Source organism: Mycobacterium sp. IDUB_1 (assembly GCF_055419625.1).
Genome location: NZ_JBVAYA010000005.1, coordinates 226,794 through 283,096, shown reverse-complemented (window position 1 = coordinate 283,096; position 56,303 = coordinate 226,794). Strand labels below are relative to the sequence as shown.

Annotated in this window: 55 protein-coding genes (2 of these 55 cut by a window edge); 35 read left to right on the top strand and 20 right to left on the bottom strand. The window is 68.9% G+C overall.

Annotation, left to right across the window (positions count from 1 at the left end; translation table 11 throughout):
• The 10 genes from ACZYYX_RS25470 to proB all read left to right on the top strand — a co-directional run.
• Positions 1–207, top strand: partial view of a DUF937 domain-containing protein gene (locus ACZYYX_RS25470; RefSeq protein ID WP_463817532.1) — the final stretch only. 381 nt of this gene lie to the left of the window's left edge; 207 of the gene's 588 nt are visible here — the last part of the coding sequence; its start codon lies off the left edge, out of view; its stop codon occupies positions 205–207.
• 27 nt (positions 208–234) lie between these two features.
• Entirely contained in the window at positions 235–2,904 is a 2,670-nt protein-coding gene (locus ACZYYX_RS25465) for a valine--tRNA ligase (RefSeq protein WP_463817531.1), read from the top strand.
• The gene (gene folC / locus ACZYYX_RS25460; protein ID WP_463817529.1) at positions 2,901–4,319 is read left to right on the top strand and encodes a bifunctional tetrahydrofolate synthase/dihydrofolate synthase; all 1,419 of its coding nucleotides are present in this window, start codon (positions 2,901–2,903) and stop codon (positions 4,317–4,319) included. Before ACZYYX_RS25465 ends, folC begins: the two co-directional genes overlap by 4 nt.
• The gene (locus tag ACZYYX_RS25455; protein WP_463817528.1) at positions 4,316–4,699 is read left to right on the top strand and encodes a DUF4233 domain-containing protein; all 384 of its coding nucleotides are present in this window, start codon (positions 4,316–4,318) and stop codon (positions 4,697–4,699) included. The genes folC and ACZYYX_RS25455 overlap by 4 nt, the downstream gene beginning before the upstream one ends.
• A 27-nt stretch (positions 4,700–4,726) precedes the next feature.
• Positions 4,727–5,137 (top strand): nucleoside-diphosphate kinase, encoded by a 411-nt coding sequence (gene ndk / locus ACZYYX_RS25450; RefSeq protein WP_463817527.1) that lies wholly within the window; start codon positions 4,727–4,729, stop codon positions 5,135–5,137.
• A 310-nt stretch (positions 5,138–5,447) separates the two neighbouring features.
• Positions 5,448–8,408, top strand: a complete 2,961-nt coding sequence (gene rne, locus ACZYYX_RS25445; RefSeq protein WP_463817526.1) for a ribonuclease E — start codon at positions 5,448–5,450, stop codon at positions 8,406–8,408.
• Positions 8,409–8,568: 160 nt separating this feature from the next.
• Positions 8,569–8,892, top strand: a complete 324-nt coding sequence (gene rplU, locus ACZYYX_RS25440) for a 50S ribosomal protein L21 (protein ID WP_463817524.1) — start codon at positions 8,569–8,571, stop codon at positions 8,890–8,892.
• An 18-nt stretch (positions 8,893–8,910) separates the two neighbouring features.
• Positions 8,911–9,177: a 50S ribosomal protein L27 gene (gene rpmA / locus ACZYYX_RS25435; RefSeq protein WP_463817523.1), complete on the top strand. Its 267-nt coding sequence runs from the start codon at positions 8,911–8,913 to the stop codon at positions 9,175–9,177.
• A gap of 95 nt (positions 9,178–9,272) precedes the next feature.
• Positions 9,273–10,715 carry a GTPase ObgE gene (obgE, locus tag ACZYYX_RS25430; RefSeq protein ID WP_463817521.1) on the top strand — a complete coding sequence of 481 codons (1,443 nt, stop codon included), beginning with the start codon at positions 9,273–9,275 and terminating at the stop codon, positions 10,713–10,715.
• On the top strand, positions 10,712–11,812 hold the full coding sequence (proB, locus tag ACZYYX_RS25425; RefSeq protein WP_463817519.1) for a glutamate 5-kinase: 1,101 nt from the start codon (positions 10,712–10,714) through the stop codon (positions 11,810–11,812). Before obgE ends, proB begins: the two co-directional genes overlap by 4 nt.
• Here proB and ACZYYX_RS25420 read toward each other — a convergent pair.
• Genes ACZYYX_RS25420 through ACZYYX_RS25410 form a run of 3 tightly spaced genes read right to left on the bottom strand, consistent with a single transcriptional unit; the run spans position 11,809 to position 13,854 of the window.
• Entirely contained in the window at positions 11,809–12,423 is a 615-nt protein-coding gene (locus ACZYYX_RS25420; protein ID WP_463817517.1) for a hypothetical protein, read from the bottom strand. The two genes, proB and ACZYYX_RS25420, sit on opposite strands and share 4 nt — an antisense overlap.
• 5 nt (positions 12,424–12,428) lie before the next feature.
• A complete protein-coding gene (locus ACZYYX_RS25415; RefSeq protein WP_463817515.1) occupies positions 12,429–13,265 on the bottom strand; it encodes an NAD-dependent protein deacetylase in 837 nt (278 codons plus the stop codon).
• Between the two features lie 46 nt (positions 13,266–13,311).
• Positions 13,312–13,854: a cysteine hydrolase family protein gene (locus ACZYYX_RS25410; RefSeq protein WP_463817514.1), complete on the bottom strand. Its 543-nt coding sequence runs from the start codon at positions 13,852–13,854 to the stop codon at positions 13,312–13,314.
• Between the two features lie 54 nt (positions 13,855–13,908).
• Here ACZYYX_RS25410 and ACZYYX_RS25405 point away from each other — a divergent pair, with 54 nt between their 5' ends.
• On the top strand, positions 13,909–15,951 hold the full coding sequence (locus ACZYYX_RS25405; protein ID WP_463817512.1) for an NAD(+) synthase: 2,043 nt from the start codon (positions 13,909–13,911) through the stop codon (positions 15,949–15,951).
• On the opposite strand, the gene ACZYYX_RS25400 is transcribed toward ACZYYX_RS25405, so the two are convergent.
• Positions 15,948–16,805 (bottom strand): ribokinase, encoded by an 858-nt coding sequence (locus ACZYYX_RS25400; protein WP_463817510.1) that lies wholly within the window; start codon positions 16,803–16,805, stop codon positions 15,948–15,950. The genes ACZYYX_RS25405 and ACZYYX_RS25400 overlap by 4 nt on opposite strands.
• A 23-nt stretch (positions 16,806–16,828) precedes the next feature.
• On the opposite strand from ACZYYX_RS25400, the gene ACZYYX_RS25395 reads away from it, so the two are divergent.
• Genes ACZYYX_RS25395 through ACZYYX_RS25385 form a run of 3 tightly spaced genes read left to right on the top strand, consistent with a single transcriptional unit; the run spans position 16,829 to position 20,447 of the window.
• Positions 16,829–18,109: a glutamate-5-semialdehyde dehydrogenase gene (locus ACZYYX_RS25395; protein ID WP_463817509.1), complete on the top strand. Its 1,281-nt coding sequence runs from the start codon at positions 16,829–16,831 to the stop codon at positions 18,107–18,109.
• Positions 18,110–18,123: 14 nt separating this feature from the next.
• On the top strand, positions 18,124–19,011 hold the full coding sequence (locus ACZYYX_RS25390) for an AAA family ATPase (RefSeq protein ID WP_463817508.1): 888 nt from the start codon (positions 18,124–18,126) through the stop codon (positions 19,009–19,011).
• Entirely contained in the window at positions 19,011–20,447 is a 1,437-nt protein-coding gene (locus ACZYYX_RS25385) for a vWA domain-containing protein (protein WP_463817507.1), read from the top strand. The genes ACZYYX_RS25390 and ACZYYX_RS25385 overlap by 1 nt, the downstream gene beginning before the upstream one ends.
• Before the next feature lie 102 nt (positions 20,448–20,549).
• On the opposite strand, the gene ACZYYX_RS25380 is transcribed toward ACZYYX_RS25385, so the two are convergent.
• From ACZYYX_RS25380 to ACZYYX_RS25365, 4 genes are read right to left on the bottom strand one after another with little or no spacing between them, the layout of a single operon-like run.
• On the bottom strand, positions 20,550–21,788 hold the full coding sequence (locus ACZYYX_RS25380; protein WP_463817506.1) for an NAD(P)/FAD-dependent oxidoreductase: 1,239 nt from the start codon (positions 21,786–21,788) through the stop codon (positions 20,550–20,552).
• On the bottom strand, positions 21,785–23,179 hold the full coding sequence (locus ACZYYX_RS25375) for an FAD-dependent oxidoreductase (protein ID WP_463817504.1): 1,395 nt from the start codon (positions 23,177–23,179) through the stop codon (positions 21,785–21,787). Before ACZYYX_RS25375 ends, ACZYYX_RS25380 begins: the two co-directional genes overlap by 4 nt.
• Before the next feature lie 7 nt (positions 23,180–23,186).
• Entirely contained in the window at positions 23,187–24,620 is a 1,434-nt protein-coding gene (locus tag ACZYYX_RS25370; protein ID WP_463817502.1) for an FGGY family carbohydrate kinase, read from the bottom strand.
• Complete coding sequence (locus ACZYYX_RS25365; protein WP_463817501.1) at positions 24,617–26,104, bottom strand: amino acid permease; 1,488 nt, start codon at positions 26,102–26,104, stop codon at positions 24,617–24,619. The genes ACZYYX_RS25370 and ACZYYX_RS25365 overlap by 4 nt, the downstream gene beginning before the upstream one ends.
• A 157-nt stretch (positions 26,105–26,261) precedes the next feature.
• Here ACZYYX_RS25365 and ACZYYX_RS25360 point away from each other — a divergent pair, with 157 nt between their 5' ends.
• Genes ACZYYX_RS25360 through ACZYYX_RS25335 form a run of 6 tightly spaced genes read left to right on the top strand, consistent with a single transcriptional unit; the run spans position 26,262 to position 30,279 of the window.
• Positions 26,262–26,990, top strand: a complete 729-nt coding sequence (locus tag ACZYYX_RS25360; RefSeq protein ID WP_463817499.1) for a GntR family transcriptional regulator — start codon at positions 26,262–26,264, stop codon at positions 26,988–26,990.
• A 33-nt stretch (positions 26,991–27,023) separates the two neighbouring features.
• Entirely contained in the window at positions 27,024–27,662 is a 639-nt protein-coding gene (nadD, locus tag ACZYYX_RS25355) for a nicotinate-nucleotide adenylyltransferase (protein ID WP_463817498.1), read from the top strand.
• Positions 27,659–28,030 carry a ribosome silencing factor gene (rsfS, locus tag ACZYYX_RS25350; protein ID WP_463817772.1) on the top strand — a complete coding sequence of 124 codons (372 nt, stop codon included), beginning with the start codon at positions 27,659–27,661 and terminating at the stop codon, positions 28,028–28,030. Before nadD ends, rsfS begins: the two co-directional genes overlap by 4 nt.
• Positions 28,027–28,704, top strand: coding sequence for a glucosyl-3-phosphoglycerate phosphatase (gene gpgP / locus ACZYYX_RS25345; RefSeq protein ID WP_463817497.1), 678 nt, complete (start codon positions 28,027–28,029; stop codon positions 28,702–28,704). Before rsfS ends, gpgP begins: the two co-directional genes overlap by 4 nt.
• Positions 28,694–29,440 carry a diglucosylglycerate octanoyltransferase gene (octT, locus tag ACZYYX_RS25340; RefSeq protein WP_463817496.1) on the top strand — a complete coding sequence of 249 codons (747 nt, stop codon included), beginning with the start codon at positions 28,694–28,696 and terminating at the stop codon, positions 29,438–29,440. The genes gpgP and octT overlap by 11 nt, the downstream gene beginning before the upstream one ends.
• Before the next feature lie 2 nt (positions 29,441–29,442).
• Entirely contained in the window at positions 29,443–30,279 is an 837-nt protein-coding gene (locus ACZYYX_RS25335) for a DegV family protein (protein ID WP_463817494.1), read from the top strand.
• A 16-nt stretch (positions 30,280–30,295) separates the two neighbouring features.
• Here ACZYYX_RS25335 and ACZYYX_RS25330 read toward each other — a convergent pair whose 3' ends face one another.
• Positions 30,296–31,345 carry an NAD(P)H-dependent amine dehydrogenase family protein gene (locus tag ACZYYX_RS25330; RefSeq protein ID WP_463817493.1) on the bottom strand — a complete coding sequence of 350 codons (1,050 nt, stop codon included), beginning with the start codon at positions 31,343–31,345 and terminating at the stop codon, positions 30,296–30,298.
• Between the two features lie 31 nt (positions 31,346–31,376).
• Between ACZYYX_RS25330 and ACZYYX_RS25325 the strand changes: the two genes are divergently transcribed.
• A complete protein-coding gene (locus ACZYYX_RS25325) occupies positions 31,377–32,186 on the top strand; it encodes an SDR family NAD(P)-dependent oxidoreductase (protein WP_463817491.1) in 810 nt (269 codons plus the stop codon).
• Here ACZYYX_RS25325 and ACZYYX_RS25320 read toward each other — a convergent pair.
• From ACZYYX_RS25320 to ACZYYX_RS25310, 3 genes are read right to left on the bottom strand one after another with little or no spacing between them, the layout of a single operon-like run.
• Positions 32,176–33,168 carry an acyl-CoA dehydrogenase family protein gene (locus ACZYYX_RS25320; RefSeq protein ID WP_463817490.1) on the bottom strand — a complete coding sequence of 331 codons (993 nt, stop codon included), beginning with the start codon at positions 33,166–33,168 and terminating at the stop codon, positions 32,176–32,178. The genes ACZYYX_RS25325 and ACZYYX_RS25320 overlap by 11 nt on opposite strands.
• Entirely contained in the window at positions 33,165–34,304 is a 1,140-nt protein-coding gene (locus ACZYYX_RS25315; protein ID WP_463817489.1) for an acyl-CoA dehydrogenase family protein, read from the bottom strand. The genes ACZYYX_RS25320 and ACZYYX_RS25315 overlap by 4 nt, the downstream gene beginning before the upstream one ends.
• Complete coding sequence (locus ACZYYX_RS25310; RefSeq protein WP_463817487.1) at positions 34,304–34,987, bottom strand: hypothetical protein; 684 nt, start codon at positions 34,985–34,987, stop codon at positions 34,304–34,306. Before ACZYYX_RS25310 ends, ACZYYX_RS25315 begins: the two co-directional genes overlap by 1 nt.
• A 108-nt stretch (positions 34,988–35,095) precedes the next feature.
• Between ACZYYX_RS25310 and ACZYYX_RS25305 the strand changes: the two genes are divergently transcribed.
• The 3 genes from ACZYYX_RS25305 to holA are packed head-to-tail and all read left to right on the top strand — an operon-like array spanning position 35,096 to position 38,342.
• Positions 35,096–35,923: a ComEA family DNA-binding protein gene (locus ACZYYX_RS25305; protein WP_463817485.1), complete on the top strand. Its 828-nt coding sequence runs from the start codon at positions 35,096–35,098 to the stop codon at positions 35,921–35,923.
• A complete protein-coding gene (locus ACZYYX_RS25300; protein ID WP_463817484.1) occupies positions 35,920–37,392 on the top strand; it encodes a ComEC/Rec2 family competence protein in 1,473 nt (490 codons plus the stop codon). Before ACZYYX_RS25305 ends, ACZYYX_RS25300 begins: the two co-directional genes overlap by 4 nt.
• Positions 37,393–37,400: 8 nt before the next feature.
• Positions 37,401–38,342, top strand: a complete 942-nt coding sequence (gene holA / locus ACZYYX_RS25295; protein WP_463817771.1) for a DNA polymerase III subunit delta — start codon at positions 37,401–37,403, stop codon at positions 38,340–38,342.
• Between the two features lie 9 nt (positions 38,343–38,351).
• Here holA and rpsT read toward each other — a convergent pair whose 3' ends face one another.
• The gene (rpsT, locus tag ACZYYX_RS25290) at positions 38,352–38,612 is read right to left on the bottom strand and encodes a 30S ribosomal protein S20 (RefSeq protein ID WP_463817482.1); all 261 of its coding nucleotides are present in this window, start codon (positions 38,610–38,612) and stop codon (positions 38,352–38,354) included.
• A gap of 212 nt (positions 38,613–38,824) precedes the next feature.
• On the opposite strand from rpsT, the gene ACZYYX_RS25285 reads away from it, so the two are divergent.
• From ACZYYX_RS25285 to ACZYYX_RS25275, 3 genes are read left to right on the top strand one after another with little or no spacing between them, the layout of a single operon-like run.
• On the top strand, positions 38,825–40,459 hold the full coding sequence (locus ACZYYX_RS25285) for a circularly permuted type 2 ATP-grasp protein (RefSeq protein WP_463817481.1): 1,635 nt from the start codon (positions 38,825–38,827) through the stop codon (positions 40,457–40,459).
• Positions 40,460–40,471: 12 nt separating this feature from the next.
• Positions 40,472–41,446, top strand: coding sequence for an alpha-E domain-containing protein (locus ACZYYX_RS25280; RefSeq protein ID WP_463817480.1), 975 nt, complete (start codon positions 40,472–40,474; stop codon positions 41,444–41,446).
• A 2-nt stretch (positions 41,447–41,448) separates the two neighbouring features.
• Positions 41,449–42,288 (top strand): transglutaminase family protein, encoded by an 840-nt coding sequence (locus ACZYYX_RS25275; protein WP_463817479.1) that lies wholly within the window; start codon positions 41,449–41,451, stop codon positions 42,286–42,288.
• On the opposite strand, the gene ACZYYX_RS25270 is transcribed toward ACZYYX_RS25275, so the two are convergent.
• Positions 42,272–43,132 (bottom strand): ribonuclease Z, encoded by an 861-nt coding sequence (locus tag ACZYYX_RS25270; protein ID WP_463817478.1) that lies wholly within the window; start codon positions 43,130–43,132, stop codon positions 42,272–42,274. The genes ACZYYX_RS25275 and ACZYYX_RS25270 overlap by 17 nt on opposite strands.
• A 40-nt stretch (positions 43,133–43,172) precedes the next feature.
• A complete protein-coding gene (locus tag ACZYYX_RS25265; protein ID WP_463817477.1) occupies positions 43,173–44,195 on the bottom strand; it encodes an aldo/keto reductase in 1,023 nt (340 codons plus the stop codon).
• Positions 44,196–44,313: 118 nt separating this feature from the next.
• Between ACZYYX_RS25265 and ACZYYX_RS25260 the strand changes: the two genes are divergently transcribed.
• A complete protein-coding gene (locus ACZYYX_RS25260; protein ID WP_463817476.1) occupies positions 44,314–44,742 on the top strand; it encodes a CBS domain-containing protein in 429 nt (142 codons plus the stop codon).
• Here the strand turns inward: ACZYYX_RS25260 and ACZYYX_RS25255 are convergent.
• The 4 genes from ACZYYX_RS25255 to ACZYYX_RS25240 are packed head-to-tail and all read right to left on the bottom strand — an operon-like array spanning position 44,729 to position 48,717.
• Positions 44,729–46,087: an LLM class flavin-dependent oxidoreductase gene (locus tag ACZYYX_RS25255; RefSeq protein WP_463817770.1), complete on the bottom strand. Its 1,359-nt coding sequence runs from the start codon at positions 46,085–46,087 to the stop codon at positions 44,729–44,731. The genes ACZYYX_RS25260 and ACZYYX_RS25255 overlap by 14 nt on opposite strands.
• Positions 46,088–46,122: 35 nt before the next feature.
• The gene (locus tag ACZYYX_RS25250; RefSeq protein ID WP_463817474.1) at positions 46,123–47,025 is read right to left on the bottom strand and encodes a MetQ/NlpA family ABC transporter substrate-binding protein; all 903 of its coding nucleotides are present in this window, start codon (positions 47,023–47,025) and stop codon (positions 46,123–46,125) included.
• 10 nt (positions 47,026–47,035) lie between these two features.
• Entirely contained in the window at positions 47,036–47,725 is a 690-nt protein-coding gene (locus tag ACZYYX_RS25245; RefSeq protein WP_463817473.1) for a methionine ABC transporter permease, read from the bottom strand.
• Positions 47,722–48,717: a methionine ABC transporter ATP-binding protein gene (locus ACZYYX_RS25240; protein WP_463817472.1), complete on the bottom strand. Its 996-nt coding sequence runs from the start codon at positions 48,715–48,717 to the stop codon at positions 47,722–47,724. Before ACZYYX_RS25240 ends, ACZYYX_RS25245 begins: the two co-directional genes overlap by 4 nt.
• Positions 48,718–48,891: 174 nt before the next feature.
• Here ACZYYX_RS25240 and ACZYYX_RS25235 point away from each other — a divergent pair, with 174 nt between their 5' ends.
• Together ACZYYX_RS25235 and ACZYYX_RS25230 are read left to right on the top strand one after the other, a co-directional pair.
• On the top strand, positions 48,892–49,962 hold the full coding sequence (locus ACZYYX_RS25235) for an LLM class flavin-dependent oxidoreductase (RefSeq protein ID WP_463817769.1): 1,071 nt from the start codon (positions 48,892–48,894) through the stop codon (positions 49,960–49,962).
• 10 nt (positions 49,963–49,972) lie between these two features.
• Positions 49,973–50,578: a GNAT family N-acetyltransferase gene (locus ACZYYX_RS25230; protein WP_463817470.1), complete on the top strand. Its 606-nt coding sequence runs from the start codon at positions 49,973–49,975 to the stop codon at positions 50,576–50,578.
• Here ACZYYX_RS25230 and ACZYYX_RS25225 read toward each other — a convergent pair.
• Positions 50,575–51,186, bottom strand: a complete 612-nt coding sequence (locus tag ACZYYX_RS25225) for a type II toxin-antitoxin system PemK/MazF family toxin (protein WP_463817469.1) — start codon at positions 51,184–51,186, stop codon at positions 50,575–50,577. The genes ACZYYX_RS25230 and ACZYYX_RS25225 overlap by 4 nt on opposite strands.
• Before the next feature lie 69 nt (positions 51,187–51,255).
• Between ACZYYX_RS25225 and lepA the strand changes: the two genes are divergently transcribed.
• From lepA to ACZYYX_RS25200, 5 genes are all read left to right on the top strand, one after another.
• On the top strand, positions 51,256–53,142 hold the full coding sequence (gene lepA / locus ACZYYX_RS25220; RefSeq protein WP_463817768.1) for a translation elongation factor 4: 1,887 nt from the start codon (positions 51,256–51,258) through the stop codon (positions 53,140–53,142).
• 7 nt (positions 53,143–53,149) lie between these two features.
• Entirely contained in the window at positions 53,150–53,788 is a 639-nt protein-coding gene (locus ACZYYX_RS25215; protein WP_463817468.1) for a sensor domain-containing protein, read from the top strand.
• Positions 53,789–53,888: 100 nt separating this feature from the next.
• Positions 53,889–54,881: an isopenicillin N synthase family dioxygenase gene (locus ACZYYX_RS25210; protein WP_463817467.1), complete on the top strand. Its 993-nt coding sequence runs from the start codon at positions 53,889–53,891 to the stop codon at positions 54,879–54,881.
• Between the two features lie 65 nt (positions 54,882–54,946).
• Positions 54,947–55,900 carry a LysR substrate-binding domain-containing protein gene (locus ACZYYX_RS25205; protein ID WP_463817466.1) on the top strand — a complete coding sequence of 318 codons (954 nt, stop codon included), beginning with the start codon at positions 54,947–54,949 and terminating at the stop codon, positions 55,898–55,900.
• A 42-nt stretch (positions 55,901–55,942) separates the two neighbouring features.
• A protein-coding gene (locus tag ACZYYX_RS25200; protein ID WP_463817465.1) for an acyl-CoA dehydrogenase family protein crosses the window boundary here: on the top strand, positions 55,943–56,303 show its 5' portion. The gene runs 869 nt beyond the window's last position; the window shows 361 of its 1,230 coding nt (coding positions 1–361); its start codon is at positions 55,943–55,945; its stop codon lies beyond the right edge, outside the window.

Here is a 56,303-nt window from a genome sequence, read left to right as displayed (position 1 = left end):
ATCGGCAAGCGGCTCTCGGGCGGAGCGCAGGTGCCCGGGCAGACCGGCGGAGGCGGCATCGGCGACATCCTCGGCAGCATCCTCGGCGGCGGTACGGCCCCGGGCGGGAACAACCCGTTGGGCAGCATTCTGGGCTCCGTGCTGGGCGGTGACAAGGCCGGCGGTGTGGGCGACATCCTCGGCGGCCTTCTGGGCGGGAAGAAGTAGCTCGCGGCGTCTTCCTAGAATGGCTCGGTGACCTCCCAGCCGCTCGCCAACGCCGGACCCTCCGGGCTCGATGCCCTGCCCAAGTCGTGGGACCCCGGTGCCGTCGAGAGTGATCTGTATCAGGGCTGGGTGGATGCGGGGTATTTCACCGCCGATCCGGCCAGCGACAAGCCCGCCTACTCGATCGTGCTGCCGCCGCCGAACGTGACGGGCAGCCTGCACATGGGTCACGCGCTCGACCACACGCTGATGGACGCGCTGACTCGCCGCAAGCGCATGCAGGGCTTCGAGGTGCTGTGGCTGCCCGGTATGGACCACGCCGGTATCGCCACCCAGACCGTGGTGGAAAAGCAGCTCGCCGCCGACGGGAAGACCAAAGAGGACTTCGGTCGTGAGCTGTTCGTCGAGAAGGTGTGGGACTGGAAGCGCCAATCCGGCGGCACCATCGGCGGCCAGATGCGCCGCCTGGGCGACGGCGTGGACTGGAGCCGCGACCGGTTCACCATGGACGAGGGGCTCTCCCGTGCGGTGCGCACCATCTTCAAGCGGCTGTTCGACGCCGGGTTGATCTATCAGGCGGAGCGCCTGGTCAACTGGTCGCCGGTGCTCGAGACCGCGATCTCGGATCTCGAGGTCAAATACGAAGACATCGAGGGCGAGCTGGTTTCGTTCCGCTACGGGTCGATGTCCGACGACGAACCGCACCTGGTGGTCGCCACCACCCGGATCGAGACGATGCTGGGGGACACTGCGATCGCGGTGCATCCCGATGACGAGCGCTACCGCCACCTGGTCGGTACGACGCTGCCCCATCCCTTCCTGGATGACCGCCAGATCGTGATCGTGGCCGACCACCACGTCGACCCCGAATTCGGTACGGGCGCAGTCAAAGTCACCCCGGCGCACGACCCCAACGACTTCGAGATCGGTCTGCGGCACCAGCTCGCGATGCCCACGATGCTCGACACCAAGGGTCGGATCGCCGACACCGGAACGCGGTTCGACGGGATGGATCGCTTCGAGGCACGCGTGGCGGTGCGCGAGGCGCTGGCCGAGCAGGGCCGCATCGTCGCCGAGAAGCGTCCGTATCTGCACAGCGTCGGCCATTCCGAGCGCAGCGGCGAACCGATCGAGCCGCGGCTGAGCCTGCAGTGGTGGGTGAAGGTGGAGTCGCTGGCCAAGGCTGCCGGTGACGCAGTCCGCAACGGCGACATCGTGATTCACCCGGCCAGCCTGGAGCCGCGCTGGTTCGCCTGGGTCGACAACATGCACGACTGGTGCATCTCGCGACAGCTGTGGTGGGGGCATCGCATCCCGATCTGGCACGGGCCCGACGGGCAGACCGTGTGCGTCGGCCCCGACGAGACCCCGCCGGAGGGCTGGGAACAGGACAGCGACGTGCTGGACACGTGGTTCAGTTCGGCGCTGTGGCCGTTCTCGACGATGGGCTGGCCCGACCACACCGCGGACCTCGCGAAGTTCTATCCGACGTCGGTGCTGGTGACCGGTTACGACATCCTGTTCTTCTGGGTGGCCCGGATGGTGATGTTCGGCACCTTCGTCGGCGACGACAGCGCGATCACCGACAACGGCAGCCGCGCGCGGCAGGTCCCGTTCCAGAACGTCTTCCTGCACGGCCTCATTCGCGACGAACACGGCCGCAAGATGAGCAAGTCGCGCGGCAACGGCATCGACCCGCTGGACTGGGTGGAGAAGTTCGGCGCCGACGCGCTGCGCTTCACGTTGGCCCGCGGCGCGAGCCCCGGTGGTGACCTGGCCATCGGTGAAGACCACGCCAGGGCATCGCGCAACTTCGCCACAAAGCTGTTCAATGCGACGCGGTTCGCGCTTCTCAACGGCGCCAGCCCCGCCCCGCTGCCGCCCGTCGACGCACTCACCGATGCCGACCGCTGGATCCTCGGCAGGCTGGAAGAGGTTCGCGCCGAGGTGGATTCGGCGCTGGATGCCTACGAGTTCAGTCGGGCGTGCGAGGCGCTGTACCACTTCGCCTGGGACGAATTCTGCGACTGGTACGTGGAGTTGGCCAAAGTCCAGCTCGGCGAGGGTGTTTCGCACACCACCGCCGTTCTCGCCGCGGTTCTCGACACGCTGCTCAAGCTGCTGCACCCGGTGATGCCGTTCGTCACCGAGGTGCTGTGGAAGACCGTGACCGGGGGCGAGTCGCTCGTGATCGCCGACTGGCCGCCCGCCAGTGGGATGGACCTCGATCATGCTGCCGCGCAACGGATTTCCGACATGCAGAAACTGATCACCGAAGTGCGCAGGTTCCGCAGCGACCAGGGCCTGGGCGACCGGCAGAAGGTGCCGGCGCGGCTGTCCGGCGTCGACACGGCGGGCCTGACGGCCCACGTGCCCGCCGTCACCGCGCTGGCCTGGCTGACCCCGCCGGCCGACGACTTCACCGCATCGGCGTCGGTGGAGGTCCGGCTCTCCGGCGGCACCGTGCTCGTCGAGGTCGACACGTCGGGGACCGTCGACGTCGACGCCGAGCGGCGCCGCCTGGAGAAGGATCTGGCCGCAGCCCAGAAGGAACTCTCCGGCACCTCGGCCAAACTGGGTAACGAGGCGTTCCTGGCCAAGGCGCCCGCTGACGTCGTCGACAAGATCCGCGCGCGCCAGCAGCTCGCCGGAGAAGAAGTCGACCGCATCTCGGCACGGCTGGCCGCCCTGACGTGAGCTCGACCGAACCCGCACCTGACGAGATCGCGGCTCTGCTGCAGGTCGAGCACCTGCTCGACCAGCGGTGGCCGGAAACGAAGATCGAACCCAGCACGGCCCGCATCGCCGCGCTGCTCGAACTGCTCGGCTCACCGCAGAAGGGCTACCCGTCGATCCACATCGCCGGCACCAACGGCAAGACGTCGGTCGCCCGGATGGTCGACGCGCTGCTCACTGCGCTGCACCGGCGCACCGGGCGCACCACCAGCCCGCACCTGCAGTCGGCCGTCGAACGGATCTCGATCGACGGCAGGCCGATCAGCCCGGCCACGTACGTCGACACGTACCGGGAGATCGAGCCGTTCGTGGAGCTGGTCGATCAGCAGTCCGAGGCCGGGGGAGGGCCGCGCTGCTCGAAGTTCGAAGTGGTGACCGCGATGGCCTTCGCCGCGTTCGCCGACGCCCCGATCGACGTGGCCGTCGTCGAGGTCGGCCTCGGTGGACGATGGGACGCCACGAACGTGATCAACGCGCCCGTTGCGGTGATCACGCCGATCGGCATGGACCACACCGACTACCTCGGTGACACGATCGCCGAGATCGCCGGCGAGAAGGCCGGCATCATCACCCGGCAGGCCGACGACCTGGTGCCCACCGACACCGTCGCGGTGATCGGCCGCCAGGTGCCCGAGGCGATGGAGGTGGTGATGGCCGCCGCTGTCCGCGCCGACGCCGCCGTCGCACGCGAGGACTCCGAGTTCGCCGTGCTCGATCGCCAGGTGGCCATCGGCGGGCAGATGCTCGAACTGCAGGGGCTCGGGGGTCGGTACTCGGAGGTCTTCCTGCCGCTGCACGGCGAGCATCAGGCTCACAACGCTGTGCTGGCCCTCGCCGCCGTCGAGGCGTTCTTCGGCGCTGGTGCGCAACGCCAGCTCGACGTCGACGCGGTGCGCGCCGGATTCGCCGCTGTCACGTCGCCCGGTCGACTGGAGCGGATGCGCAGCGCACCAACCGTTTTCATCGATGCCGCGCACAATCCCGCCGGAGCGGCGGCGCTGACGTCCGCGCTGGCCGAGGAGTTCGACTTCCGGTTCCTGGTCGGGGTGGTGTCGGTGATGGCCGACAAGGACGTCGACGGAGTCCTGGCCGCCCTCGAGCCCGCCTTCGACCAGATCGTCGTGACGACCAACGGCTCACCGCGTGCTCTGGAGGTCGACGCGCTCGCGCTCAAAGCCGAGGAGGTCTTCGGCCCCGAACGGGTCGCGACCGCGGCGACGCTGCCCGACGCGATCGAGACGGCCACCGCGCTGGTCGAGGACTCGGGCGGCGACGTCGAAGGCGCCGGAGGCATGAGCGGCGCCGGCATCGTGATCACCGGCTCGGTCGTCACCGCCGGCGTGGCGCGCACGCTGTTCGGAAAGGATCCGGCATGACCACCCCGCCGCCCGATCCGTGGAAAAGTTTCCGCGGCGTCATGGCCGGCACGCTGATCCTCGAGGCCATCGTGGTGCTGCTCGCGCTGCCGGTGGTCGGCGCCGTCGGCGGCGGTCTGACCGGCGGATCGATCGGTTACGTCGTCGGGGTTGCGATCCTGCTGCTGCTGATGGCAGGCGTGCAGGGCCGGCCCTGGGCGATCTGGGCCAACCTCGGAGTGCAGCTGCTGCTGGTGGCCGGCTGGGTCCTGTATCCGGGGATCGGCTTCATCGGCCTGCTGTTCGTGGTGGTGTGGCTGTTGATCGCCTATCTGAGGGCCGAGGTGCTGCGCCGCCAGAAACGGGGCCTGTTGCCCGGGCAGCAGCGCGACGCGGACTAGATGCGGCGTATGGGTAGGCTGTCGGCCGTGACAGAGCGAACCCTCGTCCTCATCAAGCCCGACGGCGTTGCCCGTCGGCTCATCGGCGAGATCATCAGCAGGATCGAAGCCAAGGGACTGACCGTGGCCGCGCTCGAGCTCAAGAACGTCGACGACGCGCTGGCGCGTGCCCATTACGCCGAGCACGACGGCAAACCGTTCTTCGACTCGCTGCTGGAGTTCATCACCTCCGGTCCGGTGGTAGCTGCCGTGCTCGAAGGGCCGCGCGCCATCGCCGCGTTCCGTCAGCTGGCCGGTGGCACCGATCCGGTCGAGAAGGCCGTTCCGGGCACCATCCGGGGTGATCTCGGCCTGGAGACCCAGTTCAACCTGGTTCACGGTTCTGATTCGCCCGAGTCGGCCGCGCGCGAAATCGAGCTCTGGTTCCCCGGCAGCTGAGCGCCGCGGCGACCCGCTGACGCCGCGTTTCGGGTTCCCCCGCAGTGATGTGGGATACTGGGCGCGAGCGGCCGGCCTGACTACCCCGGGTTGGTCACTCGGATGAAGACTTCGACGACTGCGACCATCGCTACCCCGATGTGGCGCCGACCGTCCAGCCATCATTCAGACCGGCACCGAGGATGTCCCGCCGGGACTCCTCGGAGCAAGACCAACCAGAGTTCGGGATCAAGTGGCCCGGACGCAACAGTCAGTAGCCCTCGCGTGGCCGCGTCAGCAAACGACGCGCCCGGGGGCTTTAGGAGAATACGTGGCCGACAATGACAACCTCCACGACCTGCAGGACCCCGGCACCGCTTCGCCCGACGAGGCGCAGCCCACGGAGACTGCTAGTGCCCCTCCACCGACACCCGAACGGCTGAGGGTTCACTCCCTGGCCCGTGTGCTCGGCACGACCAGCAGGCGCATCATCGACGCGCTGGCCGAACTCGACGGGCGTACCCGCAGCGCGCACTCCACGATCGGCCGTGACGAGGCCGACCGCGTGCGCGCGGCGCTGGCCGAACCCGAGCCCGCACCCGAAGCAGTCGAGGTGGCACCCGAGCCGGCCGTCGCTCCGGAGCCGGCCGTTGCTGCCGAGCCCGACGTTCCTGCCGAGGAGGAGCCGGAGTCACGGCTGATCCTCGAGACACCGCCCGCGGTCGAGGCCGAACCCGCCGACTACCTGCCGCTGTTCGTAGCCCCGCAACCGGTGCGCCCAGAACCCGCCCACACCGACGACAACGACGAGGACGACTCCACCTCGGAGTCCGACACCGATTCCGATGCGGACTCCGACACCGACTCCGACGATGACCAGTCGGGCCGCCCGTCGACCAAGCGTCGCCGCCGGGGCCGCCGCGGCCGCGGTCGCGGGCGCGGTGAACAGAACGGCGACGAACCGGGCAGCGACGAGGACGACCAGTCGGCCGAGTCGGACGAATCCTCCGAGGGTGCTGAGTCCGCCGACGACGCCGATGACGACAGCGGTGAGGACGACAACGGCGGAGACGGCGCGACCCGTCGCCGCCGTCGCCGCCGCCGCCGCAAGACCGGAGCCACCTCCGACAACGAGAACGGCACGTCGCCCGACGATCCGCCCAACACCGTCGTGCATGAACGCGAACCGCGCGGCAAGGGCGCCAAGGGCTCGTCGGACTCCGAGATCCAGGGCATCAGCGGGTCCACTCGCCTCGAAGCCAAGCGGCAGCGCCGCCGCGACGGTCGCGACGCAGGTCGCCGCCGCCCCCCGATCCTGTCGGAGGCAGAGTTCCTCGCGCGGCGTGAATCCGTCGAACGCACCATGGTGGTCCGCGACAAGGTCCGCAGCGAGCCTCCCCACGAGGGCGCCCGGTACACCCAGATCGCGGTGCTCGAGGACGGCGTCGTCGTCGAACACTTCGTCACGTCGGCGGCATCGGCCTCGTTGGTCGGCAACATCTACCTCGGCATCGTGCAGAACGTGCTGCCGTCGATGGAAGCCGCGTTCGTCGACATCGGCCGCGGCCGCAACGGTGTGCTCTACGCCGGCGAGGTGAACTGGGAAGCTGCCGGTCTGGGAGGCGCCCAGCGCAAGATCGAGCAGGCGCTCAAGCCCGGCGACTACGTGGTCGTGCAGGTCAGCAAGGACCCGGTGGGACACAAAGGCGCCCGGCTGACCACGCAGGTGTCTCTGGCCGGCCGCTACCTGGTGTACGTGCCCGGCGCGTCGTCGACGGGGATCAGCCGCAAGCTGCCCGACACCGAACGGCAGCGGCTCAAGGAGATCCTGCGCGAGGTGGTGCCTTCGGACGCCGGCGTCATCATCCGCACGGCCTCGGAAGGCGTCAAAGAGGACGACATCCGCAGCGATGTGGAGCGGCTCCAGACTCGGTGGAACGAGATCGAGGCCAAGGCCACCGAGATCACCGCGAAGAAGGCCGGCGCCGCCATGGCGCTCTACGAAGAGCCCGACGTGTTGGTCAAGGTGATCCGCGACCTGTTCAACGAGGACTTCTCCACGCTGATCGTCTCCGGGGACGACGCATGGACGACGATCAACGACTATGTGACAGCCGTGGCACCCGAGCTTCTCCCGCGGATGACGAAGTACGAGCCGGCCGGTTCCGACGGCCCCGACGTGTTCGCGGTGCACCGGATCGACGAGCAGCTGACCAAGGCGCTCGACCGCAAGGTGTGGCTGCCGTCGGGCGGCACCCTGGTGATCGACCGCACCGAGGCGATGACAGTCGTCGACGTCAATACGGGCAAGTTCACCGGGTCGGGCGGCAATCTCGAACAGACCGTGACCCGCAACAACCTCGAGGCCGCTGAGGAGATCGTGCGGCAGCTGCGGCTGCGGGACATCGGCGGCATCGTGGTCATCGACTTCATCGACATGGTGCTCGAATCGAATCGCGACCTGGTGCTGCGGCGGCTGACCGAAGCGCTGGCCCGGGACCGCACCCGCCACCAGGTGTCCGAAGTGACGTCGCTGGGGCTGGTGCAGCTGACCCGTAAACGGCTCGGCACCGGCCTGATCGAGGCGTTCTCCACCACGTGCACACACTGCGGCGGACGCGGCATCATGCTCCACGGCGATCCGGTCGACACCGCGTCAGGTGCAGGTCGCAAAGCCGAATCGAACGGCGGCGGTGGCGGTGGTGGCGGTGGTCGCCGCGGCAAGCGCGGTAAGCGCGGAGCGCCCCCGCAGGAGGTGCAGGTCGCCAAGGTGCCCGCACATTCACCCGGCGAGCACCCGATGTTCAAGGCGATGGCCGCGGCCAACGGCAAGCACGAAGACGACGACGATCACGATCACGAGGACGATCACGCGGACGAGGTCGCCGAGCTCGACCAAGACGCGATCCGGGCAACGGTTGTCGACACCGAGGACGAGGAACTCGACGACGACTTCGAGGACTCGGACGACGAGGACGAGGAGTCCGACGAGGACGACTCCGATGACGACGAGGACGACGAGGACGACGACATCGACGTGCTCGACGACGAGGACGACGATTCTGATGACGAAGACTCTGATGACGAAGACTCTGATGACGACGACGAGGAATCCGACGAGGACGACTCCGATGACGAGGATGACGACGACTTCGACGAGGATTCCGAGGACGACTCCGATGACGAGGATTCCGAGGAGGAGGACGAGCAGCCCGCTGCCGTCGCTGTCCGGCCTGTCCGGCAGCGTCGACGCGCCGCAGCCCGTCCGGCAGGGCCACCCGCTCAGGACTGAGCGGTTTGACCCTCAACCCGCTGCTCACGTAACCTTGAGGAGTTGTCTCCAGGGCCTGCTCACGGCGGGCCCGAGACAGGGATGGCAGATCCCGCACCAAGACCCGCACGCAGACCGCCAGGTGATGCGCGCCCGCACGCGAAGTAGAGGATGACCAACGATGGCAGCGCAAAAAGCCACGTACGCGATCGTCAAGACCGGTGGCAAGCAGTACAAGGTCGCCGCCGGTGACATCGTCAAGGTGGAGAAGCTCGACGTCGAGCCCGGTGGCACGGTGTCGCTGCCGGTGGCCCTCGTCGTCGACGGAGCCGATGTGACCACCGACGCGACGGCGCTGGAGAAGGTCGCGGTCACCGGCGAGGTCCTCGAGCACACCAAGGGTCCGAAGATCCGCATCCACAAGTTCAAGAACAAGACCGGCTATCACAAGCGCCAGGGGCACCGTCAGCAGCTGACGGTTCTCAAGGTCACCGGCATCAAGTAGCGACGGGAGCGACAAGACATGGCACACAAGAAGGGCGCTTCCAGCTCACGCAACGGTCGCGACTCGGCCGCCCAGCGGCTCGGCGTCAAGCGTTTCGGTGGGCAGGTCGTCAAGGCCGGCGAGATCCTGGTCCGTCAGCGCGGCACGCACTTCCACCCCGGCGTCAACGTCGGCCGTGGCGGTGACGACACCCTGTTCGCCACGGCGCCGGGTGCGGTCGAGTTCGGCACCAAGCGTGGCCGCAAGTACGTCAACATCGTGCGGTTGACCCGCACCGACGCCTGACTTCTTTCTCCAACGTCGAGATCGACGTTTTGGCGCCAGACACTCGTACTTTGGCGCCCAATCGTCGGTTTCGGCACTGAGAGAGGAGGACATCGATGACCCGCTTCGTCGACCGCGTGGTGATTCACGCCCGGGCGGGTAACGGCGGCAATGGCTGCGCGTCGGTGCACCGGGAGAAGTTCAAGCCCCTCGGTGGCCCCGACGGCGGCAACGGCGGACGCGGCGGCAGCATCGTGTTCGTCGTCGATCCGCAGGTCCACACCCTGCTCGACTTCCACTTCCATCCCCACGTCGTCGCCCCGTCGGGCAAGCAGGGCGCCGGAAGCAACCGCGACGGTGCAGCAGGCGCTGATCTCGAGGTCAAGGTGCCCGACGGCACCGTCGTGCTCGACGAACAGGGCCGGCTGCTGGCCGACCTCGTGGGACCCGGCACCCGCTTCGAGGCGGCCGCAGGTGGTCGTGGCGGGCTCGGTAACGCCGCGTTGGCGTCGCGGGCCCGCAAGGCCCCCGGCTTCGCGCTGCTCGGCGAGAAGGGCGAGGTGCGCGACCTCACCCTCGAACTCAAGACCGTCGCCGACGTCGGGCTCGTCGGATTCCCGTCGGCCGGCAAGTCCTCGCTGGTGTCGGCGATCTCGGCGGCCAAGCCCAAGATCGCCGACTACCCGTTCACCACGCTCGCTCCGAACCTCGGGGTGGTGTCCGCCGGCGACCACACGTTCACCGTCGCCGACGTCCCCGGATTGATCCCGGGCGCCTCCGAGGGCCGCGGGCTGGGACTGGACTTCCTACGCCACATCGAACGCTGCGCCGTGCTCGTGCACGTGGTCGACTGCGCGACACTGGAACCCGGCCGCGATCCGATCTCCGACATCGAGGCGCTCGAAGCCGAGATCGCCGCCTACACCCCGACACTGCAGGGCGACACCACGCTCGTGGACCTCGCCGAGCGGCCTCGCGCGGTGGTGCTCAACAAGATCGACGTGCCGGAAGCGCGCGAACTCGCCGACTTCGTCTCCGACGAGATCGCATCGACGTTCGGGTGGCCGGTGTTCGAAGTGTCCACCGTGGCGCGAGAAGGTCTGCGGCCGTTGACGTTCGCACTGTGGGACATGGTCGCGGCCTACCGCGCGGCGCAACCCGAGGTCGTCGCCCGGCGCCCCGTCATCCGGCCCGTGCCCGTCGACGAGACCTCGTTCTCCGTCGAGCCGGACGGGCAGGGCGGCTTCGTCGTGCACGGCACCCGCCCGCAGCGCTGGGTGGCGCAGACGAACTTCGAGAACGACGAAGCCGTCGGCTATCTCGGTGACCGGTTGGCGCGCCTTGGCGTCGAGGACGAACTGCTCAAGCTCGGTGCCCGCCCGGGCTGCGCGGTGACGATCGGCGACATGACGTTCGACTGGGAACCGCAGACCCCTGCCGGCGTCGACGTGCACCTGTCCGGACGCGGTACCGACATCCGGCTCGAACAGAGCGACCGCGTGTCGGCTGACGAGCGCAAAGCGGCGAGAAAGGCACGGCGGGAGAGTAATCCGGAATGAGCCGCCACCGCGAGGCGGTTCGCACCGCACGATCGGTGGTCGTCAAGATCGGTACCACCGCATTGACCACGCCGACAGGCGAATTCGACGGTCGCCGCCTGTACGACCTCGTCGACGCGTTCGAAGCGCGGATGAAGGCGGGCTCGGATCTGGTGATCGTGTCCTCGGGTGCGATCGCCGCTGGGATCGAGCCGTTGGGGCTGACCAGACGACCCACCGATCTGGCCACCAAGCAGGCCGCCGCGAGCGTCGGTCAAGTGGCCCTGGTCAACTCGTGGAGTACGGCGTTCGCGCGCTACCAACGCACTGTCGGGCAGGTCCTGCTCACCGCGCACGACATCTCGATGCGGGTGCAGCACACCAACGCTGCACGTACCCTCGACCGGTTACGCGCGCTGCACGCCGTGGCGATCGTGAACGAGAACGACACCGTGGCCACCAACGAGATCCGGTTCGGCGACAACGACCGCCTCTCCGCGCTCGTCGCGCACCTCGTGGGCGCGGACGCGCTGATCCTGCTCTCCGACGTCGACGGCCTCTACGACAGTGATCCGCGAAAAGCGAACGCGCGCTTCATCTCCGAGGTCGCCGGGCCTGACGATCTGGCCGGAGTGACGGCGGGGCGCGGCAGCCACCTCGGTACCGGCGGCATGGAGTCCAAGCTGTCCGCGGCGCTTCTGGCCTCCGATGCCGGGGTGCCGGTACTCCTGGCTGCGGCCACCGATGCCGCTGCCGCGCTGGACGACGCGTCGGTCGGCACCGTCTTCGCCCCCCGCGCCGAACGGATGTCGGCGCGCCGCTTCTGGGTCCGCTACGCCGCCGAGTCGGCCGGGGCGCTGACCCTCGACGACGGTGCGGTGAATGCTGTCGTGCGGCACCGTCGTTCGCTGCTGCCGGCCGGTATCACTGCCATCACCGGGCGGTTCTCCGGCGGCGACGTCGTCGAGCTGCGCAGCAGCGACGCCACGATGGTGGCTCGGGGCGTGGTGGCCTACGACGCGGCGGAACTGGCGACCATGCTGGGCCGGTCGACATCCGATCTGCCCGCCGAGATGCGGCGCCCGGTCGTGCACGCCGACGACCTGGTCGCGGTCTAGAAACGGTCCTTCGCCCAGTTCTCGAGCCACTCTGCACGGCGCTCGGCCGCGTCGATGGCGTCGTTGTCGGCACGCCGCACCGGCACCCCGTGCGCGGACGCGGTCTCGACGACGGCGGCGCGCACGGCAGGATCGGCGAGCAGCAGTGTCGCGAGCACACCCGCCGAGAGTGTGCGGTTACGCAGTCGGCCGCGGTAGTTCACCTCGGCGGGGACGCGCACATCCAGCAGGCTCGACAGCGGGCCGCCGGCGGCGGCGACAGCCGCGGTCAGTACCGCGTCGGACGCCAGGCCGAGGAGTTGCTTTCGGAAAGGGAAGCGCGGCAACGGAAGTCGGTTGACCTGTGTCTGCAGTGCGTCTGTCAGAAGGTAGCCGATCAGACTGTGGGTTTCGATGTCGACGACGTCGGACCAGTCGACGGAGTCGCCGTCGAACTCCACCTCGTCACCGCTGACGGCGAGCCCACCGAAATGGTTGAGTAGGCGAACAGCACCCTGCAGCGGGTCGGGCAGGCGGGTCAGCGCGACCACCGCGTCGCCGACGCCGAGGCCCCACCGCTGCGACGCGGGTCCGGACGGCGGTCGCTGCGCGCTCGGCAACAGCGAGCTCACCAGGCTCACACCGGGCTCGCAAGGGCCGGGAGTTCGTCGGCCAGCAGCGCCAGCATCGGTGAGCACCCGTTGTCGATCGTCACGGTGGCCAGGTCGTCGCCGCGGGTGCGGCCACGGTTGACGATCGCGATCGGCATGCCGCGCGCCGCCGCATGCCTCACGAAGCGGTAACCGGAGTACACCGTCAGCGACGAACCGGCGACCAGCAGCGCCTCGGCGTCGTCGACCATCGCGTACGCCTCGTCCACTCGCGCTTTCGGCACGCTCTCGCCGAAGTACACGATGTCGGGTTTGAGCATGCCGCCGCAGCGGGGGCAGTCGACGATCCGGAACCCCGAGGTGTCACCCACGACCGCGTCGGCATCCGGCGCGACGGCGATGCTGTCCAGGCTGCCCACCCGCTCGCGGAACCCGGGATTGGCCGCCTCGAGCATGTCGTCGAGCGCGGCGCGCGACATGCCGGCCCCGCACTGCAGACACACGACGTGCACGTAGGTGCCGTGCAGATCGATGACTGCCCGGCTGCCCGCCTTGGTGTGCAGGAGGTCGACGTTCTGGGTGATCACACCGGTGACGACGCCGGCCCGCTCCAGGGCGGCCAGCGCGCGGTGCCCTGCGTTGGGGCGGCGTTCGTCCATGTGTCGCCACCCGACGTGATTGCGGGCCCAGTAGCGCTGCCGGAACACCGGGTCCGACGTGAACTGCCGGATCGTCATCGGGTTGGCCGGCGGGGAATCGGGTCCGCGATAGTCCGGAATGCCCGAGTCCGTCGACATGCCTGCGCCGGTCAACACGGCGATGCGACGCCCGCGCAGCACGGCAATCAGTTCGGGGGACTCCACGACATCGAGGATAGGTGCGGGCGCGATCGGCGCAGTTCAGTGATGGTCAGCGCAGACACTGGTCGGCACCGTCGAGGATCTCGGCGCTCATGTTCTGCTCCATCATCTGCAGCGCTGCGTCGCCGAGGTCGGGGTCGATGTGCGCGACGACGTCACGAGGAACGACGACGGGGAAGTGCCGGACATAGGCGTCCAGCGCGGTGTAGAGGACGCACTGCTCGGTGACCTGACCGGTCAGCACGAGATGGTCGGGTTTCAACTGGTTCAGCAGATAAGCCAGCGACGTGGCGTAGAACGCGCTGTGGCGCACCTTCGTCATCACACGAAGGCCCTGCTGCGGGACGATCGGCTTCACCAGATCGGGCCGCTCGCCCTCCAGTGCCGCACGGACGATGTCGCTGAATTCGGCACTGAAGTCGCCGTAGTTGTCGTTGACGTAGATCAGCTCCACGTCGTCGCGCTCGTGGGCCTCGGCCACGAGTCCGCTCAGTGGCTCGACGACGGGCTCGACGTGCGGGATCAGCTTGTCGGCGTCGGGATGCCGGTACGTGTTCATCATGTCGATGACCAGGATCGCGGTGGTGCTCATGACCTCACGCGTACCCAGCGATCAGACGGGGACACTTCGGGGACACAATGAACCATGGACTTTTACTCGGCGTATCGGCAGGGGTTCGTCCGCATCGCCGCCTGTACCCACCACACGACGCTGGCCGACCCGGCCGCGAATGCGGAATCGGTCCTGCGGATCGCGCGCGAATGCCACGACGACAACGTCGGCCTCGCGGTGTTTCCCGAGCTGACGCTGTCGGGGTATTCGATCGACGACATCGTGATGCAGGACGCACTTCTCGAGGCCGTCGACACCGCTGTCGCTGAGGTCGTGGCCGGCACTGCCGCACTGTTGCCGGTGCTCGTCGTCGGAGCCCCACTGCGCCACCGCAACCGCATCTACAACACCGCCGTCGTCATCCACCGCGGTGAGGTCCTCGGCGTGGTGCCGAAGTCGTACCTGCCCACCTACCGGGAGTTCTACGAGAAGCGCCAGATCGCCGCGGGCGACGACGAGAGCGGTGAGATCCGGGTCGGGGGAGCCACCGCCCCGTTCGGGCCCGATCTGCTGTTCGCGGCCGATGATCTCCCGAACTTCGTTCTGCACGTGGAGATCTGCGAGGACATGTTCGTCCCTGTGCCGCCCAGCGCCGAGGCCGCGCTGGCGGGCGCGACGGTGTTGGCGAATCTCTCGGGCAGCCCCATCACGATCGGCCGAGCCGAAGATCGTGCGCTGCTGGCTCGCTCGGCGTCCTCCCGGTGCCTGGCAGCCTACGTGTATGCCGCTGCGGGAGAGGGGGAATCGACGACAGATCTGGCATGGGACGGGCAGACGATGATCTGGGAGAACGGGGTGTGCCTGGCACAGTCCGAACGGTTCCCCAAGGGAGAGCGCCGTTCTGTCGCCGACGTCGACCTCCAGTTGCTCCGCAACGAGCGGGTCCGCATGGGTACGTTCGACGACAACCGGCGTCACCACCTGATCGACGACGACTCCTATCGGCGCATCGAGTTCACATTGAATCCGCCCGCCGGCGACATCGGATTGCGTCGCGAGGTGCAGCGCTTCCCGTTCGTGCCCAACGACCCGGCTCGTCTCGAACAGGACTGCTACGAGGCGTACAACATCCAGGTCTCCGGACTCGAACAGCGGCTGCGCGCGCTGAAGTACCCGAAGGTCGTGTTGGGTCTGTCGGGCGGGCTGGACTCCACCCATGCGCTGATCGTCGCGGCGCGGGCGATGGACCGGGAAGACCGCCCGCGCAGCGACATCCTGGCCTACACCATGCCCGGCTTCGCCACCGGAGAACGCACCAGGAGCAACGCCACTCGGCTCGCCCAAGCGCTCGGCGTCACGTTCGAGACCCTCGACATCAAGGCCACCGCAGAGCTGATGCTCAAAGAACTCGACCATCCGTTCTCCCGCGGGGAGAAGGTCTACGACGTCACGTTCGAGAACGTACAGGCCGGGCTGCGCACTGATTATCTGTTCCGGCTGGCCAACTATCGCGGCGGGATCGTGCTGGGTACCGGCGACCTGTCCGAGCTGGCGCTGGGCTGGTCCACGTACGGAGTGGGTGATCAGATGTCGCACTACAACGTCAACGGTGGGGTGCCCAAGACGTTGATCCAGCATCTGATCCGCTGGGTGATCTCGTCGGAACAGTTCGACGCGACGGTCAACGAGGTGCTGGTCGACGTGCTGGACACCGAGATCAGCCCCGAGCTGGTGCCCGCGGGTGAGGACGAGGAGATCCAGAGCAGCCAGGGCAAGGTAGGTCCGTATGTGCTGCAGGACTTTTCGCTGTTCCAGGTGCTGCGCTACGGCTTCCGGCCGTCGCGGGTGGCGTTCCTGGCCTGGCATGCGTGGCGCGATGCCGAGCGCGGGGACTGGCCGTTCGGCATTTCCGAGGACGAGCGCCCGTCGTACACGATCGGCGAGATCCGGCACTGGCTCGAGGTTTTCGCGCAGCGCTACTACTCGTTCAGCCAATTCAAACGCTCGGCGCTGCCCAACGGGCCGAAGGTCTCGGCCGGCGGTGCGCTGTCGCCGCGCGGCGATTGGCGGGCCCCCTCGGACATGTCGGCGCGCACGTGGCTCGACGAGATCGAGCGCTGCGTGCCTGCGGACTAGTTCTGCACGAGGTCGTCGATGGCCTCGCGGGTCGGTGCGCAGTCACCGGCACCGGGCACCAGTGTGGCCAGCGCACCGGCGGCGCAGGCACGGCGCAGGGCCACGTCGGCGCCCTCCGGCCACGCCGCGGCCAGAACGCCGGCGAACACGTCGCCGGCACCCGTGGTGTCGATCGCCTCGACCGCAGGAGCTCCGACGTCGTCTGTGGAACCCTCGGTCACGTGCCGCGCGCCGTCGGCGCCGCGTGTGATGACCAGGTGGGGCACCGGGGTGTCGCGCCAGTCCGAGGCCTCCGTCTCGTTGACGACGACGATGTGGGCGCGTTCGGCCAGTCGCCTGCGGTGCCCGGGGTCGGTGAGCGCGGGGGAGGCGTTGACCATCACGACCGCGCCGCCCTCGCGACCGACTGCCGCGGCGGCGACGGCGGTGTCGATCGGGATCTCCAGCGAGACCAGCACGACGTCGCTGTCGGCGATCACCGACCGGACCTCCGCCGAGGTCAGGCTCAGGTGCGCGTTGGCGCCCGGCGCCACCACGATGCAGTTCTCGGCGGCGGCGTCGACCAGGATCGCGGCCGATCCGCTCGGGCCCGGCACCTCGACGACGGCCCGCAGGTCGACGTCGTTGCGGCTCAGGTGCGCGCGCAGCTCACCGGCCGCGGCGTCGGTGCCCAGCGCGGCGACGAGCTGTACCGTCGCGCCTGCTCGAGCAGCGGCCACGGCCTGGTTTCCGCCCTTGCCGCCCGGGCTGGTCGACAGCGACGACGCCAGCACGGTCTCGCCCGGCTCGGGGAGTGTTTCGACGGTGAAGGTGAGGTCGGCATTGACACTGCCCACCACGCAGATCCTCGCCACCGCGGCAACGCTACGCTGGGCGGATGAGTCTGCACGCACCGGAACGCAGTGCGGGTTCGTCCGACCCGGTCGATGGGTCTTCCGACGACCTGCGCGGGCAGGTGCACGCCGCCGCGCGCCGCGCCCGTACCGCGTCGCGCGACCTGGCGACCCTGAGCACCGAGACCAAGAACCGGGCGCTGCACACCGCCGCTGATCACCTACTCCTGAGCACCCGCGCGATCCTCGAGGCCAACGAGGCGGACCTGGCCGCCGCCCGCGACGCCGGCACCCCGGACGCCATGCTCGACCGTCTGGCGCTGACCCCGACCCGGGTGGACGGAATCGCCGACGGACTCCGTCAGGTGGCTGCGCTGCCCGATCCCGTCGGCGAGGTGCTGCGCGGACGGACCCTGCCCAACGGGCTCCAGCTGCGGCAGCAACGCGTCCCCCTCGGCGTCGTCGGCATCGTCTACGAAGGCCGCCCCAACGTCACCGTCGACGCCTTCGGCCTGACGCTGAAGTCCGGCAACGCCGTCCTTCTCCGAGGTAGCTCGTCGGCCGCCCGGTCGAACGCTGCCCTGGTGGAGGCCCTGCGCGCCGCCCTTCAGGCCGAACGGCTCGATCCCGACGCCGTCCAGCTGTTGCCCAGCGCCGACCGCGCCAGCGTCACCCATCTGATCCAGGCGCGCGGCCTGGTGGACGTGGTGATCCCGCGCGGCGGCGCCGGACTGATCGACGCGGTCGTGCGCGACGCGCAGGTGCCCACCATCGAGACCGGTGTCGGCAACTGCCATGTCTACGTACACGCCTCGGCCGATCTGGACATGGCCGAGTCGATCGTGCTCAACGCGAAGACCCGCAGACCCAGCGTGTGCAATGCCGCCGAGACACTGCTGATCGACGCGGCGGTCGCCGATGTCGCGGTACCGCGATTGACGGGTGCGCTGCAGGCCGCCGGGGTGACCGTGCACGCCGACCCAACCGAGGACGAGCTGCGCGCCGAATTCCTCTCCATGGACATCGCGCTCGCCGTCGTCGACGGCGTCGACGGCGCGATCGCGCACGTCAACACCTACGGCACGGGCCACACCGAGGCCATCGTGACGACCGATCTCGCTGCGGCACAACGCTTCACCGAACGCGTCGACGCGGCGGCGGTGATGGTGAACGCCTCGACCTCGTTCACCGACGGTGAGCAGTTCGGTTTCGGCGCCGAGATCGGCATCTCGACGCAGAAGCTGCACGCACGGGGACCGATGGGGCTCCCCGAGCTGACCTCGACGAAATGGATCGTCTGGGGCGACGGTCAGACCCGCTCTTAGTCAGGAGAACCACTGTGAGTGTCCCCGCGCGCCCAGCGCCGTTGTTCGCCGACATCGACGACGTCGCGCGTCGATTGGCCGAGACCGGGTACCTGCCAGACACGGCGACCGCGACCGCGGTCTTCCTCGCCGACCGGCTGGAGAAGCCGCTGCTCGTCGAAGGACCCGCAGGCGTCGGCAAGACCGAACTCGCGCGAGCGATCGCCCAGGCCACCGGCTCGGGGTTGGTGCGGCTGCAGTGCTACGAGGGCGTCGACGAGGCCCGCGCACTCTACGAGTGGAACCACGCCAAGCAGATCCTGCGCATCCAAACGGGCAGCCAGGGTGGTGCCGGCGACTGGGACCAGACCAAGACCGACGTGTTCTCCGAAGAGTTCCTGCTGTCGCGGCCACTGCTGACCGCGATCCGGCGTACCGATCCGACCGTGCTGCTGATCGACGAGACCGACAAGGCCGACATCGAGATCGAAGGTCTGCTGCTCGAAGTGCTCAGTGATTTCGCGGTCACCGTGCCCGAACTCGGCACGATCGTCGCCGAACGCAAACCGCTGGTCGTGCTGACTTCCAACGCCACCCGTGAGCTGTCCGAGGCTCTCAAGCGCCGCTGCCTGTTCCTGCACATCGACTTCCCCGATCCCGATCTGGAACGGCGCATCCTGCTCTCCCGGGTGCCCGAGCTGCCCGATCGCCTGGCCGAGGAACTGGTCCGCATCGTCGGCGTGCTGCGCGCGATGGCGCTCAAGAAGGTGCCGTCGGTGGCCGAGACGATCGACTGGGCGCGCACAGTACTGGCCCTCGGCCTGGACACCATCGACGACGAGGTGATCGCCGCGACGCTGGGTGTGGTCCTCAAACACCAGTCCGATCAGATCAAGGCCGCCGGGGAGCTGAGGCTCAACTGATGGCCCCGCGTCGCACGCGCCCGCCGCAACCCCTGGCCCCGCATGGGATTCCGGGTCATCTGGTCGAGTTCGTCGAGGCGCTGCGCGGCGCGGGCATCGCCGTGGGCCCGTCCGAAACCGTGGACGCCGGACGGGTGATGACCGTGCTCGGCATGGCTGATCGGCTCGCGTTGCGGGAGGGCATCGCGTGTGCGGTCCTGCGCCGCCCCGACCACCGCGACACCTACGACGCGCTGTTCGACCTGTACTTCCCGCCGGCGCTGGGGTCGCGCACGGTGCTCGCCGACGAGTCGACCGACAGCCAGAGCGTGCCGCCCGACGATGCCGAGGCGATGCGACAGACACTGCTGGACCTGCTGTCCGAGCATCAGGACGCGGGCGATCTCGACGACCGGCTCGCGGCGATGATCGCCCAGATCGTCGAAGCCTACGGCCGGTACAACTCCAGCCGGGGACCGTCGTACTCGTCGTACCAGGCGCTCAAGGCGATGAGCCTGGACAGCCTCGAAGGCCGGTTGCTCGCCGGCCTGCTGGCACCCTACGGCGAGGAACCGACACCCACCCAGGAGCAGATCGCCAAAGCGCTTGCTGCGCAACGGATCGCGCAGCTCCGGAAGATGGTCGAGGCCGAGACCAAGCGGCGTACCGCCGAACAGCTCGGACGTGAGCACGTGCAGACCTACGGCGTGCCGCAGCTTGCTGAGAACGTCGAGTTCCTGCGCGCCTCAGGCGAACAGCTGCGTCAGATGCGTCGCGTGGTGGCGCCGCTGGCGCGCACGCTGGCGAGCCGGCTCGCCGCCCGTCGCCGTCGTTCCCGGGCCGGCGAGATAGACCTGCGCAAGACCCTGCGCAAGTCGATGTCCACCGGCGGCGTGCCGATCGACGTGGTGCTCAAGAAGCCGCACCCGGCCCGACCCGAACTCGTGGTGCTGTGCGACGTGTCCGGCTCGGTCGCCGGGTTCAGCCACTTCACGCTGCTGCTGGTTCATGCTCTGCGCCAACAGTTCTCGCGGGTCCGCGTCTTCGCGTTCATCGACACCACCGACGAGGTGACCGAACTGTTCGGCCCCGACGCCGATTTGGCGGTGGCGGTGCAGCGCATCACCCGGGAGGCGGGCGTGTACACCCGTGACGGGCACTCCGACTACGGCCACGCGTTCGTGTCGTTCATGGACAAGTATCCGACGGTGCTCTCGCCCCGCAGCTCGCTGCTGGTGCTCGGCGACGCCCGCAACAACTACCGCAATCCCGAAGCCGATCTGCTGGCACACATGGTCAATGCCAGCCGCCATGCGCACTGGCTCAATCCCGAGCCGAAGCACCTGTGGGGCAGCGGCGACTCCGCTGTGCCGCGCTACACCGACGTCATCGCGATGCACGAATGCCGCTCGGCCAAGCAGCTGGCCTCGGTGATCGACTCCCTTCTGCCGGTGTAGGACCGCGAGTGTGCGGTCGTGGTTGTGGTCTCGGCGCTGCGGCGTGCTGGCTGCCATATCGGCCAGCGCGTGTCGCGGATGAAGCGGCACACTCGCGGCAGGTCAGGAGAACGAGACCGTGATCTCGCCGCCCTTGGGGTCCGCCCCCGAGACGAGAGACCATGGGGCCCGGTACACGCGGCCCGGCGCCGCCGGCCACAGTGTGCGGGCCGTGCCGACGACGCGCCCGTCCTGGACCGCGCGCAGGGCGGGCAGTCGGCGGTACTCGTCGGTCCACAGCAGCAGATCGCCCCGGGGTGCGTCCCCGCTGACCGTCGACACCCGCTGCGGCGCAATCCAGGTCAACGGGGCCTCGGCACGGATGCGGGCGGCGCTGTGCACGGGTTCGGCCGTGCCGCCGGTGCGCAGCCACTGCCGCACCGGTGCGGCGACGTGTCGGCCGTCGAGTGCGGCCCCGTCGGCGGTGTCCACCGGATGCAGCAGGTTGCCGACCGCGAAGACGCCGGGCCGGCTGGTGCGCAACGCGGCGTCGACGGCAGGGCCGCGGGTCGCCGGGTCCATCTCCAGACCGCCGGTGCGTGCGAGCTCGTGGTCGGGAATCCAGTCGCCGGTGAAAACCACGGTGTCACAGGTAATGTCGTGGCGTCGGCCGGCCCGCTCCACGGTGACCGAGCGGACCCTGTCTTTCCCGTGCACCGCGACCAGCCTGCTGTTGGTCAGCACCGGGCCGGACAGCAGCGCCCGACCCGGAAGGCGGAACGCGGCGTACGCCTCGGCACGCGGATACCGGCTGACCATCGCGACCGTCGCGCACCCGGCCTCCCGCAGCGTCAGCACCGCCGACCAGCTGACGAGTTCAGCGCCGACGATGACGGCGCGGGTGCCGACCCGCCCGTGGTGCAGGTGCACCAGGTTCTGCAGCTGACCCGTGGTGTACACGCCGTCGGGCCGGTCGCCGGGGATCAGTCGCGCGGGGCGGGGCCGTTCCCTCGCACCCGTCGCGAGAATCACCGCGTCCGCGGTGACGGTCCGCACGCCGCGCGGCGAGGTGATCGCGAGCGTGCGCTCGCCGGCCCAGGCAGTCACCATCGCCTCGGTTTCCAAGGTCGCACCCGCCTCGGCGGCCATCGCGGTCAGCCGTCGCGCGTAGGAAGGCCCGGAGACGAACCGGTGCATATCCCGTATCCCATATCCCAGATGATCGCTGTGGCGGGGGATTCCGCCGGTGTGGCTCTCCCGTTCGAGCACCAGCACCTCACCGTCGACGCAGGGCGCAAGCGCGGCGGCGGCGGTCAATCCGGAGGGGCCGCCGCCGATGATCGCGACTGCGACGCGGCTCATCGCACCGTCCCCTGAGCCAGGAGTTCCGCGGTGTGTGCGCCGCAGTAGAAGCCCTGGCATCGGCCGTTCATCACCCGGGTGCGGCGCCGCAGACCGTCGAGATCTGCTGGCGGGATGGGGGACTGGAATGCGTCACGGATCTCGCCGACGCTCACGCGTTCGCAGAAGCAGACCAGCCGGCCGTAGTCGGGGTCGGCGGCGATGCGTTGCTCGTCCTGATACGGCCGCACACCGATCTCGCCGATGTTCGGCATCCGCGGTGGCGACGGCAACTCGTCTCGCTCGGAGACGTCGACGCCTGCTTCGGCGAGCAGACCCGACACGTACTCGGCCACCGCCATTCCCGACGTCAGTCCCGTGGAGCGGATTCCGCCCACGAGGACGTATCGCGCGGCGGCGTCGAGGTCGATCACGTAGTCGTCGTGATTGCTCGCCGCCCGCAGCCCGGCGTACGTCGCGGTGATCTCCTCGTCGAACAGGGCGGGCATCAGTGCGCGACCCTTGCTCGTCAGGAAGTCCAGACCCTTCTCCGAGGTGCCGGTCGCCGTGCGGTCGGTCAGGTTCTCCGACGTCGGGCCGACCATCACGTTGCCGTAGATGGTCGGGCTGACGAGCACGCCCTTGCCCCGCGAGGATGGGACGGCGAGCACGATCATCGGCACCATGGGCCGGGCCAGCTTGTCGAACACCAGCAACTCGCCGCGCCGCGGGGTGACGGTGAGGCGCTGGTGGCCGAACTCGGCGTCGATGTGGTCGGCGCCCAGTCCGGCGGCGTTGATCACCCAGCGGGCGCGCATCTCGCCGCGGCTGGTGTGCAGCGTGGTGAACTCGGCGCCGGGAACCGCCGCGTCCACCCGTGCGCCGCGCACCAGCGCTGCGCCCCGAGCCACCGCATCGGTTGCCAGGGCGAGGTTGGTGGTCCACGTGCAGATGATGGATTCGCCGGGAACGCTCAGTCCGGCCATCGCGCCCGGCCCGAGGGCCGGCACGCGGCGATAAACCTCGTCGGCGCTCAGCAGTCCGCAATCGCGGTAACCGTTGCCTTCGGCCTTCACCATCAGGCGGGGCAGTGCGGCGACCTCTTCCTGCGTCCAGGCGACGAGCATGGCTCCGGTGCGCTCGACCGGGATGCCGGTCTGCTCCGCGTAGGCGCCGAGCAGGTCGTAGCCGCGGGCGACGAGCCGCGATTCCAGGGTGCCGGGGGTGGCGTCGAACCCCGTGTGCAGCAGCGCGGTGTTGGCCTTGCTGGTGCCGTCGCCGACGTCGTCGCGGGCTTCGATGAGCGTGACGGACAGGGAGGTGCCGGCGAGCGCGCGGGCGATCGCGGCGCCGACGATGCCGGCGCCGACGACGATCACGTCGGAGACGTCGGGCACGCTGTCGGCGGTCATACGGCAGTCATTCAATGGTCTCCTCAACGGTGCGGCGCCAGCGGGCCAGGAAGTCGGCGGCGCGCTCCGCCGGCCACTGCGGCTGGTAGGTGCGTTGGGGTGTCCAGGAGCCGACGGCGTCGCTGACGGCGAGACCGGGGTCGGTGGCCAGACGGGCGCATGCCGCGGCACCCAGCGCGGTGGCGTGTGCCGACGGGAACACCTCGACCGGAAGCTGGGCCAGATCGGCCTGGGCCTGCATCAGCACCTCGGAACGAGTCAGACCCCCGTCGACCCGCAGCCGGGTCAGCTGCCGGCCGAGGTCGGCCGACACCAGTTCGGTCAACGCGGTCACCTGCGCGGCTACCCCCTCCAACAGCGCCCGAACCAGATGCCCACGTGTGCTCGACAGTGTCATCCCGGTGAAGCTGGCGGTGGCTGCGGCGTTCCACCACGGCGCCGCCAGGCCGGCCAGCGCCGGCACGCAGACCACGCCGTCACTCGCGTCGGCGGCCACCGCGTCGAGCTGGTCGGCCGCGGGCACCAAGCCGAGATCAACGGCCCACCGCACCGCTGAGGCCGCGGTGTAGACCTGGCCGTCGACGCAGAACGCGCTCTCGTCGCGCAGCCGCCACGCCACCGACGTCGTCAATCCCCACCGCGATCGCACCGGGTCGGCGCCGAGCTGCGCCAGCAGGAAGGCTCCGGTGCCGTACGTACATTTCGCCGAGCCGGGCTCCAGGCAGCTCTCGGCGAGCAGCGCGGCCTGCTGGTCGACGATCAGCCCGCCCACCGGCAGCGTCGGCCCGAACACGTCGGTGTGCCCGACGATCTGATCGCAGGCCACGATCTCGGGCATCGGCTCGCCGGCGAGTCCGAACAGGGCGACGAGTTCTGGGTCCCACGCTGGGTCGCTTCCCGCCTGGTCCAGCGTGGTCAGCAGGGACCGGCTGGCCGTCGCGGCGTCGGTGACGAACGCGCCGCAGAGCCGGTGCACCAGCCAGGTGTCGGTGGTGGTGACGACGCCGTCGCGGGTCAGTTCGGCCCGCAGCCACGCCATCTTCGGTGCCGAGAAGTAGGGGTCGAGAACGAGGCCGGTGCGTTCGGCGATGCGCGCGCCGTGTTCGACCAGCGATCCGCACAGCGCCTCGGAGCGACGGTCCTGCCACACGATCGCCGGTGTCAGCGCGCGGCCGGTCGCGCGGTCCCAGGCGAGCACGGTCTCGCCCTGGTTGGCCAGCGCCACCGCCGTCACGGGTACGCCGGCCTCGGCGAGCGCACGGCGCCCGGCGGTGACGACGCTCGCGAACAGCGCCTGGGGGTCCTGCTCGACTCCGCCGCCGGGCAGGTAGTCGGGACGCAGCGACACCTCGGCGGTCGCGCACACCGCGCCGCCGTCGTCGACGACGACGGCCTTGGTGCCCGAGGTGCCCTGGTCGATCGCCAGGATCGCTCCGCTCACTCCCGCAGCTCGGAGTCGATGGAGGCCATGTCGGGCATTGTCAGCCCCGCGCGGCCGTGCCGGACCAGGAGGTAGATCAGATAGGCCGCGCCGATGGCGACCATGACCAGCACGTAAGCCCACGCCTGCGCGAACGCCGCGTCGCGGAACAGTGCCAGCTCGAAGGCCAGCCAGACGACTGCCACCACCAGGATCGGGATCTCCCACCTGCCGAGATCGAACTTGCCGTTACGAGGAAGCGACGAGCGCTTGATCAAGTAGAGCACCACTGTCGAGGCGTACATCACGGCAGGCAGGAGTGTCGCGGCGCTGAAGAGGGTGAACAGCGCGGTCTCGGAGTGGGCGAAGATCGCCAGGATGAGCTGCGCCAGCGCGAAGTACAGCAGGGTCGCTTTGAACGGGGTGTGGAAGCGGGGCGAGATCTGGTTCCACTGTTGCCAGCCGGGGAAGCGGCGGTCGCGGGACATCGCCCAGGTCAGCCGGACTCCGGTGATCATGATGACGAGCCCGCAGGCGAAGATCGCGAGCACGACCATGAGCAACAGCAGCGTCGCCACCACCGAGCCGAGCGTGTTCTTGATGACGTCGGCGATCGGGGTGCCCGACTCGGCGAGGGCGACGGGATCGCCGGCGGCGAGCGTGACCGCGATGAGGAACGCGAAGCCGAGGACGCCGGAGGCGAGCACGGCGTTGCACATGGCGCGCGGCACCACGCGCTCGGGATCGTGGGTTTCTTCGGCGAGGTTGGCGGCCGACTCGAAGCCGACGATCGTGAACGCGCCCAGTAGGAAGCCGAGCATCCACGGCCCGGCCGACGTCCAGTCGCCGAAACTCCAGAAGCCCTCGGATGCCACCGCGCCCTTGCTGACGAGGTTCGCGACGTCTTCAGCGTTCAGGTCGCCGCGCACCGCGGCAACGACGAGCAGCAGCACCGTCAGCAGCGCCATCCCCACGAGCTCCAGCGTCACCAGGCTGTTGTTCACTCGTTCTGCCCACGGGGTGGAGAGCGCCACCAGCAGAGCCTGCAGCACCAGCACGCCTGCGGTCATCACCCACGCGATCGTCGCGGTGCCGTCGTAATCGAGCAGCACCGGCAGGATCGTCGAGGCGATCGTGTAGTCGACGGCGACCACCACGATCGCGAGGAACGTGAACGAGATCCAGCCGATGATCCAGCCCAGGATGGGGTTCGCCAGCCGCGACATCCACTGGTAGTGGTAGCCGGTCACCGGGATGCGGGATGCGAGCGCGCCGAGCACGAACGCCACGGCCAGCTGTCCGACGACCGCGATCGGCCAGGTCCAGATGCCGACCGGACCGGAACTGTTCAGCACCGCCCCGTACGTGGTGAAGATGCCGGTGGCGATCGAGACGAACGCGAACGCGACCGCGAACGACGCGAATCTACCGGTGCGCCGTTCGAGAGATTGGGTGTAGCCGAACTGGGCGAGCTCAGCCGAGTCGCGGGAGTCGGGGCGTGTCACGGGAGCCTCCGGGCTGTCGGGGGTGGGCAACCTTGGTATAGACCATATGGTTGAACCAAAGTATCGGGGGAGATGTGACGCCCGTCAATCCGGCAGCGGGATTTTTACCCGGCCGTCACACGCGTCGAAGCCCAGCTCGCGGGGCTAATCTGACGGGATGGCTTCGGGCACGCCGCTATACATGTCGATCGCCGCGGACGTCCGCGACCGGATTGCCACCGAGCAGCTGGGGCCACACACCCTGCTGCCGTCCGAGCGTGAACTGGCCGAACAGCACGGTGTCAGCCGAATGACCGCCCGCCAGGCGCTGTCGCTGCTGGAGAGCGAAGGAGCCGTGTACCGCAAGCCGCCGCGCGGCACCTTCGTCGCCGAGCCGCGTGTCCGGTTCCATGTCGGCAGCTTCTCCGAGGAGGTGGCGCGCATGGGCCGGCGGCCGGCCGCCAAGCTGCTGTGGGCCGAACACCAGGCCGCCAAACCTGCCGTCCGGCGCGCTCTGGACCTGCCCGACGGCGCCGCGGTGCACGTGTTCTACCGGCTGCGCAGCGTCGATGACGTGCCGTTCGCCCTCGAGACCACGTATCTGCCTGCCGACCTGACGCCGGGAATCCTGGAGGAGCCCGATGACGGGTCGTTGTGGGCGCTGCTGCGCTCCCGCTACGGCATCGACCTGGCCCGGTCCACCGCGGTGCTCGAATCGATCGTGCTCGACGACGCGTCGAGCATGCAGCTGGGAGTGCGGGCCGGCTCGGCGGGCACGTTGCTGACCCGGAGCACCCGTGACACCTCGGGCCGGTGCGTGGAATACGCCCGCGACGTGTATCGCGCCGATCGCGCGGCCTTCGAGGTCTCCGAGGAACTGGGCGCGAACCGTCTCTCATCGGTCTGAGGCCTGAGTTTCGGTCCCGTAAGCTCGCTATTCGTGCAAGCGCGACGGCGGCTCGGGGTGATGGGCGGAACATTCGACCCCATCCATCACGGTCACCTGGTCGCCGCCAGTGAAGTCGCCAACCTGTTCGGCCTCGACGAGGTGGTGTTCGTCCCCACCGGGCAGCCCTGGCAGAAGCGCAGCAGAGCCGTCACCCCCGCCGAGGACCGCTACCTGATGACCGTCGTTGCCACCGCGTCGAACCCGATGTTCTCGGTCAGCCGGGTCGACATCGACCGCGGCGGGCCCACCTACACCAAGGACACGCTGCGGGATCTGCGCGCTCTGAACCCCGACGCCGACCTGTACTTCATCACCGGCGCCGACGCGCTGGCGTCGATCCTGTCCTGGCAGAACTGGGAAGAGATGTTCTCCATCGCCCGCTTCGTCGGTGTCAGCAGACCCGGCTACGAGCTGGACGGAAAGCACATCTCGGCGGCCATGGCCGAACTGCCAGCCGATGCCCTGCATCTGGTCGAGGTGCCTGCGCTGGCCATCTCGTCGACCGAGTGCCGCGAGCGCGCCGAAGCCTCGCGGCCGATTTGGTATCTGGTGCCCGACGGTGTCGTGCAGTACGTCGCCAAACGGCATCTCTACCAATCACACAGCCGCACTGAAGGAGACCGTCCCTGACCGCCACACCAGAAGCCGTTCACATGGCCGAGACCGCCGCGCGCGCGGCGGCGGCCAAACTCGCCGACGACGTCGTCGTCATCGACGTGTCCGAGCAACTCGTCATCACCGACTGCTTCGTGATCGCCTCGGCGTCCAACGAGCGCCAAGTCAACGCGATCGTCGACGAGGTCGAGGAAAAGATGCGCCAGGCCGGGTACAAGCCGGCGCGCCGCGAGGGCACCCGCGAGGGCCGCTGGACCCTGCTCGACTACGTCGACGTGGTGGTGCACATCCAGCACCAGGACGAGCGCAACTTCTACGCCCTGGACCGGTTGTGGCGCGACTGCCCGCTGGTGCCGGTCAATCTGTCCGGAGACGACGCGTGACGGTGCGCAAGCTCGTCATGCTGCGGCACGGGCAGACCGAGTACAACGCCGGTAGCCGCATGCAGGGGCAGCTCGACACGGACCTGTCGGACCTCGGCCGCGAGCAGGCCACGATCGCGGCCGAAGCGCTGGCCAAACGGCAGCCGCTGCTGATCGTGTCGTCTGATCTGCGGCGCGCACTCGACACCGCGGTCGCTCTGGGTGACCGCTGCGGTCAGCAGGTGTCCGTCGACGCCCGGCTGCGCGAGACGCACCTCGGCGACTGGCAGGGGATGACCCATCTCGAGGTCGACGACGTCGCCCCCGGTGCGCGGCTGGCATGGCGCGACGATGCGCGCTGGGCTCCGCACGGCGGGGAGAGCCGGGTCGACGTCGCCGACCGAAGCCTGCCACTGGTGCGTGAACTGGTGGCCGGACAACCGGAGTGGGGCGCCGACGGCTCGGATCGGCCGGTGGTACTCGTGGCCCACGGCGGGTTGATCGCGGCGCTGACCGCCGCGCTGCTGGACCTGCCCGTCGACAACTGGCCCGTCCTCGGCGGGCTGGGCAATGCCAGCTGGGTGCAGCTTGCCGGACACACCCGAAGCGGCGGCGATCCGGCGAACCTGGCAGACATCCGGTGGCGACTCGACGTGTGGAACGCTTCGGCGCAGGTCGCAGGCGATGTCCTCTGACGCTGAGGCTCATCGCACCACTCTGCTCGTCTTCTGCGATTCGCTGTCCTACTACGGCCCGACCGGCGGACTGCCCGCCGACGATCCCCGGATATGGCCGAACATCGTTGCTGCGCAACTCGACTGGGATGTCGAGGTCATCGGAAGGATCGGTTGGACCAGCCGCGACGTGTGGTGGGCCGCGACGCAGGACCCGCGTTCATGGGCGGCGCTGCCCCGCGCCGGCGCCGTCGTCTTCGCGACGTCGGGAATGGATTCGCTGCCGTCGGTGCTGCCCACCGCTCTGCGGGAACTCATCCGGTATGCGCGCCCCCCACGGCTGAGACGCTGGGTGCGCGACGGCTACAGCTGGCTCCAGCCGCGGCTGTCACCGATCGCACGGTCCGCGCTGCCCCCGCGCTTGACCGTCGAGTACCTCGAGATGACACGTGCCGCCATCGATTTCAACCGACCCGGGATACCGGTAGTGGCCTCACTGCCGTCGGTACACATCGCAACGTCCTACGGCAACGCCCACCACGGCCGGACCGGCACCGTCGCCGCGCTCACCCGCTGGGCCGCCGAGCACGGGGTGCCGCTGGTCGACCTCAAAGCCGCTGTGGCAGAGGAGGTCATGAGCGGTCGCGGCAATCCCGACGGCATCCACTGGAACTTCGAGGCGCATCGGGCGGTCGCCGACCTGATGCTCAAGGGCTTGGCCGAAGCCGGTGTCCCGATTCCGGATTCGCGCGGCTGACCATGGCGGTGGTGGTGGTCAGCGACTCCTCGGCGCGCCTGGGGGGAGCGGCAGCACGGTGGGGCATCCGCGAGGTTCCGCTGCACGTCCTCGTCGACGGTGCCGATCTGCGCGACGGCGTGGACGAGGTCCCGCATGACGTGCACGACCGGCCGAAGGTCACGACAGCCGGCGCAGCGCCGGCCGAGTTGGCCGAGCACTATCGCCGCGCCTTGACCGACAGCGACGGGGCCGGTGTGGTCGCCGTGCACCTCTCGGCGGCCCTGTCGAGCACCTACAGCGCCGCCGTGACGGCCGCGCGGGAGTTCGGTTCGGCCGTGCGCGTGGTGAATTCGCGCTCGGCGGCGATGGGCACCGGGTTCATCGCCGGCGAGGCGGCCCGGTGTGCGGCTCATGGTGGCGATCTCGACGCGGTCGCCGAGGCGGCCCGCGCGGCCCGCGAGCGCACCCACGTGTTCCTCGTCGTGCACAGGCTCGACAACTTGCGCCGCAGCGGGCGCATCGGCACCGCCTCGTCGTGGCTGGGCACCGCGTTGTCGCTCAAGCCCCTGCTGAAACTGGACGTCGACGGCCGGCTCGTGCTCGACCAGCGCATTCGCACCGTGGGCAAAGCCCATGCGGCGCTGGTGGATCGGGTCGCCGACGTCGTCGCCACGAGGCCAGCCGACGTCGTGGTGCACCATGTCGACAATCACGATGCCGCCGACCAACTCGGCGCGGCGCTCACGACTCGGCTGCCGCAGTTGTCGTCGTTGATCGTCGAGGACATGGGTCCCGTGCTGTCGGTCCACGTCGGCGGGGGAGCGGTCGGGGTGGCCGTGCAGGTCGGCACGTCCTGAGCGTTCGGCCCGGACGTCAGCGGCCGATGCGACCCGTGATCGGCCGCAGGTCGGCCAGCGTCACGATTCCTGGTGGCGCGGCGACCACCGCGGGCACCGCGTTGGTGACCGGCAGGGCGGTGTAGATCATGCCCAGACCCATGAAGCCGGGCTCGGTCCAGTCCTTCGGGGGGAGGCAGTGCACCACGGTGCGCATGTTGGGGAGCCCGAACACCTGCACGACATGGCCGTGCTCGAGTGGCTTCGGCGGCGTGACGTGCTGACCCATGATCCAGTTGAAGCCGACGCTGACGACGTTGCGCTCACCGACCCAGCCGCGGTGGTACCCCATCACCCCGCCGACGGTGCCTTCGGGGATCGTCATGAAGCCCAGGTCGCTGTCCCCGGTCGCGGCCGTGAACGTCACGTCGAAGGTCATCCGATCCAGTGTCGCGCCGATGGCGTCGGCCATCATGGCTGCCGATTCCGCGAACACCTCGCTCTCGCGGCGCACGCTCTCGGCCAGTCCGGGAGTGCCGGGGTCCTGCGAGAACCCCATCGCGGTCTGCGTGCCTGCAGATTCGTAGGTCGAGCAGTCCACCGACTCGGTGATGCGGATCTCGTCGACCCGCTCGCAGGAGCCGCTGAGCACCATGCCGACCAGATTCGACATCCCCGGATGGGCGCCACTGCCGAAGATCGTGGAATTCCCTGTGGCGCAGGCGGTTCGAATGCGGTCGAGATCTTCAGGTGACTGCTTGCCGCCGGTGATCCACGCCGCCGACGAGCACACGTTGACACCGGACTCGAGCAGCCAGACCAATTCGTCGATGCTCGGCCACAGCGGGTTGTAGCAGCAGGCGTCGGGGCGCAGCGCGACGAGTGCCTCGATGTCGTCGGTCGCGGTGACCCCGGTCGGCTCGGGCCAGCCGGCCAGCTCGGCGGCGTCGAGGCCCACCTTGCCCGCGCCGTGCGCGTACACGCCGACGAGTTCCATGTCGTCGCGCCCGATGATGGCGTGCAGAGACCGACGGCCGATGTTCCCGGTGGTCCACTGGATGACCCGCAGAGGCTTGTCCGTCGGCATGGCGTCAACCTACCGCCTCTATGGTGGCTGGATGGGTGAGTCGACGCGGGTCGCCGTGGTGACAGGTGCCAGCCGGGGAGCCGGGGAGGGCATCGCCGCGGCGCTGGCCGCCCGCGGCTGGCGGGTGTACGGGACCGGCCGCGGTATCGATCCCGCGCCGGACTGGGGCGTCGGGGTGCGGGTGGATCACCGCGACGACGACGCCGTCGGCGAGTTCTTCGGCGCCGTTTCGCGCGCCGAGGGAGGACTCGACCTCCTGGTCAACAACGCCGCCGCGATCTCCGACGACCTGGTTGGTCCGGAACCGTTCTGGCGCAAGCCCCGTGCGCTGGCCGACGTGCTCGACGTCGGCCTGCGATCCTCCTATGTCGCCGCCTGGTACGCCGCGCCGCTGCTCGTCGAGCGCGACCGCGGGCTCATCGCGTTCACGTCCTCGCCGGGCGCGGTGTGCTACATGCACGGCCCGGCCTACGGGGCGCAGAAAGCGGGCACCGACAAGATGGCCGCCGACATGGCGGTCGACCTCGACGGCACCGGGGTGTCGACCGTGTCGATCTGGATGGGAATCCTGCTCACCGAGAAGATGCGCCGCGCCTTCGACGGTGATCCCGACGCGCTCGCCGGCTTCGCCGCGCACGCCGAAACACCTGAATTCACGGGATATCTCATCGACGCACTGTTCTGCGACCCTGACCTGTCCCAACGGAGTGGCCGCGCCGTGATCGGCGCCGAGCTGGCGCGCGAGTACGGGATCACCGATGCCGGCGGCCGTGTCCCGCCGTCGCATCGCGACATGCTGGGCGCTCCGCGCGAACCCAGCACGGTGATCGTCAGGGGCTGATCAGCGGCCACAGACCCTGCGGGCCGGCGTGCATCGCCATATCGGTGAGCCGATCGTCCCAGTGCCTCGTCGAGCCGAACTCCGAACGCCATGCCAGTGCCGCCCGGGTGTAGTGGTGCAGACGGTGCTCGATCGTGGTGCCGATCGCCCCGTGTACCTGGTGGGCGTTGCGGACCACCACCGAGGTGGCGTGCCCTGCGCACGAACGGGCTGCCGCGACAAGGAATTCCAGATGTGGTGCCGTCCAGTCGGTGGCCGCGGCGACCGACAGCGCCGCCTCGGTGGCCGAACGGGCCAGCGCTGCCTCGCAGGCGATATCGGAGATGAGGTGCTGGACGGCTTGGAACTTCGCCAGCGGTCGTCCGAACTGCATACGGGTCGTCGCGTGGTCGACCGACGACTCCAGCGCGCTGTCCAGCGCTGCGCAGATCTGCACGGCACGCACCAGGGCGCCCTTGAGGCGCAGCGTGTCGACGAGTTCCTCGGATACCTGTACACCGGACAGGGCCGCGGTGTCGACGCCGACGGTGTCGCGTGGCTCGCCGATCATGTTGGCGCCTGCGGTGATCGACATGTCGGCTGGGTCGACGTCGGCGACCCGATAGCAGCCGTCGCCGGCCCAGACCGCCACGATCCGCTGGGCGGTCGATGCCCACGGAACGCCCGCGGCGTGGCCGTGGTCATCGAGCAGGGCGACGGTGCGCGGCCGCGAATCGACTGCGACACCTGAGGCGTCGAGGAGCCAGCAGGCCAGGAGATCGTGCTCGGCCAACGGGATTCGGGCGGCGTGGCGCACTGCGGCGGACATCAGCTCGGCGGCCTCGGGCCATCCTGCGCCGCTGCCGCCAGAGATCTCCGACCCGGTGAGTCGCACAAGGCCCAGAGCGTCGAGACGGTCCCACAGATCGGTGTCACCGCCGTGTTCGGCGAACACGGCGGTCATCATGTCGGTCAAAGCCGCGTCGACATCGGACACGCTCATCGCAGCCCCAATCCGCGCGCGATGACGCCGCGCAAGACTTCGTTGGTGCCCCCGCGGATGGTGAAGCCAGGCCGCTGGTCTACCGCGGCGTCGGCGAGCGCGGTGAAGCCCGCAGCGTGTTCGCTTGCCAGATGCCCGAATTCGGCGATATCGCCCTCTGTGGTGGTGCCGAGGACCTTGACCACCGCGGCGGGCACGTCCGGCGATTCACCGCGCTGCAGGGCGCCGGCCACCGCAGAGGACATCTGGTGAAGACCGGCGACCCGGCCCACCAGCCTGCCCAGCTCGGCGTCGCGCGGAATCTCGTCGTCACGCATCGCCCGAGTCATCGCGTCGAGGAGCATGAACGTCGAGAGCACCCGTTCGGGCCCGCTGCGCTCGAAGGCCAGCTCCGAGGTGACCTGGTGCCATCCGGCGCCGATCTCGCCGAACACCATGTCATCGGGAACAAAGGTGCCGTCGAGGATCACCTCGTTGAAATGATGGGCGCCGTTCATCGACGTGATCGGCCGGATCTGCACGTCCGCGCCGCGCAGATCCACGATGAACTGGCTCAGCCCGGCGTGGCGGTGGGCGGGATCGACTGGCGCGGTGCGCACCAACGCGATGAACGCGTGGGCCAGGTGCGCACCCGAGGTCCACACTTTCGTCCCGGTGAGCCGCCACCCGCCCTCGACCCGCTCCGCCCGGGTCCGCACACTCGCGAGATCCGAACCGGAATCCGGCTCGCTCATCCCGATCCCGAAAAAGCATTCGCCCGCAACGATTCTCGGGAGAAAGTGCGCTTTCTGCTTCTCGGTGCCGTACTTGAGCAGAGAAGGCACGATCTGCCTGTCGGCGATCCAGTGGGCAGCCACCGGAGCACCCGCGGCCAGCAGCTCCTCCGTCACGACGAAGCGCTCGAGGAACGTGCGTCCAGGCCCGCCGTAGTCGACGGGAACCGTCATGCCGAGCCAGCCGCGGGCGGCCAGCGCCGCGGTGAAGGCCTCGTCCCACCCGGACAACCAGACGTCGACTGAGGGGGTGAAGGTCCCCGCGGCCCGCTGCTCGGCGAGGAAGCTGCGGACCTCGGCCCGCAGCTGCTCGGTGCTCGAGAGGTCGCCGCTCGACTGCGGCACCAGGCGGGGAAGCACCATCACTCTCCTACGGGTTCTCGGACGTCGTCGGCCACTTCGGTGTCGTCGGTGTCGTCGGTGGCCGCGGCGTCCTCGGCGGCGGTGGCTGCGTCGTGCGCGGCCGGCCTGGAGAGCGCGAACCCGAGTCCGGCGACGAAGGCCACCGACAGCAGACCCCCGAAGTAGTGGTTCATCGGGCCGCCCGGGGAGATGAAACTGCCGGGAGGTCCGATCACCGTGATGGTCTCGATCAACTGCTCCACGGTGAACACGGCGGCGATGATCCCGAGCCACCGCGGCAGCCGGCCTTCGTTGGCGTGCATCAGGATCGGCGCGGCCACCAGGATGTTGGCGATGGTGGCCACGGGCAGCCACATGGCCCCCACATCCTCGATAGCGCGTGCAGTGGCGGCCGCGGTCTGGCCCGGGCGCAGCGACAGACCGCCGGTGAACCAGACCGCGACGCACAGCTGGGCCACCAGCAGCGTCGAGCCGATCGTGAACAGGTACGCGGGTGGACCGCGCAGCCGATCGCGCGCGAACGCCAACACAACGGCGAGCGCCAGGGCGGCGAAGGTCAGCAGCAGCGCCTGCATGCGGGTGACGCCGGGGTCGGCGCCGGGCAGGGCGTGGAGGCCGACGACGGCCGTGGCATACAGCACCGCGAACGCTGCGCCGGCGATCATCGGGGCTCGACCGTTCATTGGCGGTCATGCTATCCCGCTGTCCACAGAGCCGACTTCATCCACAGGTCTGGCGGGCAGCCGCGGCGCATCGCCGAGCTCGTCGGCGGGCGTGCCTACCGTCGCGGTATGTCGACCGAACTGCCTGCCGAGCGGCTCCGGCGGCGCCTGGGTTCCGACGTCACGCAGGATGCCGCGGAACCCGACGACGACGCTGCTGACGCCGCGCTGTCGCGCTGGCTGCCCGAACAGAACACGGACCGGGGCCCGGCGTGGCTGTCCCGCGTGCGGGCGGACCCGGGACGCGCCGGAGTCGTCGCACTCGGAGTCGTCGGTCTGGTCGCGGTGCTCGTGACTGTCGTCAGCCTGCTGCGCGACAAGCCCCCGGCGGTGGTGTCGGCCAAGCTTCCGCCGGTCGAGATGGCGGCAACCGGCGTCGGAGCCCCGGTGACCTCGACCGCGGCAGCAGGGCCGGTCGTGGTCAGTGTCGTCGGGTTGGTGCACGAACCCGGTCTGGTCACGCTGGAGCCGGGGGCTCGGATCGCCGATGCACTCGAGGCCGCGGGTGGGGCTCTCGACGGCGCCGACGTGCTCGGACTGAACATGGCGCGCAAAGTCGCCGACGGGGAACAGATCGTCGTCGGCATCGGGGCCGCGCCCGGTCAGCCGGCGGAGATGGGCAGCTCGGTGGCCTCCGATGCGTCTGCGTCGCCGGCGTCGCCGACGTCACCGGGGGCACCGCCGGGTGGGGGGAGTGCGCAGGGCCCGGTCGACCTGAACACCGCGACCGCCGAGCAACTCGACGCCCTGCCTGGCGTGGGTCCCGTGACGGCTGCGGCGATCGTGTCGTGGCGGGACGCGCACGGTCGCTTCGGCAGTGTCGATCAGCTCGGTGATGTGGACGGGATCGGTCCGGCGCGGTTGGAGAAGCTGCGTGGGCTCGTGGTGGCGGGATGACGGATGTGCGGCTGGTGCCCGCCGCGCTGACGGCGTGGGCGGTGACGGCCGCGGGGATCGGGTGGGGGTATGCGGCCGCGGGTGCCGCCGTGCTGTGCGGGGTCGGCGCGACCCTGGCTGCGGGGTGGTGGGCGAGCCGGCGGCGGGGCACCGCCGGGCGGGCCGACCCGAAACCGGTGCTGGTGGCCGCGGCCGCGGTGGCTCTGGTGGGCAGCGGCTTCGCGATCGCGGTGTGCCTGCGCGTCGACGCGGTGCGGCATCACCCGGTGACGACGCGCCTCGGGGCGGTCGCCGAGGTGGTGGTCACGCCCGACGAGACACCGCGTGTGCTCGACGGCGGCCGGGCGATGTTCCGGGGGACACTCGCGCGCCTGGACGGCGCCCCGTCGTCGGGGACGGTGCTCGTGTTCGCCTCCGGGGCCGACTACGCCGCGCTGCAGGCGGGTCGGCCCGCCGGGTTCCGAGCTCGGGTCAGCCGCCCGAACCGCCGTGACCTCACGGTCGCCGTCCTGTCGGCGACCGGGCGGCCCCGCCTCGGTGACGCGGCGCCGGTGTATCGCCTCGCACACCGGATTCGCGCCGGGTTCGCCGACGCGGTCCGGCTCGTGCTTCCCGTGGACCAGGCGACGTTGCTGCCGGCGTTGGTGCTCGGGGACACCTCGACTGTGCCCGCGCAGACCGCGAAGGATTTCCGGGTGGCCGGGCTGACCCATCTGATGGCGGTGTCGGGTGCGAACATCACGATCGTGTGCGGGGCGATGCTGCTCAGCGCCGCGCTGCTGGGGCCGCGGATTGCGGTCGTGCTGGCCGCGATCACCCTGGCCGGCTTCGTCATCGTGGTCCAACCGTCGGCCAGCGTGCTGCGGGCCGCGGTCATGGGCGCGATAACGCTGCTGGCGGTGCTGACCCGCCGGCACCGGCAAGCGCTGCCCGCGCTGGGGGCCGCGATCATCGTGCTGATGATCGCCACGCCACAGCTCGCCGTGGACGTCGGCTTCGCGCTGTCGGTGTCGGCCACCGCCGGGCTGGTCGTCGTCGCGCCGGTGTGGTCGCGTCAGCTGACCCGCCGCGGCTGGCCCCGCCCCCTGGCCGATGCGGTCAGCGTGGCGCTGGCGGCCCAGCTGGTCACTGCACCTCTCGTGGCAGGGGTGTCGGGGTCGGTGAGCCTCGTCGCGGTGGTCGCCAATCTGGTCGTCGCGCCTGTCATCCCGCCGATCACGCTGATCGGGACGGCCGCCGCCGCGCTGTGCCCGCTCTGGCCCGCAGGCGCGCAGCTGCTCATCCGGTTCACCGGTCCAGAGGTGTGGTGGCTGGCGAGCGTGGCCCGCTGGGCGGCCGCGCTGCCGGCGGCGGCGCTGCCCGTGCCGTCGGGGCTCGCGGGGGTGGCCGTGGTCGCGGTGGCGTCATGCACTGTCGCGGCGGTGTGGCATTGGGGCCTGTCGGGCCGGCGTGGCACCATCGTCCGGTGAGCACCGGCCTGCACCTGATCCTCGGTGATGAGGAGTTGCTCGTCGAACGCGCTGTCGCGGTGGTCCTGGCGCGAGCCCGCGCATCGGCGGGCACAGCCGACGTCCCGGTCGACCGCATGCGGGCCGGTGAGGTCAGCGTCAGTGAGATTGCCGAACTGCTCAGCCCGTCACTGTTCGCCGACGAGCGCGTGGTGGTTCTCGAGGCGGCCGCCGAGGCGGGCAAGGACGCGGTCGCCCTCATCGAAACTGCCGCTTCGGACCTCCCCGAGGGGACGCTGCTCGTGGTCGTGCACTCCGGCGGCGGGCGGGCGAAAGCGCTCGCCGATCGGTTGAAGAAGCTGGGCGCCGAGGTCCACCCGTGCGCGCGGATCACGAAGGCCAGTGAACGCGCTGACTTCGTCCGCAAGGAGTTCCGCGCTCTGCGCACCAAGGTCTCCGACGACACCGTGACCGCCGTGATCGACGCCATCGGTTCGGATCTGCGGGAGCTGGCCTCGGCGTGCTCGCAGCTGGTCGCCGACACCGGCGGCGTGGTCGACGCCGCCGCCGTTCGTCGCTACCACTCCGGAAAAGCCGAGGTGAAGGGTTTCGACATCGCCGACAAAGCGGTCGTCGGAGACGTGGCCGGGGCGGCGGAAGCGCTGCGCTGGGCGATGATGGCCGGCGAACCGCACGTCGTGCTGGCCGACGCGCTCGCCGAGGCGGTCCACACGATCGCCAGGGTGGCGCCGCTGTCGGGAGATCCGTACCGGCTGGCCGGCGAACTGGGTATGCCGCCGTGGCGCGTGCAGAAAGCCCAGAAGCAGGCGCGGCGGTGGTCGCGTGATTCGGTGGCCGAGGCGCTGCGGGTGGTGGCAGCGCTCAACGCCGACGTCAAAGGCGCGGCGGCGGACGCCGACTACGCGCTGGAGAAGGCTGTGCGCTCAGTGGCCTCGCTGGCCAGCGATTGACGCGGTGCGTCAGATCTTGTTGAGCGCCTTGGCCAGTGCCGACTTGCGGTTGGCGGCCTGATTCTTGTGGATGACGCCCTTGCTGGCTGCCTTGTCGAGCTTGCGGCTGGTCGCGACCAGCAACGCGCCGGCCTTCTCCTTGTCACCGGACTCGACGGCCTCCCGGAATCCGCGGACCGCCGTGTGAAGCGACGACTTCACCGACTTGTTGCGCAGTCTGCGGCGCTCGTTGGTGCGGTTCCGCTTCTCCTGCGACTTGATGTTGGCCACGCGTGTAATCCTTCGGCAATCTCGACGGGTTTGGTTGAGTCTGTGGGGCGCCCGCGGGGGGCAGCGACTGCTCAGGTTAGCAGCGAGCAAGGACATCGCCCAAAACGGAGGCCACTGGCCTGCCGAAATGGCAGAAATGCTGCAGCATGGCAGGGTGCGCATCTGGAGCGCATGCATTGCGCACGTCAGCGTACGGGAGGAGTACGACAGCTTTGCCGACAGAAACCGCACGGACGACACGCACCACCAAGCAGGCCCGACGGCACGAGGGCATCTTCGGCGGATACAACAAGCTCGGCACCTACGCCCAGGCGTTCGACGAGATGTTCGACGCCAACGGCAACGTGCGCGGCCCCTACAAGGGCATCCACTCGGAGCTGGCACCTGCCGACGTCTCCGACCTCGAGGCGCGTTCCGACGCGCTGGGTCGCGCCTTCATCGACCAGGGCATCACGTTCTCCCTGTCCGGACAGGAGCGGCCGTTCCCGCTGGACCTCGTGCCGCGGGTCATCTCGGCGGCCGAGTGGACCCGGCTCGAGCGCGGCATCCGTCAGCGGGTGCAAGCCCTGGAGATGTATCTCGAGGACATCTACGGCGAGCAGGAGATCCTGCGCGACGGAGTGATCCCGCGCCGGCTGGTCACGTCCTGCGAGCACTTCCACCGCGAAGCGGTCGGCATCACCCCGCCGAACGGGGTGCGCATCCACGTCGCCGGCATCGACCTGATTCGCGACTCGCAGGGCACGTGGCGGGTCCTCGAGGACAACCTGCGCTCGCCGTCGGGGGTGTCCTACGTGATGGAGAACCGCCGCACGATGGCGCGGGTGTTCCCGAACCTGTTCGCCACGCACCGGGTGCGCGCCGTCGGGGACTACGCCTCCCATCTCCTGCGTGCACTGCGCAACGCCGCGGCCAACAACGTCGCCGATCCGACCGTCGTCGTCCTCACCCCCGGGGTGTACAACTCGGCCTACTTCGAGCATTCGCTGCTCGCCCGGCAGATGGGTGTCGAGCTCGTCGAGGGTCGCGATCTGTTCTGCCGCGACAACACGGTGTACATGCGCACCACCGAAGGTGAGCGCCAGGTCGATGTGATCTATCGCCGCATCGACGACGACTACCTGGACCCGATGCAGTTCAAGCCCGACTCCGTCCTCGGAGTGGCAGGCATCCTCAATGCCGCCCGCGCGGGCAACGTGGTGATCTCCAGCGCCGTCGGCAACGGTGTCGGCGACGACAAGCTCGTCTACACCTACGTGCCGACGATCATCGAGTACTACCTGGGTGAGAAGCCCCTGCTGGCCAACGTCGACACGTACCGCTGCTGGCTCGACGAGGAACGTGAAGAGGTGCTCGACTGCATCGACGAGCTGGTCATCAAACCCGTTGAGGGCTCGGGCGGTTACGGCATCGTGTTCGGACCCGATGCCTCGCCGAAGGAGTTGGCGACGATCACCAGGAAGATCAACTCCGACCCGCGCGGATGGATCGCCCAGCCGGTGATGCAGCTGTCGACGGTGCCGACGCAGATCGACGACGAACTCGCACCCCGCCACGTCGACCTGCGCCCGTTCGCCGTCAACGATGGCGACGACGTGTGGGTCCTGCCCGGCGGGCTGACCCGGGTGGCGCTGCCCGAGGGATCGCTGGTCGTGAACTCGAGTCAGGGCGGTGGGTCCAAAGACACCTGGGTGCTGGCCTCGCGCACCTCGGTGGCCGACCGGGAGCTGGGCGCCGCCGAGGTCGTGCGCTCCCTGCCAAGAGCTGCGGCAGCCGCCAAGAACGGCAGCCGCAACGGCAAGGCGGAGTCGACCAACGATCAGCAGCAACAACAGCAGCAGCAGTAGGGGAGGTTGACGATGCTGGCCAGGAATGCCGAATCCCTCTACTGGATCGGGCGCTACGTCGAGCGCGCCGATGACACCGCGCGCATCCTCGATGTGACGGTGCATCAGCTGCTGGAGGATTCCAGCGTCGATCCCGACCAGGCCTCGCGCACCCTGCTGCGCGTGTTGGGCATCGACCCGCCCGACGAGGTCCTCGACGTGTGGTCGCTCACCGATGTCGTGGCGTTCAGCAGGGAGACCTACGGCGGCTGCTCGATCGTCGAGGCGATCTCCGCCGCGCGTGAGAATGCCCGTGGTGCACGAGAAGTCACCTCCACCGAGATCTGGGAGTGCCTGAACACCACCTACAACGCGCTCGCCGAACGGGAACGCGCCGCGAAACGTCTCGGGCCCCACGAGTTCCTGTCGTACGTGGAGGGCCGCGCCGCGATGTTCGCAGGACTGGCCGACTCGACGTTGTCGCGCGACGACGGCTACCGCTTCATGCTGCTCGGGCGCGCGCTGGAACGCGTGGACATGACGGTCCGTCTGCTGCTGTCCCGTGTCGGTGACAGTGCGTCGTCGCCGGCATGGGTCACGCTGCTGCGGTCGGCCGGTGCCCATGACACGTATCTGCGGACCTACCGTGGTGTCCTCGATGCCGGCCGGGTCGTGGAGTTCATGCTGCTGGACAGGCTCTTCCCGCGGTCGATCTTCTATTCGCTGCGGCTCGCCGAACACAGCCTCGACGAGCTGATGAATCGCCCGCACGGTCGTCTCGGCGCCACCGCCGAAGCGCAGCGACTCCTCGGCCGGGCGCGCAGCGAGCTGGAATTCCTGCGGCCCGGTGTGCTGCTCGAATCACTCGAGCAGCGGCTTGCTTCGCTGCAGACGACGGTCTTCGATGTCGGAGAGTCGTTGGCACTGCAGTACTTCCACTCCGCGCCGTGGGTGGCGTGGACGGATGCGGGACGCAACGCACTGGTGATCGAAGAAGGGGAGATCTAGGCATGTGGCGGATGCGCGTGGTCCACTCGACGGGCTATGCCTACAAGTCCCCGGTCACCGCGTCGTTCAACGAGGCGCGGCTCACGCCGCGCTCGGACTCGCGGCAGAATGTCATCCTCAACCGTGTCGAAACGGTTCCGGCGACCCGGTCGTACCGCTACGTCGACTACTGGGGCACCGCCGTCACCGCCTTCGACCTGCACGCGCCGCACACCGAGCTCGAGGTGACCGCGTCGTCCGTCGTGGAGACGGATCGTCCTGAGGCGCCGGCGGAAAAGGTGTCCTGGACCGACCTCGTCGGAGAGGCCGTGATCGATCGCTACGACGAGATGCTGGCGCCGACCCACTACGTGCCGGCCAGCAAGCGGATCGAACGCGTCGGCCGGCGGATCGCCAAGTACCACGAACCCGCGGAGGCGGTGATCGAGGCCGCGCGCTGGGTGCAGGCCGAACTGCAGTACGTGCCGGGGACCACCGGCGTGCACACCTCCGGGGTGGACGCGCTGCGAGAAGGCAAGGGAGTGTGTCAGGACTTCGCGCATCTGACCTTGATGTTGTTGCGCGGCATGGGCATTCCGTCGCGCTACGTGTCGGGGTACCTGCACCCGCAGCGCGACGCGAAGATCGGCGAGACGATCGACGGGCAGAGCCACGCGTGGATTCAGGCGTGGACCGGCGAATGGTGGCACTACGACCCCACCAACGACACCGAGATCACCGAGCAGTACATCAGTGTCGGTGTGGGCCGCGACTATTCGGACGTGACGCCACTGAAGGGCATCTACTCCGGCGAGGGTTCCACCGACCTGGACGTCATGGTGGAGATCAGCCGGCTGGCTTGACGCACACGCCCGGGTGCACTTCGACCCGAAGCAGGTCGTCGCCGATCTCGATCTGGCGGTCGAAGGCCGTCGCCGCCAGGGCGCGCCATTCGTCCTCCTGCCCTGGCACCAGCGCGGGCACGTAGTGCGTCAGGATCAGAATGCCGACCCCGGCTCGTGCCGCGGTCTCGCCCGCCTGCTGCACCGACGAGTGGTAGTCGCAGATGTCGCGGATGCGCTGCATCGGCATCGCGTCGATCAGATCCTTGCGGATCACGGTGTGCACCAATGCACCTGCGCCGGAGGCTAATTCGTCGAGTCCCTGGCATGGCACACTATCCCCGGCCAGCACCACCGAGGCGCCGTTGTGCTCGATGCGGAACCCGATCGTCGGTGCGACGGGACGATGGTCGGTCGGGCCGACGACGATCCGTACGCCGTCGCGGCCCCACACCACACCGCCGGTCACTTCTTCGACCTCCACCGGCGGTGGCGCGGTCAGGTCTGCATGGTGGGCGATGCGGTAGCCGATGTCGAACTGCAGTGATTCGAGGGTCTTCTGTACCACCTCGGCGGTGCCGGGCGGGCCGATGATCGGCAGCGGTGTCAGGTCGGGGGCGAAGTTGCCCACCCAGCGGCTGATGAGCACGTCGCCCAGGTCGGTGATGTGGTCGCTGTGCAGGTGGGTGAGCAGCAGCGCGGTCACTGTGTTCGCGCTGACGCCGACTGCCGCGGCGCGCTGCAGAACGCCGCGGCCGCAGTCGACGAGGAAGGTGTGTCCACCGGCGCGCACCAGAGTCGAGGGTCCCGCACGGCGCGGGTCTGGGATGGGACTTCCGGTGCCGAGCAGGGTCACTTCGATCATGGAGCAGGTATACCGCCAGGACAGTTCCGGCGTGGCGCAATCACTCCTCGGCCGTGTCCCCGTCGCTGCTGGACCGCACTGCCGCCGTGTCGGCGTAACGATTGCCGGTCACGGCATCGCCCGCACGCCCCAGCGCGCTGACCTGATCGGGGGTCAGCGCAACCGTCAGGGAGCCCAGGTTCTCGTCGATGCGGGCCGCGCGCCGGGTGCCGGGGATCGGCACGCTCGCCACGCCCAGTTCCTGCGCGCGGTGACGCAGCCAGGCGAGCGCCACCTGGGCCGCGGTGGCCCCGACCTCGCCGGCCACCTGTTCGACGGCGTCCACGACCCGCTGGTTCGCCTCCAGGGCGGGGCCGGCGAATCGCGGCATCGTGCGGCGGAAGTCGGTGTCGGACATGTCGGCGGCCGAACGCACCGTGCCCGTCAGGAACCCTCGGCCCAGCGGTGAGAACGGCACGAGGCCGATGCCCAGTTCGGCCGCCGTCGGTGCGATCGCGGACTCGATGTCTCGCGTCCAGATCGACCACTCGCTCTGCAGCGCGGCGATCGGATGCACGGCGTGGGCCGTTCGCAGTTCCTCGGCCGAGACCTCGGAGAGCCCGAGGTGGCGGACCTTGCCTGCACGCACCAACTCGGCCATGGCGCCCACCGTCTCTTCGATCGGAACCGCGGGGTCCCGCCGGTGCAGGTAGTACAGGTCCACGACATCGGTCTGCAGACGCTGCAGGCTCTCGTCGATGCACTGCCGCACGTAGGCCGCGTCACCACGTGCAGCGACGCGACCGCCGGTGCCGGCCGGGTTGGCGACGATGCCGAACTTCGTCGCCAGAGTCACCTCGTCGCGGCGGTCGGCGAGCAACCGGGCGATGAGCCGCTCGTTGTCGCCGGAACCGTAGACGTTGGCGGTGTCGATGAAGGTGACGCCGACGTCGACGGCGTGGTGGAGCGTGGCCAGCGATTCGGCGTCGTCGACGGCGCCGCCGTACACCGGCGTGAGCGCCATCCCGCCGAACCCCAGAGAGCTGACGGTCAGCTGGTCGCCGAGGGCGGTGGTGGGTGACATGGGGGTCCTCTCGGTCGTGTACGCGCGTCCTCGGACAGAGGCAACCGATCCGGCAAGGCGTTCTGTTCCGGCCGCCCCTGGGAGTACCCTGAGTGAGGTACATCACAAGGAGGTGGTGATGCGCATTTCCGACGTACTGCGTGTCAAGGGCGCATCTGTCGCGACGATCACTCCCGAGACGTCGGTGGCGGGCCTGCTCACCGAACTGGCGGTGCACAACATCGGCGCCATGGTGGTGATGTCCGACGAGGGGTTGCAGGGCATCGTCTCGGAGCGCGACGTCGTGCGCGGCCTGCACGAGGTCGGTGCCGAGCTGCTGCGCCGCCCCGTTGCCGACATCATGACGACCGTCGTCGCGACCTGCGCACCCGACGATCCGGTGGACAACCTGAGTGCGTTGATGACGACCAACCGGGTGCGCCACGTGCCCGTTGTCGTCGACGGCCGGCTGCGCGGCATCGTCAGCATCGGCGATGTCGTGAAGACCCGGATGGAGGAGCTGGAACGCGAGCAGCAGCGGCTGCAGGACTACATCACCCAGGGATAGCGGGGTCCAGCAGCGAGTTGTCGGCGAACGCCCCCCGATACGCCGCCGCGGGGTGGCTGTCGGGCAGCCGATCCCCGCGCCCGAACAGCTTGTGCCGCAACGTTCCCGACTTGTCCGTGGCGATCAGCCCGCGTTCCCGCAGCGTCGGGAACAGCCGGTCGGCGACCTCTTGGAAGGACTGGGGAACCGTCGCGTGATAGACGTTGATGCCGTCGACCCCCGCCTCCCGCCACTCCTCGAGTTGGTCGGCGATCTCCTCGGCGGTGCCGACGACCCGGTTGGCACCCTCGAGGACCCAGGCCAGGTCGCGAATGGTGGGCTCGGTGTTGCCCGAGGCCTCTGCGGCCCACCGCGCGAATCCCTGCACGCCGGTGAACTCGCCGAGCTCGCGCAGCGGGGTGTCCAGCGGGAGGTGGCCCGCGTCGACTCCCGCGTCGCCGAGTGCATGCAACGCAACGCCTTCGAGGTCGAGAAAGCGCTTGATCTCGTCGTGACGGCGCACCGCGTCCCGATGGGTGTCACCGATGACGAACGAAAGCCCCTGCGCGAAAGCGATATCGCCGGGATCGCGACCGTTCTCGGCGGCCAGCGCACGCGTTTCGGATGTCAGCGAGTGCGCAGCAGCGGGATTCGGGCTGCTGATGTACACGCCCTCGGCGTTACGGGCTGAGAACAGTTGTCCGGCAGGTGACGCGCCCGCCTGGAAGAGCACCGGCGTACGCTGCGGCGACGGCGACGAGAAGTGGGGTCCCTCCACCGAGTAGCGCTTGCCGACGTGGTTGATGCGGTGAATGCCGGCCGGATCGGAATGAACACCGCGCGCCTTGTCGGCCAGCAGCGCGTCGTCGTCCCAGGATCCCTCCCACAGCTTGTAGGTGACGTCGACGTATTCGTAGGCCCACTCGTAGCGTTCGTCGTGGTCCAGCGTCCCGTCGTGGCCGAAACTGCGGAACATGTTGGCGTTGAAGCTCGTCACGACATTCCACCCGAGCCGGCCCTCGGTGTAGTGATCCAGCGAGGACATCTTGCGCGCGAAGTTGAACGGGTGGTCCTGCACGATCGAACTGGTGAACACGATGCCGAGGTTCTCTGTGACCACTGCCAGAGCGGAGGCGAGCGAGGAGGGGTCGTTGACCGGGACCTGGATGCCGCCCTCGACAGCCTTGCGCCAGTTGCCGTTCCACGGTGCCCGCAACCCGAACACGTCGGCGAAGAACAGCAGGTCGTAGCCGGCCTTCTCGACAGTCGATGCCAGTGACGTCCAGTGACGCAGCGTGTTGAACTCGTGATTGCGCGCCTCCGGCGCCCGCCACAACCCGTGCAGCACATGGGAGGCGGTGTTCATCACGAACGCCGAATAGAACAGCGGGCGTTGACCGGTCACGAGATCGGCCCCAGCGTGTCGCGGATCAGCTTGTTGTCGGTCGTCTGGAGGAACTCCGCGATCCGCGGATCTTTGAACGTGTCGATCAGCTTGACCACGTTGGGGTCGTCGATGTGCTTGTTGCTCACCACGAGACCGCCCTCGCTGCCTTTCGGTGCAGGTTCGCGGGCGAGGATCTGCTGCTCCGTCAGACCGGCGGCGTAGACATCGGAGATGTGCACCACGACGGCGTCGACGTCGGCGAGGCTACGGGCCAGCTGACCGATCGGCACCTGCACGAACTGGTAGTTCTTCGGGTTGGACGCGATGTCATCGAGCTGCGGCAGACCCGCGAGCGTGTCCTTGCCGGGTTTGAGCGTGATCTGCTTGTCGTAGGCGAGGTCGAGCAGGGCGATGGCCTGTCCGGCCGGATCGTCGCGCAGCGCGATCTTGGCCCCCTTCGGTACCTGGTTCCAGGTGCGGTACTTGTCCGAGTAGGTCGCCTGGTCCCAGGTGAACGTCGGCGCGGCGAGCGTCAGCTGAAAACCGTTGGCGGCGATGGCGTCGTTGAGGAACGGCTGGTGCTCGAAGAAGTTGCCGGCGACCGTTCCGGCGTCGACGGCGCGGTTGATCTCGATCAGGTTGTCGATCTTGACGGGTTCGATCGTGATCCCGTGATCGGGTGCGATGTCGTTGGCGATGTAGCTCAGCAGGTTCTCGGCAGCGATGTCGGTGCTCCACGTCGCCACCGGCAAGGTGGCGCCGAACGGCTTGTCCTTGTTGGAGAGCTGCGCATAGGAGACGCCCCCGGCGACGGCGAGGACGACGACGGCCGCCGCGGCAATCCACGGCCAGCGCCTCTTCTTCTTGATGTCGATGTCGATACCCGCGCCCGAAGGCGCGCTGATCTGGTCGGTCATGGGGGTCCTTTCAGCGGGTGAGGGCTTTGACGACGCGGTCGCCGACGAACTGGACGACGGCGATGGTGATGATCAGGGAGACGGCGGTGGCGATCATGATGTTGTCGTCGAATCGGTTGTAGCCGTAGGTGATCGCCAGGTTGCCGATGCCTCCCGCGCCGATCGACCCGGCGATGGCGGAGTAGTCGATCATCGCGATGGTGTTGACGGTGAGCGCCCCGGCCAGGGCCGGCAGCGCCTCCGACAACTGGACGGTGCGGATCACCTGCAGCGTCGATCCTCCCGAGACCTGACCCATGTCGGTGACATCGGAGCGCACGTCGCGTAGCGCGTTCTGTACCAGGCGCGCGAAGAACGGCACCCCGGCGGTCGTCATCGGCACGATCGCCGCGGGGATGCCGATCGTGGTCCCGACCAGGAAGCGCGTCACCGGAATGATGGCCGCCATCAGGATCAGGAACGGCAGGGAGCGGCCGATGTTGACGATGGTGTTGAGAACCGTGAAGACCCGAGGATCGGGGTGCAAGCCGAGGTCGGAGGTGTTGTGCAGGATCACGCCGACCGGGATACCGATCAGCACGACGAGGGCCATCGTGATACCTACCATCACCCAGGTCTCCCCGTAGGCGGGGAGCAGCAGTTCGGGCACCTTGTGCCACGGTGTGCTGAAGTCTTCCTGGGCGAACAGCGTGGTGGTCACGCCGCGGCCTCGGTGGCGGCCGCGGCTCGCACGTGCAAGCCGCGCTCCCTCAGGTACCGCGCGAAACCCGCTGGGGCCGTGGGGGACAGCGCGAGGACGGCGCGGCCCACCGCGATACCGCGGATGGCCTCGACGCTGGCGCTGAGGACGCTGACCCTCGCCCCGGACAGGCCGGGCGCGTCGTGGATCGTCGTCAGCCAGTCCAGCGGCACTTCGCGTGATGCGTAGGAGATCTCCCAGACGTCTGCATCGGCCGGCACGGCCACGCTCGGTCGGTCGGGGAGGAGCTCATGGGCCAGCAGCGATTCGGGATTCAGGATGATGTCCTCGACGGACCCGCTCTCGATGATGCGACCGTCGGCGATCCTGGCAACGGAGTCCGCGATCTCTCGGACGACCTCCATCTCGTGGGTGATCAGGATGATGGACAGGCCGAACTCGTCGCGAAGATGACTCAGCAGAGCCAGAATCGACTTGGTGGTGGCCGGATCGAGGCCCGAGGTGGCTTCGTCGGAGAGCACCAGCGACGGTCCGAGCGCGAGAGCGCGCGCGATACCGACCCGCTGCTTCTGTCCGCCGGAGAGCTGCGCGGGGTATGACGCGCTGCGGTCGGCCAACCCGACCCTGTCGAGGAGCTCGCCGACACGCCGGGCAATCGACTCGTCGGTGGCTCCCAGATAGTGAAGTGGCAGCGCGACGTTCTGGGCGACGGTGCGGCGTCGCAGAAGTGGTGCGGACTGGAAGATCACGCCGATCCTGCGGCGGGCCTCCACCAGCTGGTCGGCCGACAGGGTGGTGAAGTCCTTGCCGTCGACGCGAACGGTGCCGCTGGTGGGGCGTTCCAGGAAGCTGATGCACCGCGACAGCGTGCTCTTGCCGGCGCCGCTGGGCCCGACGACGGCAAGGATCTCCCCGTCGCCGACTGACAGGTTCACGCCGTCGAGCACGGTGCGGTCTGCGAACCTCTTCGTCAGGTTCTCGATCTCGATCACGAACGAAAGCTACGGATATCGCCAGCTGGTCCACAGCCTATGGCTCAATATGATCCGAAGTGGCGCAGCAGGATTGAAGATCGAGGTTTCCGATCACGGTGGGTGAAACTCTGGTCAGTGACGTTGAATTCGGGTGAGGCTGGTGTGATGGCCGGCCCGACGTTGCACTAGTACCTGCCCACGCACGGCGACACCGCCACGATCGCCGACAATCAGGCCGCCGACGGGTCGCGGGTGCCGTCGTATCTGGAGCCGTCGCTGGAGAATCTCACGGTTCTGGCCCGCACGGCCGAGGATCTCGGCTTCGAGGCCGCGCTGACCCCGACCGGATCCCATTGTGAGGACTCGTGGTTGGCCACCGCGGCGCTGGCCCAGCACACTCGTGCGCTGAAGTTCCTCGTCGCCTTCCGGCCCGGGGTGCTCTCCCCGACACTGGCGGCGCAGCAGGTCAGCACGTATCAGCGATTCACCGGAAACCGGTTGGCGCTCAACGTCGTCACCGGTGGTGACGACGCGGAGATGCGCCGCTTCGGCGACGACGTCGACAAAGCGGCCCGCTACCGCCGCACCGGCGAGTTCCTGACCATCGTGGCTGGCATCCTCGCCGGCGGCGACTTCTCGTTCGACGGCGAGTTCTACACCGTGGAGCACGCCAGGATCGCGTACCCGGTCACCACTCGGCCGACCGTCTACTTCGGCGGCTCGTCGCCAGAGGCAATCGCGGTGGCCGCCCGGCACGCCGACGTGTACCTCACGTGGGGTGAGACACCGGAGCAGGTGGCCGAGAAGTTCGCACGCGTGCGCGCCGCGGCTGCCGAGTACGGCCGCACCCTGCGATACGGGGTCCGGTTGCACACCGTGGCCCGACCGACTGCCGCGCAGGCGTGGGGGCGGGCCGAGGAGCTGCTGTCGGACCTGACCCCGGACCAGGTGGCGAGGGCCCACGCCCGCTACTCGGCGAGCGTGTCCGAAGGGCAGCGGCGGATGGCGGCTCTGACCGACGGTGTGTTGCGCGACGCCCGCAGCCTGGAGATCGAGCCCGGCCTGTGGGCCGGACCGGGCCTGGTGCGCGACGGCGCCGGCACCGCAGCCGTAGGCAGCTACGCCGATGTCGCGGCGGTCCTCGACCGATACATCGAGGCCGGGGCGCAGGAATTCATCCTGTCGGGCTACCCGCAGATCGACGAGATCCGCCACGTCGGCAAGGGCGTCGTACCGCTTCTGCGGATCGGCGCCGCGGCGTAGGGTTTCCCCGGTGAGCATCGAGGTCAGCGCGGCTCGCCGGCCGGATGTGAAGTCTTTGTCGCGCGTGCTCGGGCGGGCGTTCCTCGACGACCCGGTGATGCAGTGGATGATGCCCGATGACAGGCGTCGCGCCGCTGCGCTGCCCCGCGTCTTCGCGGCGATGACACGGCATCACTTCCTCGCCGGCGACGCCGTCGAGCTGGCGAGCCGGGGCGGCGAGCTCGGCGCTGCCGCACTGTGGGATCCGCCCGGCCGCTGGAAGACCACGACCCGCGAGGACCTGGCGATGATGCCGACCTTCCTGCTCGCGATGCGGGGTGAGGCCAAACGCGGCATGGATGTCTCGGAGCTGATGAAGCGCCATCACCCGGAGGAGCCGCACTGGTATCTCGCCGTCATCGGCAGCGACCCCGATGTGCGCGGTGCGGGCTTCGGCAACGCGCTGATGCGCTCGCGGCTGGACCGCTGCGACGCCGAGGGTGCCCCGGCGTACCTGGAGTCCACCAAGAAGTCGAACGTGCCGTACTACCTGCGGTTCGGTTTCGAGGTCACCGGAGAGCTCGCCGTGCCCGGCGGCGGCCCCACGATGTGGCAGATGTGGCGGGCGCCGCGCTAACTCCAGCTGTATTCGGCGCGCAGACGGGTCGCCACCACCTCGAACGTGGTGCGCTCGACAATCGCGCCCTCGCGCCGGATGCCCTCCTCGGGCACGTCGAGGACCCGGTCGAGCCGCACCCAGCTGGCCCGACCCTCGTAGTCCCACGGTCCGCTGCCGATACCCACCCAGTTCGGGTCGTCACGATGGTGGTCCTGGCTGGACAGCATCAACCCCAAAAGGACCTCCCGGTCCCTGCCGACCACCAGCACCGGACGGTCCTTGCCGCGGGTCGGATCGTCTTCGTAGACCACCCAGGTCCACACGATCTCGCCCGGGTCGGCGCGGCCGTCGAGGTCGGGGGCGTAGGCGACCCTGCGGGCGCGGTGCGCGGTTGGAACGAAGGTGTTGGACACCGGTCGCCCCGCAGGCAGCGCACGGGGCGGCGACGTCTGCGAGCCGGAGATCACCTCCATGCCGAGCCGCAGGCCCTGCTGGAGCCCGTACTGGATTCCCTGCTGGATCCCGCGCTGAAGCGAGTCCGACCGCTGGATATGCCGCACCAGCTTGGGGGCCTCGGAGAACACCAGCCTCTGGAACGTCTTGAAGGGCGAGGACGATGACGCCATAACAACCCACTGTAGGCGGTCCCCGCGGCGCTCGATTGTGTCGCGCGGGCGGGTGCTCGTTACTCTGGACTGGCCGTTTCCGGTACCCGTATCGCGCTCACCAGGAGAAATTCCATTAGCAGTTTCGCCGACAAGACCTTCACCGCGCCGGCGCAGATTCGGAACTTCTGCATCATCGCCCACATCGACCACGGCAAGTCGACGCTGGCCGACCGGATGCTGCAGCTCACCGGCGTCGTCTCCGACCGCGACATGCGGGCGCAGTACCTCGATCGCATGGACATCGAGCGGGAACGCGGCATCACGATCAAGGCACAGAACGTGCGCCTGCCCTGGAAGGTCGGTGACCAAGAGCACGTTCTGCACCTGATCGACACGCCGGGCCACGTCGACTTCACCTACGAGGTGTCCCGCGCGCTGGAGGCCTGCGAAGGCGCGGTCCTGCTCGTCGACGCCGCCCAGGGCATCGAGGCCCAGACGCTGGCAAACCTCTACCTGGCCCTGGATCGCGATCTGACGGTCATTCCCGTGCTGAACAAGATCGACCTGCCGGCGGCCGACCCGGAGCGCTACGCCAGCGAGCTCGCCCACATCATCGGCTGCGAGCCGTCCGACGTCCTGCGGGTGTCGGGCAAGACCGGCGTCGGCGTGACGGAGCTGCTCGACGAGGTCGTGCGCCAGGTCCCGGCCCCGACCGGTGACGCCGACGCGCCCGCCCGGGCAATGATCTTCGACTCGGTGTACGACACCTACCGCGGCGTCGTCACCTACGTCCGCGTCGTCGACGGCAAGATCGTCCCCCGTGAGCGCATCAAGATGATGTCCACCGGCACCGTCCACGAACTGCTCGAGGTCGGCATCGTCTCGCCCGAGCCGAAGGCGTCCGACGGTCTGGGTGTCGGCGAGGTGGGCTACCTGATCACCGGCGTCAAGGACGTCCGCCAGTCGAAGGTCGGTGACACCGTGACCACCGCGCGCAGCGGCGCCACCGATCCGCTGACCGGTTACCGCGAACCCCGGCCGATGGTGTACTCGGGGCTGTATCCGGTCGACGGTTCGGACTATCCGAATCTGCGCGAGGCGCTGGACAAGCTGCAGCTCAACGACGCGGCGCTGACGTACGAGCCCGAGACTTCGGTGGCGCTGGGGTTCGGGTTCCGCTGCGGCTTCCTCGGTCTGCTGCACATGGAGATCACCCGGGAGCGGCTGGAGCGCGAGTTCGACCTGGACCTGATCTCCACTTCGCCCAACGTGGTGTACCGCGTCGTCAAGGACGACGGCTCCGAGCTCGTCGTCACCAATCCGTCGGACTGGCCGGAGGGCAAGGTCCGCGAGGTGTACGAGCCGATCGTCAAGACGACGATCATCGCCCCCAGCGAGTTCGTCGGGACGATCATGGAGCTGTGCCAGTCCCGGCGCGGCGAGCTCGGCGGCATGGACTACCTGTCGCCGGAACGCGTGGAGTTGCGCTACACGATGCCGCTGGGCGAGATCATCTTCGACTTCTTCGACTCGCTGAAGTCCCGCACCCGCGGCTACGCGAGCCTGGACTACGAGGAGGCCGGCGAGCAGCAGGCCGACCTGGTCAAGGTCGACATACTGCTGCAGGGCGAGGCCGTCGACGCGTTCTCGGCGATCGTCCACAAGGACGGGGCCAGCGCGTACGGGAACAAGATGACCACCAAGCTCAAGGAGCTCATCCCGCGCCAGCAGTTCGAGGTGCCGGTTCAGGCAGCCATTGGCTCGAAAATCATTGCGCGCGAGAACATTCGGGCCATCCGCAAGGACGTCCTCTCAAAGTGCTACGGCGGTGACATCACCCGCAAGCGCAAGCTGCTGGAGAAGCAGAAGGAAGGCAAGAAGCGGATGAAGACCATCGGCCGGGTCGACGTTCCGCAGGAGGCGTTCGTCGCTGCGCTGTCCACCGACGCCTCGGCCGACAAGGCCAAGAAGTAGGCCCGACGTGCGACGCGGGCTCGTGGTGGCGCTGGCCGCCCTCGTGACCGGGTGCAGCGGAGGCGTCGCGGGTACCGCGGTGCCCGCCCCGTCGGGCGGGCTGGATTCCGTGCTGCTCGGCGATGTCGAACTCGATGAACTGTTGCACACCAGCGGGTTCCGCAGCGATCCCGATGGTAAGGAGTTCACCGACGAGCTGGCCAACGGCACCCGGCCGCCAGGGTGCGTGCAGACGGTGAACATCGCGGACCGCAACATGTACCGGGACGGCGCGCCGACGGCGGTCCTGACCAGGACGTCGGAATCGCCCGCCGGCTCGGTGCAGCAGAGCGTGGTGGTCGTCCGGTCGGCCAAGGACGCTGCGCGCATTCTCGACATGTCGAGACTGTCGTGGGACGTGTGCGTGGGTGTGCCGGTGACGACCGGCGGGCGCTCCCCGGTCACCTGGGAGCGTGAACCGGTCGAGGACAGCGACGGCATCGCCAGCCAGCGCACGACGCGGTCGGACCGCGTGGGGGAGCAGTGCCAGCATGCGATGGGAGCCGCGGTCGCGACAGTCGTCGAGGCGATGGTGTGCGGGCCGGGTGTCACCAACGAGGCGGCCACGGCGGTGGCCGAGATGGCCAGAAACGCCGACCGGACCTGACGTCGCGGCCAGCACACGAGTGTCCAGTGTTGCTTCACGACTGTCGCGGATCGATCGAAGTCGGTAGCGAGCCACCGACCATCACGTCGATGATGGCCTGGTGCTCCCGGTACTCGACCTGGCCTCCGCCGACTCGGATCCGACAGGCTTCCGAACCCAGCTGCGTGAGGCCGCCCATGACAGCGGCTTCTTCTACCTCACTGGACACGGCGTGGCTTCGGCACAGTTCGCGCGCGTGCTGGCGGCGGCTCGTGCCTTCTTCGCGTTGCCGATCGTTCAGAAGAACCAGATCAGCCAGCTTGAAAGCCCGCAATTCCGGGGCTATTCGCGGCTCGGCGGCGAACTGACGAACGGGCTCGTCGACTGGCGCGAGCAGATCGACATCGGTCCCGAGCGGCCCGTCCTCGAGGGCGCGCAAGGCTACTGGCGTCTGCAGGGCCCGAACCTGTGGCCGCAGCGACCGTCGGACTTCCGCCCTGCTTTCGAGCAGTGGAGCCGTGCGCTATCTGCCGTGGGGTTGAAATTGCTTCGGCACTGGGCGGTTTCGCTGGGCGCCGAGGAGGACGTCTTCGATCCCGCCTTCGCCACGGCACCGGCCACGTTGATCAAGGTCGTGCGGTATCCCGGGACGACGCAGACCCAGCAGGGAGTCGGAGCCCACAAGGATTCCGGGGTGCTGACGTTGTTGCTGGTAGAGCCGGATTCCGAAGGGTTGCAGGTGGAGACCTCGGACGGCACCTGGGTCGACGTGCCACCGGTCGCGGACGCTTTCATCGTGAACATCGGTGAGCTGCTCGAAGTCGCCAGCGGGGGCTACCTGCGCGCCACCCGGCATCGAGTGATCGCGCCGCGGCCGGGAACCGATCGGGTGTCGATTCCTTTCTTCCTCAACCCTGCCCTGGATGCGCTCGTGCCGATCATCGCGCTCCCACCCGAGCTGGCCGCCCTCTCGCGCGGCGTCGAGACGGACCCGGCGAATCCGATCTTCAACACGTATGGAGAGAACGCGTGGAAGTCGCGTACTCGCGCCCACCCCGACGTCGCGGAGCGCCACCACGGCATCCGCCCCGACGGCGTCGCATCGGCGTACTGAGGGCCGATTTCGTCGTCATGAGCGCAACTCTCGAACGGCGGCCGCGTCGACCATAGATTGGCGGGGTGTTCGACATCCGGCGGTTGGTGGTGCTGGCCGAAGTCGCGGGTCGCGGCTCCCTCAGCGCGGCGGCCGGGCATTTGAACTACACGACGTCTGGGGTGTCCCAACAGATCAGTGCGCTCGAGCGCGACGTCGGCGCGGTTCTGCTGGACCGCGGGCCCAACGGGGCGCGGTTGACCGCCGCCGGTCAACGCCTCCTCGACCACTCCGAGGCGATCCTGAAAGCGGTGGCCGAGGCGGAACGGGATCTCGAGATGCTGACCGTCGGGAGTGCCCGCCGGTTGAGGATCGCGTCGTTCGCCTCCGCGGCGGCAACGATCCTTCCGCCGGCCCTGGCGCAGCTTCGCAGTCAGCACCCCGACGTCGAGATCGAGCTCCTCTCAGCCGATCCCGAGGACGCCGTCACGCTACTCACCGCCGATGGAGCCGACGCCGCGATCATCACCTCAGTGCCCGGTGAACGTCCGGATGTCCCTGGCCTACACATCGTTCCCGTATACGACGACGAGTTCTTGGTCGTTCTGCCCGCGCGGCACCGCCTTGCCGGCCTCGCGGAAGTGCCGTTCTCCGCACTCGCCAACGACCAGTGGGTGATCAGCACGGCGACAGGGGACTGTCCCGATGTGCGCGTCTTTCAGAAGACCTGCCGGCACTCGGGATTCGTTCCCGCAGTGGCCTTCCGCGCCGATGATTACACGACAGTTCAGGGCATGGTCGCCGCCGACGTGGGCATCTCGCTGGTCCCGTCGCTGGCGGTCGGAAGTACGCGCGCCGACGTCATCGTCCGCAGGGTTGCTGGATACCGTCCCGCGCGTCGAATTTCCATTGCCACCAGTAGAACTCCCGAGGACGGCACAATATTGGCCACTCTGCTGTCGTTGACGCGATCCGTGGGGGCTCGGCTCTCCACGGACGGGGTCTACAGCGATTCTGCACGGCCGTTGACCGTCGCTTGATGCGGGTTTCGCGAATCGCATTGTCGCCATAGCGTATTCCGCATGACGACGATCACGAGACCACCGCTGCTGTCAACGGCTCACGAAGCGCTGCATGTCGCGACGGCAGTTGCGGCGAACATCGCAGACGGCGTCGTCGAGCGTGAAATCGACGGCGTCTGGCCGGAAGTAGCTCTGCAGGACGTCGCGAGGTCGGGCCTGCTCGGTATCTCGGTTCCAGACGACTTCGGCGGGCCCGACCTTCCGAGGGCGTCGGTGGTGGAGGTGCTGCGCATCCTCGCGGTTGCAGATTCTGCTGTCGCTCAACTGCTGCTGTCACACTATGTCGTGCTCGAAGCGATCCGAGGCCTCGGGCACTCCGAGCCGGCGCCCAGCATCTATCGTGATGTGCTCTCCGGCGCCC

Excerpts from the sequence above, each read along its gene's own strand:
- ACZYYX_RS25455 (WP_463817528.1), top strand. The coding sequence starts at position 4,316 with ATGACCACCCCGCCGCCCGATCCGTGGAAAAGTTTCCGCGGCGTCATG.
- rplU (WP_463817524.1), top strand. The coding sequence starts at position 8,569 with ATGGCAGCGCAAAAAGCCACGTACGCGATCGTCAAGACCGGTGGCAAG.
- rpmA (WP_463817523.1), top strand. The coding sequence starts at position 8,911 with ATGGCACACAAGAAGGGCGCTTCCAGCTCACGCAACGGTCGCGACTCG.
- obgE (WP_463817521.1), top strand. The coding sequence starts at position 9,273 with ATGACCCGCTTCGTCGACCGCGTGGTGATTCACGCCCGGGCGGGTAAC.
- proB (WP_463817519.1), top strand. The coding sequence starts at position 10,712 with ATGAGCCGCCACCGCGAGGCGGTTCGCACCGCACGATCGGTGGTCGTC.
- ACZYYX_RS25410 (WP_463817514.1), bottom strand. The coding sequence starts at position 13,854 with ATGAGCACCACCGCGATCCTGGTCATCGACATGATGAACACGTACCGG.
- ACZYYX_RS25405 (WP_463817512.1), top strand. The coding sequence starts at position 13,909 with ATGGACTTTTACTCGGCGTATCGGCAGGGGTTCGTCCGCATCGCCGCC.
- ACZYYX_RS25395 (WP_463817509.1), top strand. The coding sequence starts at position 16,829 with ATGAGTCTGCACGCACCGGAACGCAGTGCGGGTTCGTCCGACCCGGTC.
- ACZYYX_RS25385 (WP_463817507.1), top strand. The coding sequence starts at position 19,011 with ATGGCCCCGCGTCGCACGCGCCCGCCGCAACCCCTGGCCCCGCATGGG.
- ACZYYX_RS25380 (WP_463817506.1), bottom strand. The coding sequence starts at position 21,788 with ATGAGCCGCGTCGCAGTCGCGATCATCGGCGGCGGCCCCTCCGGATTG.
- ACZYYX_RS25375 (WP_463817504.1), bottom strand. The coding sequence starts at position 23,179 with ATGACCGCCGACAGCGTGCCCGACGTCTCCGACGTGATCGTCGTCGGC.
- ACZYYX_RS25360 (WP_463817499.1), top strand. The coding sequence starts at position 26,262 with ATGGCTTCGGGCACGCCGCTATACATGTCGATCGCCGCGGACGTCCGC.
- octT (WP_463817496.1), top strand. The coding sequence starts at position 28,694 with ATGTCCTCTGACGCTGAGGCTCATCGCACCACTCTGCTCGTCTTCTGC.
- ACZYYX_RS25335 (WP_463817494.1), top strand. The coding sequence starts at position 29,443 with ATGGCGGTGGTGGTGGTCAGCGACTCCTCGGCGCGCCTGGGGGGAGCG.
- ACZYYX_RS25330 (WP_463817493.1), bottom strand. The coding sequence starts at position 31,345 with ATGCCGACGGACAAGCCTCTGCGGGTCATCCAGTGGACCACCGGGAAC.
- ACZYYX_RS25325 (WP_463817491.1), top strand. The coding sequence starts at position 31,377 with ATGGGTGAGTCGACGCGGGTCGCCGTGGTGACAGGTGCCAGCCGGGGA.
- ACZYYX_RS25320 (WP_463817490.1), bottom strand. The coding sequence starts at position 33,168 with ATGAGCGTGTCCGATGTCGACGCGGCTTTGACCGACATGATGACCGCC.
- ACZYYX_RS25315 (WP_463817489.1), bottom strand. The coding sequence starts at position 34,304 with ATGGTGCTTCCCCGCCTGGTGCCGCAGTCGAGCGGCGACCTCTCGAGC.
- ACZYYX_RS25310 (WP_463817487.1), bottom strand. The coding sequence starts at position 34,987 with ATGAACGGTCGAGCCCCGATGATCGCCGGCGCAGCGTTCGCGGTGCTG.
- ACZYYX_RS25305 (WP_463817485.1), top strand. The coding sequence starts at position 35,096 with ATGTCGACCGAACTGCCTGCCGAGCGGCTCCGGCGGCGCCTGGGTTCC.
- ACZYYX_RS25300 (WP_463817484.1), top strand. The coding sequence starts at position 35,920 with ATGACGGATGTGCGGCTGGTGCCCGCCGCGCTGACGGCGTGGGCGGTG.
- ACZYYX_RS25280 (WP_463817480.1), top strand. The coding sequence starts at position 40,472 with ATGCTGGCCAGGAATGCCGAATCCCTCTACTGGATCGGGCGCTACGTC.
- ACZYYX_RS25275 (WP_463817479.1), top strand. The coding sequence starts at position 41,449 with ATGTGGCGGATGCGCGTGGTCCACTCGACGGGCTATGCCTACAAGTCC.
- ACZYYX_RS25270 (WP_463817478.1), bottom strand. The coding sequence starts at position 43,132 with ATGATCGAAGTGACCCTGCTCGGCACCGGAAGTCCCATCCCAGACCCG.
- ACZYYX_RS25265 (WP_463817477.1), bottom strand. The coding sequence starts at position 44,195 with ATGTCACCCACCACCGCCCTCGGCGACCAGCTGACCGTCAGCTCTCTG.
- ACZYYX_RS25260 (WP_463817476.1), top strand. The coding sequence starts at position 44,314 with ATGCGCATTTCCGACGTACTGCGTGTCAAGGGCGCATCTGTCGCGACG.
- ACZYYX_RS25255 (WP_463817770.1), bottom strand. The coding sequence starts at position 46,087 with ATGAACACCGCCTCCCATGTGCTGCACGGGTTGTGGCGGGCGCCGGAG.
- ACZYYX_RS25250 (WP_463817474.1), bottom strand. The coding sequence starts at position 47,025 with ATGACCGACCAGATCAGCGCGCCTTCGGGCGCGGGTATCGACATCGAC.
- ACZYYX_RS25225 (WP_463817469.1), bottom strand. The coding sequence starts at position 51,186 with ATGGCGTCATCGTCCTCGCCCTTCAAGACGTTCCAGAGGCTGGTGTTC.